Origin of the sequence: Spirosoma spitsbergense DSM 19989 (assembly GCF_000374085.1) — a bacterium.
Taxonomy (GTDB): Bacteria; Bacteroidota; Bacteroidia; order Cytophagales; family Spirosomataceae; genus Spirosoma; species Spirosoma spitsbergense.
Map to the genome: position 1 here is coordinate 57672 of NZ_KB893570.1, position 57671 is coordinate 115342.

General features: G+C 48.7%; 47 protein-coding genes and 1 tRNA gene (2 of these 48 cut by a window edge). 29 read left to right on the top strand and 19 right to left on the bottom strand.

The genetic code is table 11. The features are described from left to right. The 4 genes from uvrA to B157_RS0123585 all read left to right on the top strand — a co-directional run. On the top strand, positions 1–646 hold the 3' portion of the coding sequence (gene uvrA, locus B157_RS0123570) for an excinuclease ABC subunit UvrA (protein ID WP_020605772.1). Its footprint begins 2261 nt before the window's first position; the window shows 646 of its 2907 coding nt (coding positions 2262–2907); the start codon falls outside the window, past its left edge; its stop codon occupies positions 644–646. Positions 647–755: 109 nt separating this feature from the next. After that, the gene (locus B157_RS0123575) at positions 756–3134 is read left to right on the top strand and encodes a DUF11 domain-containing protein (protein WP_020605773.1); all 2379 of its coding nucleotides are present in this window, start codon (positions 756–758) and stop codon (positions 3132–3134) included. Between the two features lie 145 nt (positions 3135–3279). Further along, positions 3280–6069 carry a DUF1553 domain-containing protein gene (locus tag B157_RS0123580; protein WP_020605774.1) on the top strand — a complete coding sequence of 930 codons (2790 nt, stop codon included), beginning with the start codon at positions 3280–3282 and terminating at the stop codon, positions 6067–6069. Positions 6070–6081: 12 nt separating this feature from the next. Next, entirely contained in the window at positions 6082–7584 is a 1503-nt protein-coding gene (locus B157_RS0123585; protein ID WP_020605775.1) for a DUF1501 domain-containing protein, read from the top strand. Positions 7585–7656: 72 nt separating this feature from the next. Here B157_RS0123585 and B157_RS0123590 read toward each other — a convergent pair whose 3' ends face one another. Then, positions 7657–9495, bottom strand: coding sequence for a SulP family inorganic anion transporter (locus tag B157_RS0123590; RefSeq protein WP_020605776.1), 1839 nt, complete (start codon positions 9493–9495; stop codon positions 7657–7659). Between the two features lie 246 nt (positions 9496–9741). Between B157_RS0123590 and B157_RS0123595 the strand changes: the two genes are divergently transcribed. Further along, entirely contained in the window at positions 9742–10134 is a 393-nt protein-coding gene (locus B157_RS0123595; protein WP_020605777.1) for a DMT family transporter, read from the top strand. 11 nt (positions 10135–10145) lie between these two features. Here the strand turns inward: B157_RS0123595 and gatC are convergent, their stop codons facing one another. From gatC to purH, 3 genes are all read right to left on the bottom strand, one after another. Then, complete coding sequence (gene gatC, locus B157_RS0123600) at positions 10146–10433, bottom strand: Asp-tRNA(Asn)/Glu-tRNA(Gln) amidotransferase subunit GatC (RefSeq protein WP_020605778.1); 288 nt, start codon at positions 10431–10433, stop codon at positions 10146–10148. A gap of 19 nt (positions 10434–10452) precedes the next feature. Continuing rightward, positions 10453–11178, bottom strand: coding sequence for a lysophospholipid acyltransferase family protein (locus B157_RS0123605; protein ID WP_026308924.1), 726 nt, complete (start codon positions 11176–11178; stop codon positions 10453–10455). Positions 11179–11303: 125 nt separating this feature from the next. Next, entirely contained in the window at positions 11304–12872 is a 1569-nt protein-coding gene (gene purH / locus B157_RS0123610; protein ID WP_026308925.1) for a bifunctional phosphoribosylaminoimidazolecarboxamide formyltransferase/IMP cyclohydrolase, read from the bottom strand. A 181-nt stretch (positions 12873–13053) separates the two neighbouring features. On the opposite strand from purH, the gene B157_RS0123615 reads away from it, so the two are divergent. Continuing rightward, entirely contained in the window at positions 13054–14592 is a 1539-nt protein-coding gene (locus B157_RS0123615; protein WP_020605781.1) for a polysaccharide biosynthesis C-terminal domain-containing protein, read from the top strand. A gap of 69 nt (positions 14593–14661) precedes the next feature. Further along, positions 14662–18213, top strand: coding sequence for a CRTAC1 family protein (locus B157_RS0123620; protein WP_020605782.1), 3552 nt, complete (start codon positions 14662–14664; stop codon positions 18211–18213). A 1-nt stretch (position 18214) separates the two neighbouring features. On the opposite strand, the gene B157_RS0123625 is transcribed toward B157_RS0123620, so the two are convergent. The 3 genes from B157_RS0123625 to B157_RS0123635 all read right to left on the bottom strand — a co-directional run bounded on the left by B157_RS0123625 (position 18215) and on the right by B157_RS0123635 (position 22611). Then, positions 18215–19117 carry a DUF4249 domain-containing protein gene (locus tag B157_RS0123625; protein ID WP_020605783.1) on the bottom strand — a complete coding sequence of 301 codons (903 nt, stop codon included), beginning with the start codon at positions 19115–19117 and terminating at the stop codon, positions 18215–18217. A 10-nt stretch (positions 19118–19127) separates the two neighbouring features. Further along, positions 19128–21560, bottom strand: coding sequence for a TonB-dependent receptor (locus B157_RS0123630; protein ID WP_020605784.1), 2433 nt, complete (start codon positions 21558–21560; stop codon positions 19128–19130). Between the two features lie 169 nt (positions 21561–21729). After that, on the bottom strand, positions 21730–22611 hold the full coding sequence (locus B157_RS0123635; protein WP_020605785.1) for a PPK2 family polyphosphate kinase: 882 nt from the start codon (positions 22609–22611) through the stop codon (positions 21730–21732). A gap of 117 nt (positions 22612–22728) precedes the next feature. Here B157_RS0123635 and msrA point away from each other — a divergent pair, with 117 nt between their 5' ends. Both msrA and B157_RS0123645 read left to right on the top strand, forming a co-directional pair. Beyond that, the gene (gene msrA, locus B157_RS0123640; RefSeq protein ID WP_020605786.1) at positions 22729–23295 is read left to right on the top strand and encodes a peptide-methionine (S)-S-oxide reductase MsrA; all 567 of its coding nucleotides are present in this window, start codon (positions 22729–22731) and stop codon (positions 23293–23295) included. 285 nt (positions 23296–23580) lie between these two features. Next, a complete protein-coding gene (locus B157_RS0123645) occupies positions 23581–24105 on the top strand; it encodes a hypothetical protein (RefSeq protein WP_020605787.1) in 525 nt (174 codons plus the stop codon). A 71-nt stretch (positions 24106–24176) separates the two neighbouring features. On the opposite strand, the gene B157_RS0123650 is transcribed toward B157_RS0123645, so the two are convergent. The 4 genes from B157_RS0123650 to B157_RS0123670 form a co-directional block, all read right to left on the bottom strand. Next, the gene (locus B157_RS0123650; protein WP_020605788.1) at positions 24177–26321 is read right to left on the bottom strand and encodes a prolyl oligopeptidase family serine peptidase; all 2145 of its coding nucleotides are present in this window, start codon (positions 26319–26321) and stop codon (positions 24177–24179) included. A gap of 44 nt (positions 26322–26365) precedes the next feature. Beyond that, complete coding sequence (locus B157_RS0123655) at positions 26366–26887, bottom strand: 3'-5' exonuclease (RefSeq protein ID WP_020605789.1); 522 nt, start codon at positions 26885–26887, stop codon at positions 26366–26368. 73 nt (positions 26888–26960) lie between these two features. Then, on the bottom strand, positions 26961–28478 hold the full coding sequence (locus tag B157_RS0123660; RefSeq protein WP_026308926.1) for a S41 family peptidase: 1518 nt from the start codon (positions 28476–28478) through the stop codon (positions 26961–26963). A 180-nt stretch (positions 28479–28658) separates the two neighbouring features. Beyond that, positions 28659–28895 carry a hypothetical protein gene (locus B157_RS0123670; protein WP_020605791.1) on the bottom strand — a complete coding sequence of 79 codons (237 nt, stop codon included), beginning with the start codon at positions 28893–28895 and terminating at the stop codon, positions 28659–28661. Between the two features lie 188 nt (positions 28896–29083). Here B157_RS0123670 and B157_RS0123675 point away from each other — a divergent pair, with 188 nt between their 5' ends. The 10 genes from B157_RS0123675 (at position 29084) to B157_RS0123720 (ending at position 38919) form a co-directional block, all read left to right on the top strand. Continuing rightward, a complete protein-coding gene (locus B157_RS0123675) occupies positions 29084–29620 on the top strand; it encodes a YceD family protein (protein ID WP_020605792.1) in 537 nt (178 codons plus the stop codon). A gap of 118 nt (positions 29621–29738) precedes the next feature. Beyond that, a complete protein-coding gene (gene rpmF / locus B157_RS0123680; RefSeq protein ID WP_020605793.1) occupies positions 29739–29933 on the top strand; it encodes a 50S ribosomal protein L32 in 195 nt (64 codons plus the stop codon). Between the two features lie 146 nt (positions 29934–30079). Beyond that, positions 30080–31021: a phosphate acyltransferase PlsX gene (plsX, locus tag B157_RS0123685; RefSeq protein WP_020605794.1), complete on the top strand. Its 942-nt coding sequence runs from the start codon at positions 30080–30082 to the stop codon at positions 31019–31021. Between the two features lie 69 nt (positions 31022–31090). After that, entirely contained in the window at positions 31091–32074 is a 984-nt protein-coding gene (locus tag B157_RS0123690) for a beta-ketoacyl-ACP synthase III (protein ID WP_020605795.1), read from the top strand. Positions 32075–32152: 78 nt separating this feature from the next. Beyond that, complete coding sequence (gene efp, locus B157_RS0123695) at positions 32153–32716, top strand: elongation factor P (protein ID WP_020605796.1); 564 nt, start codon at positions 32153–32155, stop codon at positions 32714–32716. Between the two features lie 107 nt (positions 32717–32823). Next, complete coding sequence (accB, locus tag B157_RS0123700) at positions 32824–33303, top strand: acetyl-CoA carboxylase biotin carboxyl carrier protein (protein ID WP_026308928.1); 480 nt, start codon at positions 32824–32826, stop codon at positions 33301–33303. An 86-nt stretch (positions 33304–33389) separates the two neighbouring features. Beyond that, a complete protein-coding gene (accC, locus tag B157_RS0123705; protein WP_020605798.1) occupies positions 33390–34733 on the top strand; it encodes an acetyl-CoA carboxylase biotin carboxylase subunit in 1344 nt (447 codons plus the stop codon). A 92-nt stretch (positions 34734–34825) separates the two neighbouring features. Further along, on the top strand, positions 34826–36472 hold the full coding sequence (locus B157_RS0123710) for a sodium/sugar symporter (RefSeq protein WP_020605799.1): 1647 nt from the start codon (positions 34826–34828) through the stop codon (positions 36470–36472). Positions 36473–36563: 91 nt separating this feature from the next. Next, positions 36564–37418 carry an inositol oxygenase family protein gene (locus tag B157_RS0123715; protein ID WP_020605800.1) on the top strand — a complete coding sequence of 285 codons (855 nt, stop codon included), beginning with the start codon at positions 36564–36566 and terminating at the stop codon, positions 37416–37418. Between the two features lie 112 nt (positions 37419–37530). Further along, positions 37531–38919: a high affinity choline transporter 1 gene (locus B157_RS0123720; protein ID WP_020605801.1), complete on the top strand. Its 1389-nt coding sequence runs from the start codon at positions 37531–37533 to the stop codon at positions 38917–38919. Here the strand turns inward: B157_RS0123720 and B157_RS0123725 are convergent. The 8 genes from B157_RS0123725 to msrB form a co-directional block, all read right to left on the bottom strand. After that, positions 38888–39334: a DinB family protein gene (locus tag B157_RS0123725; RefSeq protein WP_020605802.1), complete on the bottom strand. Its 447-nt coding sequence runs from the start codon at positions 39332–39334 to the stop codon at positions 38888–38890. The genes B157_RS0123720 and B157_RS0123725 overlap by 32 nt on opposite strands. A 46-nt stretch (positions 39335–39380) precedes the next feature. Beyond that, positions 39381–39833, bottom strand: coding sequence for an NUDIX domain-containing protein (locus B157_RS0123730; RefSeq protein WP_026308930.1), 453 nt, complete (start codon positions 39831–39833; stop codon positions 39381–39383). A gap of 88 nt (positions 39834–39921) precedes the next feature. Next, positions 39922–40428 (bottom strand): Dps family protein, encoded by a 507-nt coding sequence (locus tag B157_RS0123735; protein WP_020605804.1) that lies wholly within the window; start codon positions 40426–40428, stop codon positions 39922–39924. Positions 40429–40506: 78 nt separating this feature from the next. Continuing rightward, positions 40507–41703 carry an L-2-hydroxyglutarate oxidase gene (lhgO, locus tag B157_RS0123740; RefSeq protein ID WP_020605805.1) on the bottom strand — a complete coding sequence of 399 codons (1197 nt, stop codon included), beginning with the start codon at positions 41701–41703 and terminating at the stop codon, positions 40507–40509. Positions 41704–41728: 25 nt separating this feature from the next. After that, positions 41729–42988 (bottom strand): anthranilate phosphoribosyltransferase, encoded by a 1260-nt coding sequence (locus tag B157_RS0123745; RefSeq protein ID WP_020605806.1) that lies wholly within the window; start codon positions 42986–42988, stop codon positions 41729–41731. A gap of 133 nt (positions 42989–43121) precedes the next feature. Beyond that, positions 43122–44387, bottom strand: a complete 1266-nt coding sequence (locus tag B157_RS0123750; RefSeq protein ID WP_020605807.1) for a D-alanyl-D-alanine carboxypeptidase/D-alanyl-D-alanine-endopeptidase — start codon at positions 44385–44387, stop codon at positions 43122–43124. 21 nt (positions 44388–44408) lie between these two features. Then, positions 44409–47057, bottom strand: a complete 2649-nt coding sequence (locus tag B157_RS0123755; RefSeq protein ID WP_041952252.1) for a T9SS type A sorting domain-containing protein — start codon at positions 47055–47057, stop codon at positions 44409–44411. 176 nt (positions 47058–47233) lie between these two features. Next, positions 47234–47641 carry a peptide-methionine (R)-S-oxide reductase MsrB gene (msrB, locus tag B157_RS0123760; protein ID WP_020605809.1) on the bottom strand — a complete coding sequence of 136 codons (408 nt, stop codon included), beginning with the start codon at positions 47639–47641 and terminating at the stop codon, positions 47234–47236. A gap of 162 nt (positions 47642–47803) precedes the next feature. Here msrB and B157_RS0123770 point away from each other — a divergent pair, with 162 nt between their 5' ends. The 10 genes from B157_RS0123770 to hisIE all read left to right on the top strand — a co-directional run. Further along, the gene (locus B157_RS0123770; RefSeq protein ID WP_084761865.1) at positions 47804–49717 is read left to right on the top strand and encodes a RecQ family ATP-dependent DNA helicase; all 1914 of its coding nucleotides are present in this window, start codon (positions 47804–47806) and stop codon (positions 49715–49717) included. A 250-nt stretch (positions 49718–49967) separates the two neighbouring features. Beyond that, positions 49968–50060, top strand: a tRNA-Pro gene (locus B157_RS0123775). Positions 50061–50228: 168 nt separating this feature from the next. Then, a complete protein-coding gene (locus B157_RS0123780; protein WP_020605812.1) occupies positions 50229–51686 on the top strand; it encodes an anthranilate synthase component I family protein in 1458 nt (485 codons plus the stop codon). Positions 51687–51774: 88 nt separating this feature from the next. Next, a complete protein-coding gene (locus tag B157_RS0123785; protein WP_020605813.1) occupies positions 51775–52341 on the top strand; it encodes an anthranilate synthase component II in 567 nt (188 codons plus the stop codon). 135 nt (positions 52342–52476) lie between these two features. Continuing rightward, positions 52477–53463, top strand: coding sequence for an anthranilate phosphoribosyltransferase (trpD, locus tag B157_RS0123790; RefSeq protein WP_020605814.1), 987 nt, complete (start codon positions 52477–52479; stop codon positions 53461–53463). 88 nt (positions 53464–53551) lie between these two features. Further along, the gene (gene trpC, locus B157_RS0123795; protein WP_020605815.1) at positions 53552–54376 is read left to right on the top strand and encodes an indole-3-glycerol phosphate synthase TrpC; all 825 of its coding nucleotides are present in this window, start codon (positions 53552–53554) and stop codon (positions 54374–54376) included. Further along, a complete protein-coding gene (locus B157_RS0123800; protein WP_020605816.1) occupies positions 54373–55011 on the top strand; it encodes a phosphoribosylanthranilate isomerase in 639 nt (212 codons plus the stop codon). The genes trpC and B157_RS0123800 overlap by 4 nt, the downstream gene beginning before the upstream one ends. A 76-nt stretch (positions 55012–55087) precedes the next feature. Beyond that, positions 55088–56287, top strand: a complete 1200-nt coding sequence (gene trpB, locus B157_RS0123805) for a tryptophan synthase subunit beta (RefSeq protein ID WP_020605817.1) — start codon at positions 55088–55090, stop codon at positions 56285–56287. A 111-nt stretch (positions 56288–56398) separates the two neighbouring features. Beyond that, complete coding sequence (trpA, locus tag B157_RS0123810) at positions 56399–57193, top strand: tryptophan synthase subunit alpha (RefSeq protein WP_020605818.1); 795 nt, start codon at positions 56399–56401, stop codon at positions 57191–57193. 17 nt (positions 57194–57210) lie between these two features. Then, on the top strand, positions 57211–57671 hold the 5' portion of the coding sequence (hisIE, locus tag B157_RS0123815) for a bifunctional phosphoribosyl-AMP cyclohydrolase/phosphoribosyl-ATP diphosphatase HisIE (RefSeq protein WP_020605819.1). It continues 148 nt past the right edge of the window; the window shows 461 of its 609 coding nt (coding positions 1–461); its start codon is at positions 57211–57213; its stop codon lies off the right edge, out of view.

Consider the following 57671-nt stretch of genomic DNA (forward strand, 5'->3'; position numbering starts at 1 on the left):
TTTCTCGTTCAACGTAGATGGTGGACGCTGTGAAGTATGCCAGGGCGAAGGCGAAGTAAAAATTGAAATGCAGTTTATGGCCGACATTTACCTTAAGTGTGAGGGTTGTGGCGGTAAACGGTTCAAACAGGAAGTACTGGAGGTAACACTGCACGATAAAAACGTGGCGGATATTCTGGATATGACCGTTGATGAAGCCATTACGTTCTTCCGCCCGGTAGAGCCAAAAATGGCCGACAAACTACAGCCTTTGCAGGATGTAGGACTAGGTTACATTGGTTTGGGACAATCGGCAAACACCCTTTCTGGTGGGGAAGCCCAACGGGTAAAACTGGCTTCGTTTCTGGGAAAGGGGAATCCAAACAAAGGTGGTACCCTGTTTATTTTCGATGAACCGACCACGGGACTGCACTTCCACGACATTCGTAAACTCCTCTCCGCCATCAACGCGCTGGTTGATCAGGGGGATTCGGTCATTATTATCGAACACAATATGGAGGTTATTAAAAACGCCGACCATATCATCGACCTCGGCCCCGAGGGTGGCGAAACGGGAGGATACGTTACGTTCACAGGAACACCGGAAGAAATGGTCAAACTAAGCGATGGCAATTATACGGCGGAGTACCTGAAGGGAAAGGTATAGCGTCTGGAAGGACCGTTAAAACAATAAAGGACATGAGAATGAATGTTCCTTCATGCTGCCAATCAACTTCTCGCGTATTTTTGCCTGAATCAACGTATTATGCTGTTTCATGTCCACCTCCGTTAAGTGGGTTCTTCTTCTACTTTGCTGGCCGGTTATAACCGTTGCCCAGCTCCAGATTTCGCATCCGGGAACACGCTTTGTGGTGCAGCGCGGTGCCAACGGAAATGGACAGCTGTATATATCTGGCCGGTTTACAGGTTTGGCAGACCGGGTGGAAGCGCAACTGACACCGGTTGCAGCGGGTCAGGGAACAGCCACGGGTTGGCAACCAGTGCAGGTCAATCCAGCCAATAACATTTTCCTGGGGGCTATTACCGGCGTTGGGGGCTGGTACGTACTAACAGTCCGTACGATGCTGAACAATACGGTGGTGGAGCAAACCTCTGTTCAGCCAGTGGGCATTGGCGAAGTATTCGTCACTGCCGGACAGTCGAACTCACGGGGCCTGGGTATTGGCGATAACGACCTGGGAACCAACACCGACCGGGTGAGCGCAATAGATTCCATCAATCATTATTACCCTCCGGGAAACAGCCCGCTCGTTTCCTCTGGCGATCCTTCACCCGTGCCTAGATTTAAAGCGTTAACCGCAGCCAAACGCGTGTTTCCCATGGCCGAAAGTTCGTGGGCGTGGGGGGAGTTAGGCGACTACATCGTTACCCGTTATAATGTCCCCGTTGCTTTCTACGTAACGGGTTGGGACGGGTCCACCATAGAAAATTGGTTTAAGACGGCCAACGGCCAACCCACCTGTAACCGCTATAACTGCACGGCCGGGGACTGGCCCAATCTACAACCGTATACCAATCTTAAAAACGTAATGCAGTATTACCTGTCTGTAGCCGGCGTTCGGTCCGTTCTGTGGCAACAGGGTGAGGCCGAGTACGGGGATGCCAATTCCGGTAGCATTCCTCTCTATGCAGACCAGCTAACGAACGTTATCCAAAAATCGCGGCAGGATTTTGGCGGACGAAATCTGCCCTGGATGGTAGCCAGAGCCTCTTTCGACGGCAGTGTAACCCGTCAGGCTGTTATTGACAAACAGAACCAGGTAATCAATACGCCGGGTTTAAACGTTTTTCCGGGACCCAACAACGATGGCTTCACGCTTCGTAATGCAGGTTCAAATGACGTACACTTCCGTAATAGCAGCCGTCCCTCTCCGAATCCGCAATATTACCTGAATAACAATACCATTCCACCGGATATGGGCCTGTCTACGTTAGCCCGTACCTGGAATAACAGCCTGGACAATGCTTTTTTTCAGAATGCCCAGCCGATTACTCCTACGCAGTTTGCCGTGACGGGAAATCTGGCTAACTACGTATTACCCGGTTCTACCCTTGCTGTGTCTTTTGCTTCAGTTGGCTCATTCAATGGGGATAATCAGTGGCAGGTGCAGTTACTTGACTCACTGGGGCAATACCTGAGTGTTCTGGGTAGTGGAGCCACCAGCCCCATTCAGGTTACATTACCCGGAAACCTGCAAAGTGGCCGCTTCCAGATTCGGGTAGTGGCCTCATCACCCGCACTACCCGCCGTACCGTCTAACTTATTTCAGCTAACCAACCAGGCCGATGTCAGTCTAGGAATGGATATCGACCAGCGAATTCCGGATATCAACACACCCGTTACCGTTAGCATTTCCGTTCGGAATGATGGCATTGGTCAGGCCACGGGGGTAGTTGTCAGAAACCGGCTCCCTCCTAACCTGGCCTTTATTTCCTCGTCCGACTTTTCCGCCAATGAAGGTGTACTGACCAGTTCTGCCCTTACTGTTAATGTTGGTGAAGTGAAGGTTCTTAATTTCATAGCGCAGCCAACGGCAGCTGGTATCTATCAGAACGCAGCTGAGGTGGCTCAGGAAACGAATACGGATAGTGACAGCCAGCCCAACTCCGGCACAGGTGATGGACAGGATGATGCCGCCCAAGTCGATTTCCGGACCCGTCAGAGCAGTAATTCACTGTTTGTATCGCCTAACCCAAATCAGGTACCACTACCCGCCGTGGCCAGTAACCAGCCCGCACCTGACCCTAACAAAGCGGATGTCAGCATAAGTTTGGCCGTCGATACCCGAACGCCGAAAATAAACGATGTAGTCACGTACACGCTTACGATAAAAAACCAGGGTGGTTTGTCCGCAACGGGTCTATTCGTAACGGCTTATCTGCCTAGTGGCCAAACGTTTGTATCGGGGGATGATTTCGGCCTGTCGGGTGGTAACCCGGTGAGTGGGGTAAGTAGTCTGGCGGCTGGCAGTAGCATTTCAGTTCGGTTCCGGGCTACCATTACCGCAGCGGGCTATAGTACCTGTAGTGCTCAGGTAACTGCCGTTAATGAACCCGACCCGGACTCTACGCCTAATAATGGTACAACTAACGGAGAAGATGATACCGCACTGGTTGATTTGAGGGCACAGTAACGGCCCTATACGTTCTGTACGATCCTGCCAGTATAAACTATTTATACTGGCAGGATCGTTGATTTTATAACAATCATTGCTTTTCTTAGTACAAAACTTCGTTATCCTGCTTTTAGGACTAAGAGGTAATTGTCGTATAAATCGCATGAAAACGCAGTGGCTTTTTATTGGGGTAGCAGGAGTTGGCGTTGCTTTACTCCTGTCATCGTTTCTCGGCATTTTCGAGAAGCGGGTGGACTACAATACCCAAGTAAAGCCGTTGCTGAACAAGAATTGTATTACCTGCCATGGCGGGGTAAAAAAAGCGGCTGGCTTTTCCCTGCTCTTCAAACAGGAAGCACTGGCACCTGCCAAATCAGGGAAACTGGCCATTGTGCCCGGTGATGCCGATGCCAGCGAAATGATTCGTCGGTTGACCCTGACAGACCCCAACGAACGGATGCCTCTCGACCATCCGGCCCTGAAACCCGATGAAATCGATTTACTCCGCCGATGGATTGATCAGGGTGCCAAATGGGGCGACCATTGGGCATACCAACCTGTCGAAAGGCCCGATGTTCCCACTACGGGCAGCTTCTGGAACCGATTGACAGCCTTTATTCCGGGGCATGATAAAGACAGGTGGGCTACTAATGAAATCGACCATTTTATCCTCGACAAACTAGAGCAGGAAGGCTTAACTCCCTCGCCTGAAGCCGACCGGGCTATTTTAATTAGGCGGGTATCCCTCGATTTGACCGGACTTCCCCCCACGGAAAAAGAAGCCGCTGATTTTATCAGTGATACCTCACCCGACGCATACGAAAAAGTAATTGACCGATTACTCAAATCCCCGGCTTATGGCGAACGCTGGTCTGGAATGTGGCTCGATTTAGCCCGTTATGCCGACACCAAAGGCTACGAACGCGACCCCGGTCGCAAAATATGGCGATACCGTGACTGGCTGATTAAGGCATTTAATGACGACAAGCCCTTCAACAAGTTTACGGTGGAGCAACTAGCAGGTGATTTATTACCCGCCCCTACCGACGACCAGTTCGTGGCAACCGGTTTTCATCGGAACACGATGAACAACGATGAGGGAGGTACGCAGGATGAAGAGTTTCGGGTGGCGGCTGTTATTGACCGGGTCAATACGACCTGGGATGTGTGGCAGGGAACAACCTTCGCCTGCATTCAGTGTCATAGTCATCCCTACGACCCTTTCACCCATGATGAGTATTATAAGTTTATGGCGTTTTTCAATAACGCACGCGACGAAGACGTAACGAGTGATACCCCCACACTCCGCTTCTACAAACCTGACGATTCGCTCAAAGTAGTTTCACTCCAGCAATTCATCAAAACGACCGTTGCCAAACCCAAACAGGCGCAACAAACGCTGAATCAGGTTACAAAACTCGTCCGAACGGTAGAACCTAAAATTAACTCCCACGATTTCGATCAACTGGTTAATGCCTCATTGCTGGATGCCAAATACTTTGGTTTTCAGGATAAGGGGTCAACCCGGATTAAAAATGTAACCCTGACCGGGCGCCCCCGGCTATTGATAGCCTGGGGAACAAAAGCCACCGACGCTACCGTCACTATTCGGCAGGACAAACTCGATGGCCCCGTTTTAGCGCGTGTGCCAGTACCTAACACCGGTAGCCAGGGAAATGACACAATCCAAATGATTCCGTTACCGGACGTTCGGGGAAAGCATAACCTCTATTTGTCACTGAACAGCCCAACATCGCCTAAAGATTGGGTTCAGATAAAGTGGGTATCCTTCCAGCCCGTGTTACCCGGACAGCCGATGGATGCATTGGGGAAGAAAGATCAGCTTCTACTGGACATTCTGAACGCCGATGCAGCACAAACACCCATCATGCTGGATGGTACAGGCGATTTAGCCCGCGAAACACACGTTTTTGAACGGGGAAACTGGATGGTGAAGGGCAAAAAAGTTTCGCCTGATGTGCCGAAATCGTTTCCGGCTATGTCTCCCGACTTACCTAGAAACCGGCTTGGGATGGCTCGCTGGCTGGTGAACCGGAGTAATCCGCTTTCAGCGCGTGTTGCCGTGAACCGCTTCTGGGAACAGTTATTCGGGACGGGTATTGTTGAAACAATAGAGGATATGGGTACGCAGGGTATCCCACCTACCCACCGAGAACTGCTTGACTATTTAGCCGTTGAGTTCATGGAAACCGACCGATGGAGTATGAAAAAACTCCTGAAAAAAATAGTTATGTCGGCTACGTATCGGCAGCAATCCAGTGCATCACCCGAATTATTAGCCAAAGACCCTTATAACAGGCTGTTGGCGCGCGGGCCACGCGTTCGTTTATCAGCCGAAGTGGTGCATGACCAGGCCCTAGCGGTGAGTAAGTTATTGAGTCAGAAAATGTATGGTCCCAGCGTGATGCCCAGTCAGCCGGATGGTATCTGGCAATCACCCTATGATGGCGAAAAATGGAAGCAGAGCACGGGTGAAGACCGCCACCGGCGCGCTCTGTACACATACTGGAAACGAACGGCTCCTTACCCGTCAATGGTAACATTCGATAGTCCCAGCCGGGAGTTTTGTCAGCTTCGCCGGTTACGCACCAATACCCCGTTGCAGGCATTAGTAACGCTTAACGACCCGGTTTATGTAGAAGCAGCCCAGCATTTGGCCGACTACATGAGCAATCATGGTAAGTCGCCGGAGGGACAAATTCAGGCCGGTTTCCAGCAGATTATGCTGCGCAACCTTCCCTCGAAAAAACTGGCGGTTCTGGTTCGGCTTTATCGGACAACGGAGCAGTATTACCGAAAAAAGCCGGGAGAAGCCGAAGCCCTACTGGACAGACCCGGATTTGACTGTACGAAGGTTTCGCCCCAGTTAGCAGCCCTGACCGTTACGGCTAATACCCTGCTGAATTTGGATGAAGTGCTGACGAAGGAATAGAACGTAAACGCTATGAATAAACTCCTGCAAGAACTACAGCAAGCCGCTGCCGAGCGCGAAACCCGGCGGCATTTTCTGCACACCTGCTCAACAGGACTGGGCGCAATGGCCTTTGGTTCTCTATTGCAGAGTTGTAACTTCCTGACTAACAACGATCGGCAACCTAACACCGTGGGTTCTGCGATTCAATCCGATGAACCAACGGCCCCGCACCCATCGGCCTATCTACCTAAGGCCCAACGTGTCATTTACATTCACATGGCCGGTTCGCCGAGTCAATTGGAGTTGTTTGATTACAAACCGGAACTGGCTAAGTATAACGGGAAAGACTGCCCGCAGGAACTACTAACGGGTAAAAAGTTTGCGTTTATCCGGGGGGTCCCCAAAATGCTGGGGCCACAGGGCAAGTTCGCCCAACATGGCCATTCAGGGGCATGGGTATCCGACTATCTACCCCACTTGCAGGGTGTAGTCGATGATATCACCTTTCTAAAAGCCATGCACACTGACCAGTTCAACCACGCCCCGGCGCAGTTGCTGATGCACACGGGCAGTGCCCGGCTCGGCCGCCCCAGTATGGGCTCATGGGTGACGTATGGATTAGGAACCGAGAATGATAATCTACCGGGTTACATTGTCCTGGCATCAGGAGGAAAGCAGCCTGATGCGGGAAAGTCGGTCTGGGGTAGTGGATTTTTGCCAACTGTCTATCAGGGCGTTCAATGCCGCACCGATGGTGATCCTGTCCTTTTCGCATCAGATCCGTCGGGTATGAACCGCGACATTCGAAAGCAAACCATCGACGCGATCAGTGAGATTAATCAGCAACAGTATGATGATGTGAAAGACCCCGAAATTCTGACCCGTATTGCCCAGTACGAGTTGGCTTTTCGAATGCAGATGTCGGTGCCGGATGCGATGGCCATTAAAAACGAGCCCCAGTATATTTTGGACAGCTACGGTGTTGACCCAAATAAAGGATCGTTTGCCCGAAACTGCCTGCTGGCCCGTCGGCTGGTGGAACGCGGTGTGCGCTTCGTGCAACTTTTCGACTGGGGCTGGGATACCCACGGCACCAGTGCCGATGGTTCTATTGATGTTGGGCTGAAAGAAAAATGCCATCAATCCGATCAGGCCGTTGCCGCGTTACTGAAGGACCTTAAGCAGCGTGGATTGCTGGATGATACCCTGGTTGTTTGGGGTGGTGAGTTTGGCCGGACACCCATGCAGGAAAATCGGGATGGGCAGGTATTGCCTTTTATGGGCCGCGACCATCATCTCGAAGCATTCACCGTCTGGATGGCGGGTGGTGGCGTAAAAAAAGGCTTTTCGTTCGGAGAAACCGATGATATTGGCTACTACGGCGTAAAAGACAAAGTGCATATTCATGACCTTCAGGCTACCATATTACATTTACTTGGCTTTGACCACACCAAACTGACCTACCAGTTTCAGGGTCGCCCTTTCCGGTTGACTGATGTCGCCGGCAAGATTGTCAAGCCTATTCTGGCCTAATAAGCTGTTTGAGTTAGCGATTGTGACCAGAAGACGGGTGCTGTGGTTAAAGAAATCAACCCAAACAAGCTTCTAAGCGTTATGCTGAACATTTTCCTTAATCCATACCAAACACGCCCGAAAACTTTCGAAAACGTGTTCTTTGGGTATCAGATTTGGAATCAGGTTTACCTTTTCAAGCATTAGCTTAGGCTGTTGCTGTATTCCTACAATCAGAACGACTTTGTCGCTGTTTACTAAACCGGTCAGCACTTCTTCCATAGCGTACAAACCCGATTGGTCCATGTAGGGTACTTGGCTCATCTGAATGATAATACTGCCTGCCGTAGTAGGAATCTGTTTGGCTAGCTGCTGAAAATCGGAGGTGAAACCAAAAAAAAGCGGGCCCTTGATCTGCTTGACAAATACTTCTCCTTTCAGTTCTTCCGGAAAGTCAGACTCATCGGTCCAGGTTTCGTCAGCTAGTGGAATAACATCGGAATCTTTTGAGGTAAGGTCGCCAATCTTTTTCATGAACATCAGCGAAGCTATTACAAGGCCAATACCGACGGCATATACCAAATTCCAGAACGTCGATAGAATCAGTACAACCAGCATAATGATAACCTCGCTCTTTGGCATATACGGAATAGCCCGCAATCCCCGGTAGTCCATAACCCCAATACCTACCGTCATTAAGATACCGGATAGCACAGCCGCAGGAATCTTTGAGGCTACCGGGCCCAGAACCAATAGAATCATCAGCACCAAAACTGCCGACAGCATACCCGACAGCCGGGTTTTTCCGCCTGAGTTGATATTGACCACTGTACGGATGGTAGCACCGGCCCCCGGCAAACCGCCAAAAATAGCGGCTATACTATTACCAATACCCTGCCCCACCAGTTCGCGGTTAGGGTTGTGCCGGGTTTTGGTCATGTTGTCGGCTACTACGGAGGTAAGCAGGGAATCAATACTACCCAGCAGGGCCAGCGAAAGAGCCGTAAAAACATAGGGACTTAGCGCAGTAAAACTAAATCCGGTAAAAATTTCGAATACCGGTTGCGGTAAGCCCGAGGGAATGGCTTCAATGGGTTTATAAGGCAACCCAAATCCATACGCGATACCAGACATGACCAGGAGAGCTACCAGCGTACTCGGCACCCTGGTAGTTATTCGTTTGAAACCGTATATGATGAGAATAGTGCCCGCAGCCAGCATAACCTCCAGCCAATTAATGTTTTCGATAGCACGGGGTATCATTTTTATGGCACCAACAACGCCACTGCTTTCTTTGGCCGCCAATGATTGGGACTCCTGCCGTATCTGTTCCGGTGTTACCAACCTGGCTTTGCGTATCGTTTCCCTGAAATCCTCAATTACGTTTATGTTTTCTCCAGCTTCCTCTTTCAGAATATCATCCACAATAACCTCCTCTGCCCTGGGCTTGAACTGACTGACAAAGGCAATATCTTCTTTTGGATAATAGCCCAATGAGGGAATAATCTGAGTAATGATGATAATTACGCCGATGGCTGTCATAAACCCCGATACTACAGGGTAGGGTATATATTTGATATATTGACCCATACCCACGCTCCCCAGTACTACCTGAATAAGGCCCGATAACAGGAAAACGCTCATTATGAGTGGTAATGCTCTGGACACATCGCCTTCATTGACCGCTATAATGTTGGTAATAACAACCATACTAATAGCCGTCATCGGGGCTGTCGGACCAGATACCTGGGTATTTGTACCACCAAGCAAGGCTGCAAAAAAGCAGATGAAAATGGCCCCGTACAGACCGGCGCTAGGCCCGAGCCCTGAGCTTACCCCAAATGCAAGAGCAAGTGGCAAGGCCACAATCCCAGCCGTAATGCCACCGAAAAAATCGCCCTTTACGTGGGTAAAATCGAACAACTTAGCCATCAAAGTCGGAGTTTAGTTAATGAAAGACAGAAGGTGCTCTCTAATTGGAAGTGAAATACATCCCTCATTAACTAAACCCGAAAAGTGCAGTATCCATTAAAAATAATACAAAAGGATGTGCTGAAACAGAAATTTAGGCCGGGATAATGAATCAACACAATTTGATAATGCCTTTCTGAAGCTACCGATTCACAGTGTTATATCTGGAATCATTTCCTTTGCATCAATAGATTAATTCTACCTGCTATGGTACCTCAGACTATACTTTCGTGGTTATACCTAATCGGAGCGGCTGTATCGCAGACGGGCTGGGCCTACTCAATCAAATACATCCAGTGGGAAACGCTGAAAGCATTGCGCTGGAGCACGTTTTACCAGCTGGATGTTGGCCTGCCAGCTTTACTTCCCTGGGCAGGGTACGTGGTTTTTGGCATTGTCAACACGGTGCTACTGGCAGCAGCCATGCGTACCATTCCAACGACAACCGCCTTTACGGTATGGATGGCTCTCACGCTGATTTTCCTGAAAGCTGCGGATGTAATGTGGCTGAAACTAAGCTGGTCGTGGAGTGAGCTTTTTTTCATTTTGCTCATTACCATCAGTATCGTTGGCCTGAAACTGTCCGGGCCAGCGGAATAGAACAACCCTCTTTAGTCCATCACTTTGGGCACTTCAAAAAACTGACCATCGTGCTGAGGAGCGTTAGCCAGTGCCTGCTCACGGGGTAGTTGATTTTTGACCTCATCCTCCCGGAGCACGTTTGTCTCGCCGGAAATGTGGGTCAGTGGTTCAACGCCCATTGTATCTACTTCGTTAAGATGCTCCATCCAGTTGAGCACTTCGTTCAGGCTGTTCAACAGGTCAGCTTCTTCCTCGGGCCGAACTTCCAGCCGGGCCAGATGAGCTATTTTGTGTAATGCTTCCTTGTCTACTTGCATGGTTCAGAGAGGAATAGGGTCAGGCTGTTATTTTCTTTTCGCCCTTCAATTCATTGTCAATCACTCTATACGTTTCCTGTTTCAGGTTATCCAGGTTAGCCTGCGTCATGCCCACCGTTTCGATAGGTGGATGAATAACCGCCCGCAACGAGTGCCAGTGAAACCTAACCGGGCTTTTGTCGGGCAGTATCCGGTAATTATCCAGCAGCGTGATGGGCACAATCGGCACCTGCTGCTGAATAGCCATCGTAAAGGCTCCATCTTTAAACGGAGTCATTTGCGGTGGGTTGGTTGCCTGGATTCCCCCCTCCGGAAAAATCATGATACTCCGGCCCGATGCCAGGGTGCGTATGGATTTGGCCAGCGAGTAAGCCCGGCTGTTTGACTGATTGCGGTCTACCTGAACGTGCAATTTGGTAAACATATACCCCAGCAACGGAATACGCTTTACCTCACTTTTCCCGATAAAGGCGTAGTAGTTATCCACAACAACACCCATAGCGGCAATATCCAGATACGAAAAGTGATTTGCACAAAAAACATAAACCCCTTTCGGGTCAGGTCGAAACCGGTGCTCTATCCGAACAGGCATTCCTGCGCAAATAAAGAATAGTTTTCCCCAGATGCGATTGATTCCGTGCGCTATCGGCTTCCAGCTATCCCGCTGCAAAAAAACGAACTGGATGGGAAACAGTAGTATGTACAGGACGATAAAACAAACAGTGCACCAAATCGTATAAAGCATAACTGTCTAAATCGCTACGGCGGCCCAACAGGGTTTACCACGATCTAAACGATTTATCGGGATTTGCTTACGCCTATACTTTTGTCCTGGAAATCGTTTAAATTCTGATAAAATACCGGTCAGGATTAATGTTTAAAATGCCGGATGCCCGTCGTTACCATTGCCAGACCATGCTCATTACAATAGTCGATAGAATCTTTATCCCGAATAGACCCGCCCGGCTGAATAACGGCCGTGATACCCGCATTTCCGGCAATTTCAACACAATCGGGAAAGGGGAAGAACGCATCGGATGCCATCACGGATCCGGTCAAATCGAACCCGAATGAGTGGGCTTTTTCGATTGCCTGCCGGAGCGCATCGACCCGCGAGGTTTGTCCTACCCCACTAGCCAGTAGCTGCCAATATCCCTCACCAGCCTCTTTGGCCAGCACAATCGTGTTAGACTTAGTGTGTTTGCATACTTTCAGCGCAAAGGCCAAAGCCCGGTTTTCACTAGCTGTCGGTGTTTTTTCGGTAACGGTTTTGAACCGATCAACGCCTTCGGTTTCGTTATCCTTATCCTGTTCCAGCACACCGTTCAAAATGGTTTTAAACATCACGGCTGGTAACTCGATGGCGTTCCTTTTCAACAGAATCCGATTCTTTTTCGACCGTAGCAGTTCCAGCGCGGCTGGTTCATAATCCGGGGCAATCAGGATTTCCATGAACAGCTTGTTCAGCTCTTCGGCCGTTGCCAGATCTACCGGCTTGTTAGTGATAACAACACCACCAAAAGCCGAAACCGGGTCGCAGGAGAGTGCACTCAGGTACGCTTCTTTAGCCGTTGGGGCCGTAGCGATACCACAGGCATTGGTATGTTTTATAATGGCAAACGCGGCTTTATCTCCCTCCTTAAATTCGTCAATCAGATTCACGCAGGCATCCACATCAACCAGGTTATTATAGGACAATTCCTTACCGTGTAGCTTGGTAAACATAGCATCCAGGTTCCCGTAGAACGTAGCCTGCTGGTGCGGATTCTCACCGTATCGGAGGTGGTTGGCTGGCAAACTCTTGAAATCATAAATTGGCCCGGAGAATTGTGTTTCCTCACTTTTTGCTTCTGCTTTACTGAAGTAAGCCTGTATGTCCGTATCATAGTGCGACGTTACGGCAAATGCCTCTCCGGCATAACGCCGACGGTCGTTTAGTTCGGTTGTCCCCTTCTTTTCGGTAAGAAGGTCAACTACACCGGCATACTGGCTTCTTGACGAAACGATTAGTACGTCGTTGTAATTTTTGGCGGCTGCCCGAATTAGGGAAATACCTCCAATGTCGATTTTTTCAATGATATCCTCATCCGACGCACCCGATGCTACGGTTTCCTCGAAAGGGTATAAATCGACAATTACTAAATCAATGGGTGGAATGCGGTGCCGCTCAGCCTGGGCAAGGTCTTCGGGCAGTTCGCGCCGATAAAGAATTCCGCCCATAACGGCGGGGTGCAGGGTTTTTACCCGGCCGCCAAAAATAGAGGGATAACCCGTCAGGTCTTCTACGGCCGTAACCGGAATACCAAGTTGTTCGATGAATGCCTGCGTACCACCCGTTGAGTAGAGTTTAACGCTTTGCTCGTGCAATAACCGGACTAATGGTTCGAGGCCATCTTTATAAAAGACGGAGATTAATGCGGAGGAGATTAGTTGGGACATGGAATATGCCGAAACAGGCGCCGACTGTTTCAGTCAATAGTTGACAAGTTACCCGAAACAGCCGACGCCTGTTTCAGCCTGAAGTGCAAAGATAGCCAAACGTCTTAACTTTGCACTTCAGGCTGAAACCTGAAGACCTCATCGGTCAAAACCAATTCAGGTTAGCCATTTTCACGATTCAATGAGTACGTTTAAAAAATTAGCGGGCGACACAGCCCTGTATGGGGTAAGTACCATTCTGGGGCGACTGCTGAATTACATTTTAGTACCCATTCAAACGTATGCGTTCAATCAGCCTAAAGAACTCTCCTCGAACGTTACGTTTTACAGCTACATTGCGCTACTGTTAGTCATCTACACATTTGGTCTGGAAACAGCTTTCTTTCGTTTCGCTGCCCGTAAGCCTGAGCTATTGACCAAAACGTTTAGTGAAACACTGAGTCTGGTGTTGCTCATTACGCTTCCATCAACGGCCCTGCTTCTGTATCTGGCACCGGATATAACGGTTTGGCTGAATTACCCCGGCCAAACAACCTTCATTCGATGGTCGGCCCTGATTGTCGCCATCGATGCCATTACAGCCATACCGTTTGCCCGACTCCGGGTTCAAAACAAAGCCCGGCAATTTGTGAAAGTAAAAATGCTCAATGTGGGTCTGGTTGTACTATTCAACATTTTTTTCCTGGTCATCTGTCCCGATGTTAGTAGTGGTAAGTACCTGACCGGCTTACAACCGTTTGTCAACCTGGTGTATGACCCATCTATTGGCCCCGGTTATATTTTCCTGGCCAACTTACTGGCGAATGCCTGCTATTTCCTGTTGCTGCGCAATACATTTCGGGGATTTCAGTTTCGATTCAACTGGCCCGAGGCCCGGGTGTTGTTCGTGTACGCCTACCCAATTATGCTGACCGGTCTGGCGAACGTTATCAATATTCTGACCGACCGCCTGTTTTTAAGGCATTACCTGCCCGAAGGCTTTTACACGAGTGCCAGCGGAGTCGCGCTTACGAACGAAGACGCCCTGGGCATTTATGGTAACTGCTTCAAACTGTCGGTATTCATGGCCCTGGCCACGCAGTCGTTCCGGTTTGCTGCCGATCCGTTCTTTTTCTCGCGCGCCGACGACAAAAACTCCCCCGAACTATTGGCCCGCGTAACCAAGTGGTTTATTATCGTATGCGTGCTGATTTGGGTAGGGGTTAGTCTGAATGTTGATATTATTGGGGTAGCTATGCTGGCTCCCGCTTATCGGCAGGGGTTGGTTATCGTTCCTTTTCTGCTGTTAGGCAATCTGTTTCTGGGGGTTTATCAAAATATTGGCTTATGGTTCAAGCTCACCGATAAAACGAAATTTGGAACAATCTTCACCGTTGTAGGTGCTGCCATCACTATAACAGGCAATATTCTTCTGATTCCCGTTATGGGCTACATGGGTTGCGTTATCGCTTTTCTGACGTCCAGTTTCGTGATGCTGGCCTTATGTTACGCTTTTGGCAATAGGTACTATCCCGTTCCCTATAACATACGGTCAGCAACGCTTTACGTTCTGGGAGCGGGCCTGCTCATTCTCGGTGTCTGGTTGTTCCCGATTGAAAACTTATGGATTGCGGTACCCGTACACATCGCCCTCTTTGGTTTGTTTACCGTATTGGTTTTGCTAACCGAACGGGATACGCTTCAGCCTGTATTACTCAGGTTTCAGAAAAGACGGGTTTAACACTAGCCTGTATATTCTTTTATCGGTAAATTTGTAGATTATTCTCCGTAAAATGTACGTTCATCCTCTATGAAACTGTCTTTCCTAAACAGTGCGTGGCTGTTGCCCGCTGCGTTTTTGTTTATACTAACCTCCTGCCGGGAAAAAACGCTGTTCGACCGGCTCGACTCCTCTGATACGGGCATTACCTTTGCCAATACCATTACCGATACTGATACACTCAACATTCTTAACTATCAGTATATCTATAACGGGGGCGGGGTTGGCATCGGCGACTTCAACGGCGACCAGAAACCCGATGTCTTTTTTGCGGGCAATCAGGTTCCAAATCGGCTGTATATCAACAATACCGAAACCGGAAGTGGAAAACTCCATTTTAACGACATCACTCAATCGGCGGGTGTTGGCGGGGGGGGGCGCTGGTGCTCCGGCGTAGCCGTCGTTGATATCAATGCCGACGGGAAACAGGATATTTACGTATCGACAACCCTCCACAAAAAAGCGGCTCAGCGGTCTAACCTATTGTATATCAATCAGGGAAACGGGGCCGATGGACAACCAACATTCCGGGAAATGGCTGCCGACTATGGGGTTGCTGACACTACTTATACCACCCAGTCAGCCTTTTTCGATTACGATAATGACGGCGATTTAGACCTTTTCGTGCTGGTCGATCAGATTGATGACCCCCGCAATCCAACCAACCTGCGCGCCCGGGTAAATGACGGTACTTCCCCCAATACCGACCGGCTCTACCGCAATGATTTCGATGCAAAACGCGGCCATGCCTACTTCACCGATGTAACGAAACAGGCCGGTACGCTGGCCGAGGGTTTCGGCCTGGGTGTGAATATCTGCGACATCAACCGCGATGGCTGGAAAGATATTTACATTACCAATGATTTTGCCACAAATGATGTGCTCTACATCAATAATCATGATGGCACGTTCACGAATCATGCCCATGATGCCTTCAGGCACACCAGTTCGTCGGCAATGGGAAATGATGTTGGCGACATCAATGGCGATGGCCTGGCCGATATTATTGCAATGGACATGCTGCCTGAAGATAACCTGCGGAAGAAGAGCCTGATGGGGCCAAGCAGCTATTTTGCCTACCAGGAATGGGACCGCCTGGGGTATGAGCACCAATATGCCCGAAACACCCTGCAACTGAACCAGGGCGTACAGCCAATCGATACGTCCCATGTTGGTATGCCGATTTTCAGCGAAATCAGTATGCTGGCCGGGATAGCCGAAACGGAGTGGAGCTGGTCACCACTACTGGCGGATTTCGATCAGGATGGCTATCGCGACCTGCTGGTGACCAATGGATTTCCCCGCGATATTACCGACCGGGATTTCACGACCTATTATAGTTCTGTGAATACCTACCTGACGGATGCGCTTCGTAAAGAGTTGACTACTAAAATGCCGCAGGTAAAGGTGAGTAACTACGCTTACCGCAATAAAGGCAACGCCACTTTTGAGAACGCTACGGCTCGCTGGGGAATGACCGAGCCAAGTTTCTCGAACGGTGCGGCTTACGCCGATTTTGACGGTGACGGTGATTTGGATTACGTGATTAACAACATCAACGACGAAGCCTTCATCTACCGCAACAACCTGACCGACCTGAAATCGGAAACGGCTCATTCGCTGCGCATTAAGTTTGAAGGGGATGGTGCAAACCCAATGGGGCTTGGCGCAACCGTTGAGTACGAACTACCCGACGGCCGTAAGGAGTTTTATGAGCATACGCCATACCGGGGTTTCCTCTCCAGTGTTGACCCAATCGCTCATTTTGGCCTCGGCAAATTCACTACGATTAAAAACCTGAAAGTAACCTGGCCCGGCGGCCGGATGCAGATTCTGCCAACCATTAATGCCGACCAAACCATTACCGTTAGTGCAAAGAATGCCCGGTCTGATGGCGCGACCCAGGTTAGTATAGCCTCCAATTCATTATTTCAGGACGTGACCGCCGAACTCGGCATTACGTACAAACACGAAGAAACGGACATCATTGATTTCAATCTGCAAAAAACGCTGTTGCACAAATTAACAGAATACGGTCCTGCTCTGGCCGTAGGCGATGTCAACGGTGATGGGCTGGCCGATATGGTTATTGGAGGCAGTTCAAAGTTCTCAACGAACATTCTTTTGCAGCAACCCTCAGGACAGTTCATAGTAAAAGCGATGCCGACAAAATTGTCGGAAGATGCGGGTTTGCTGTTATTTGATGCCGACCTTGACGGTGACTTGGATTTGTACGCAACCAGTGGCAGCCCTGAGTTTGGCATCAGCGAGTTGACCGAAGCCCTGCGCCACCGCCTTTACGTAAACGACGGAAAAGGCAACTTTACGTTAGCCACCAATGCGCTGCCGAACTTTAGCCTGAATGGGTCATGCGTAAAAGCGGCTGATTTTGATGGTGATGGTGACCTGGATTTGTTTGTTGGGGGCCGGGTAGAACCGTACAAATACCCAATGGGTGTGCCGAGTTACCTACTCCGAAATGATAGCAAAAAAGGGGAGCCACATTTCAGCGATGTTACAGCGCAGATGGCGCCCGTTCTGGCTAAAGGTGGCTTGATCTGCGATGCCCTCTGGACGGATTTCGATAAGGATGGCGACGTTGATTTGCTACTGGCCAGCGAGTGGGGGGCCCTCACGATGCTACGGAATGACAAAGGCCATTTACAACCAGTAGAAAACAATGGTTTATCGGATAAAGCCGGTTTCTGGAACTCCATCACCCCCGGCGATTTTGACAATGATGGGGATATCGACTATCTGGCGGGTAATATTGGGCAAAATAACCTCCTCCGCGCCAGTACCGACCGGCCCGTTCGGATTTACGCGGGAGACTTCGACAACAATGGCTTCTATGATGCATTCCCGTCGGTTTATTTCAAAAACGCACAGGGACAATACGAAGAGTACCCCTATTTCGGCTGGGATGATATGGTGAAGCAGATGATTGGTATCAAAAAACGCTACCTTGAATATGCCCCATTTGGTCAGGCGACCATGAGCCAGATTTTAACGGAAGAGGAGCGGAACCAGGCCCTGAAACTCTCGGCGAATTACCTGTCCAGCAGTTACATTGAAAACAAGGGAAATGGGCAGTTCGAGGTAAAACCATTACCAATCATGGCCCAAACTGCGCCAATATTCGGTATGCTGGCGCAGGATGTGGACGGTGACGGTAACCTGGATGCCGTTCTGGTGGGCAACGAATACGGTAGCGATATGGTGGGCGGACGTATGGATGCCTTTGATGGACTGGTACTAAAGGGCGACGGTAAAGGCAATTTCACCCCCTTAACCATTGGCCAGAGCGGTTTCTACGTTCCCGGCAATGCCAAAGCACTCGTTAGCTGGCCCGATGTGAAGGGTGAATTAAAAATGGCAGTCACGCAAAACCGGGGGCCATTACGCGTGTTTGCCGTCCGTCAGCCGCAAACATTCACTCCCATTGACCCAAAAACGACCGCTGTTACTATCCGACTGAAAAACGGGCGTACCCGTCGGCAGGAAATTCCTTTCGGGACATCATTTTACAGTCAGTCAGCACGGGGCGTATGGCTGCTGCCGGGTGAGTCTATTGTGAAGTGAGTTAATCTACCCTAACGCGAATATTGGCATCCGATACGCTGGCCGTTCGGCTACTCACGGCGGAGGTGATAAAGAAACCTGTAGCCGGTCGGCCGGTGGGGTTCGTGTTGATAATGTTAGTCGGCACGTTGGCGGGTGGGGTAGCAAAAAGCCCCCCATTTGTCACCTGCGTTCGGACCTGCTGCCAGAAAAGAAAGGCATCGGCCGTTAGGGAATGGACTTCTACCTTTACTATATCCTTCAGCGCATACAGGCTATCCGGATTGATAGACCGACGGATAGGCACGATGAATGTCAGACCATCTGCAACCGATGAATTACCCCCAAACACGCCATCCTGCGACGTGATGATGTTGTTCGGTTTGTTCTGCAACGTTCCATTACGAAAAAACCGAATTCGGTAGTAGTCTACCTGTTTGGGTATGTCGACCGCATAAAACTCGGCCCGATAGCCCTGCGTTGTAGACAATGGATTAAGTGCCCGTTTCACAAAAATGAGGGAATCGATGGGCGGTACCGGGTTTATTTTTGAGGTAGACCGGAACGTATCTCCGCCGTACAGAATAGTTAGCTGATACGTTCGGCCAATGTGCCCCAGCGTATCTTTTCCGGTGGGTTTCCACACATAATAACCCGTGTTCGTGGAGTCTATAAATCGATACGTTTTCCCGGTATTATCGGTAACCGTGACGGTAGCACTGGTAGCCGCCGGTGGCGTGTTACTATCGAAGTAGCCTGCTGTTTTGGTAAGTCGTATCGTCTGTGAGCCGGGCTGGTTGGTTAACAGAGCATCTACAGAAAGCTGAACAGGACCGGTATCGAGTTTGGCATCAATAACGGTCGTGCAGCCGTTTAGCCCGATAAATCCTCCCAGAATATAAAGTAAAAATACAGGACGTTTCATGGTGGAACGGCTAGAATTTGAAGTTGTAGGTAACAGATGGAATAATCGTAGCAAAAACCGAATACTTGATAGCCTCCGTCACCTGTGGTCTATCCGTATTGGGCTGAAAATAAACGGAGAAGGCATTTTTTCGGGCATATACGTTATAGACAGAAAATACCCAGTTGTCGTCCTTCCGCTTACCTTCCCGTTTGCGTCCCTGCAACGTAGCCGCTAAGTCGAGCCGGTGATAGGCTGGAATACGGTAGTTGTTGCGCGTATTCCCATAGTTCTGCGGTACCACAATTCCGTCGTATTCAAACCGGTTTGTGGGAAAGGTTGCCGGGGTACCACTCGCCAGGGTGAAAGTAGCCGAAAAATTCCATCGTTTAGCCCTGGGGGGGTCAATTAACAGGACTGACGTCAGCACGTGCCGTTTATCAAATCGCGTGGGGTACCAGTTTCCGTTATTGATACCGGCAACCTGCCGCTCTGTTTTAGCCAGCGTATAGCTTATCCACCCATTCACAACGCCGGTATTTCGTTTCACATAAAACTCAGCTCCGTAAGCACGGCCCTTTCCCGGCAACAAATCACCTTCCAGGTATTTGTTCAGAATCAGGCGTGCCCCATCGATGTAGTCAATCTGGTTCTGTAACCATTTGTAGTATACCTCTACCGATGCTTCAAATTCGCTGCCTGTTCCGGTAGAACGACCAAAGTTTTTGAAGTAGCCACCGGCAATCTGGTCAGCCAGTTGCGGCTTGATATTATTCGTCGATGGGGTCCAGATATCCAGGGGCGTAGAAGCCGACGTGTTGGAAATAAGGTGGACGTACTGCGCCAGTCGGTTGTAACTGGCTTTGAATGAACTGGTATTGTTCAATTCGTATTTGGCCGAAAAGCGTGGTTCCCAGTTACCATAAGTCGTAATAATCTGGTTGCGTTTGTACGTGCTGGTCGATACCACCGCCCGTGATTTTCCTACCGGCCCATCGGTAGCAAATGTATAGGCTTCGCCGGGTCCAATGTAGTTGAAGAGGGAGTAGCGCAGCCCGTACTGTACTTGCAATTTAGACGTCAGCTGTTGTTCATTGCCCAGATAAAGGGCATTTTCAAGCGAGTATTTGTTTTCCAGACCGAACGTACGAACGCTTCCCGAGCTGGCCGCCGTGGCCGTGCCAGGCTGGAAATTATGAAAAATCGCCTGACCACCGAAGGTAACGGTGTTTTTACCCAGGAAGAGCGAAAAATCGGGTTTCAGGCTGTAATCAACAATGCGGGAGTCGGTACGAAAATAGTCATTAGGGTTTTTCTGTTTCAGGTCGGTGTTGAGCGAGTAGTCGTAGTTGCTGTAATAGGCTGTTGTGTTCAGAAACAGTCTATTACTGAACACGTGGTTCCAGCGGGTCGAAACGGTTGTGCTACCCCAGTTAAACCCAAAATCAGCCCCGAATACATCACGACCCAGATAACCGGATATAAATACGGTGTTTTTATCGTTGATTCGATAGTTTGCTTTAGCCGTTAAATCGTAAAAATAGAATTTTGAGCCTTTCAGGTCATTTTTCAGGAAGGGCTGAGCCAGAATGTCTGCGTACGAACGCCGAGCCGCTACAATAAACGATCCTTTCCCATTAAACAGTGGCCGCTCGTACGATAGTCGACTAAAAATAAGTCCGATACCCCCATTGAGTTCAGGTTTCTTAGCATTTCCTTCTTTCAGCCGGACATCCAGGATGGAAGCAATCCGACCACCATAGTTGGAAGGAATACCACCCTTAATCAGTTTGACATCTTTTACCGCATCGGGGTTAAAGACTGAAAAGAAACCAAACAGGTGCGAGGAATTATAGACTGGTGCTTCATCCAGCAGTACCAGATTCTGGTCGATGCTGCCACCCCGAACGTTGAACCCCGTTGCACCTTCACCCACGGTCGAAACGCCGGGCAAAAGCTGAATACTCCTGATTACATCTACCTCACCCAGCAAGGCCGGTATCCGCTTCAGCGTTTTCACATCAATCTGGTTGACACTCATCTCGATGTTTTTGACATTATCGTCCTCCCGCTTGGTCGATACGACAACTTCCTGAAGCTGCTCACCTTCCTGTTTCAACTCCAGGTTAAGGCGCACGTCGCCCCCGGTTAACTCAACAAATCTCGATTGTTTAGCGTAACCCACATAGCTAATAACCAGGTTATAACTTCCGGCAGGAAGCGTAACGGCATAAAATCCATAGCTATTGGTCACGGCACCGGTGCTCGTTTCTTTAACATAGATCGAAACCCCGATCAGGCCCTCCCCATTGGCGGCATCTTTGATGTAGCCACTAACGGAAAAGGTGGCTGCTGATTGGTCCTTGTTAAAACGGCTGTTCTGGGTCTGTTGTGCCTTACTCTCCAGGGAAGCAAATACACCAACAAACAGGCAGACCAGCCAATAAGGTATAAAGTATTTCATTACGTTATCAATAGTATCCTTTGAGGATAAATACTCAGGTTTTTTTGATAACGCAAAAGTAATCCCGTGTTAGTTCAGCCTAACCAGAAATTAGATAAACCGACTAAATAGCGCGTTGAACGGCAACAGGTTACCAATAAATTAATTGAAGTTGCTAGGTGGCAGGCCCTTATTGCGCCCTAATAATGGGAACGAGTTTCTGTAAGGCTACGAATCGGTCCACATCCGGTTTTTCCTCCGAAATCGGCAGTTTTTTCAGCACTTCTACCAGAATCTTCCCCACCAATAGCCGCATGTTTTTCTTGTCATCAGCCGGAATCACATACCAGGGGGTGTTTTCAGTAGCGGTTTCGTTGATAGCATCTTCGTATGCTTTCTGATAGTCATCCCAGAATTCACGTTCTTTAACATCACCCTCTTCAAATTTCCAGTTTTTGTCAGCTTCGTCAATACGATCAATCAGCCGGTCGGCCTGTTCTTCTTTGGATACGTGCAGATAAAATTTCACTATCGGAAAGCCATTCCGGTGCAGAAATTTTTCCATGTCCCGAATGGACTCATAGCGATCTTTAAAGAGTTGTTCCAAATCGTCCGTAACGTTTTCGGGAAGCCGCTGGCTTTCGGTCAGGATTTCGGGGTGTACTTTGGTAACGATTACTTCCTCATAATACGAGCGGTTGAAGATGCCAATGGTACCCCGTTCGGGTAGTTCGCGCCAGCCCCGCCATAGCCAATCGTGTCGAAGTTCCTGATCGGTCGGGCGTTTGAACGAGTATCCCTTTATACCCACCGGGTTCGTACCTGTAAATACGTGCTGGATGGTGCTATCCTTCCCGGCCGCATCCATAGCCTGGAATATTACCAGCAGGCCATAACGGTTGTGGGCGTACATTTTCTCCTGCAGTTTATCAATACCAGAAGCATGATCGCTCAGCAGATCTTCATACTCGTCTTTATCGTCATAGAAGTCATCTACTTTAGTAGGTTGTTTTTTAATCTTAAGTGATTTGGAACCGTCGTAACGAAATTGCTTTATATCGAAGTCTTTCATAGTATGATGACGTAAACTTTACGCGGATTAGTGATGTTCTTTCCGTAAGAGTTTATAACCAAAAACCTAACCAATGGTTGCCATTACCTGCAGCAACTCATTTTTGTTTCAACAAGCATGATAACAAATCAATCAGCCAATACGGACAAGGCAACCCTGGGAACGGGTTGTTTCTGGTGTACGGAAGCGGTTTATCAATCGCTCGATGGGGTTATTTCAGTTGTATCGGGTTACGAAGGCGGCCGCAAGATAAACCCAACGTATGGAGAAGTATGCACGGGGAATACCGGCCACGCCGAATGCGTAGAAATTACGTACGATCCCGCCAAAATAACGTATCAGGATTTACTCGAAGCCTTTTTCCGGAGTCACGACCCAACCACACTGAATCGTCAGGGAAATGACGTAGGCACGCAGTATCGGTCGGTTATTTTTTATCATAACGACGAACAGAAGCAACTCGCCGAAACGGCGATAAAAGAACTGGACAAATCGGGGGCCTATAATAACCCCATTGTAACGGAAGTTACCCCTGCCGAAACATTCTTTGCAGCTGAAGCATACCACCAAAACTACTTCATTAACAATCCGAATCAAGGCTATTGCGCCTTTGTCGTTGCTCCTAAAGTAGACAAGTTCAAGAAGGTATTCAAGGACAAGCTGAAGCCGGAACTAGCTCATTAGCAGCAACATCACATAAAACTTTGTCACAAAAAAATCCCCGACGCGGGGATTTTTTTTGCGTTCAGGTTAAACAAAGCAGGAATGGCCAGAAAAGTAATCCCCTGATATTGAGAAACTTAATACGAATAAATTCTCTTTATTGTGTCAATCGTTTACTTCAGATTAGTATATTCGTACCGTAATGGATAATATGACCGATTAATAAGTGACAAGGATATACATTTGCTACGCCAATTGTTTCATATTTACTTTGTTTCAAATTCTAACGTAAATCAGTAGAACAAAATGAAAAAAATCAACTTTTCAATCTTATTGGTGCTTGGCTTGTTAGCCGGTACCCAATCGTTTGCTCAACTTGCCATCGATAAGGGCACCAAATTTGTCAACCTCGGAATTGGCGTTGGAGGTTATTCCAGTGCCGGTGGTATCGCCTTCGGTGCATCCGCTGACTTTGGCGTTGCACCTAACTTTACGGTGGGTGGCCAGATTGCTTACCGTAGCTTCAACTATGGCTATCTTGGCTACAACGATAAAATCAATTACCTGTATTTTGCAGCTCGTGGTTCTTATCACTTTAACCAATTGCTAAACTTGAGTACTGACAAAGCTGATCTTTACGCAGGATTAGGCATTGGTTACGAAAGCGTTTCTTACAGCAACAACATTTACGGTGGCAGTACCTTCGGGAGTGGCATTTTCGTTCCTATCCACCTGGGGGGTCGTTATTTCTTTAGCGATAACGTAGGTGGTTTTGCTGAATTAGGTACTGGTATTGCTCCGCTCCTGTTGGGCGTTACCTTCAAGTTTTAATTAACCAATAGCGTACCCAACAGAAAGGCCAATCCTGAGTTAGGATTGGCCTTTCTGTTGGGTATATCAAGTTACTTACTCGCTACTTCCCTCAGGCTTTTCACACCCATATTCCAGAGAATAAAGGAATAGATATCGGCTGCTGTTTCGATATTCTTTTTGGTATTACTCGCTCCATGCCCAGAATTGGTATCTATCCGAATCAGGACGGGGTTATCTCCTTTGTACAATTCCTGCAACGTAGCCGCGTATTTGAACGAGTGCGCCGGAACAACCCGGTCATCATGGTCGGCGGTGGTGATAAGCGTGGCCGGGTAATTCAGACCGGGCTTGATGTTCTGTATTGGCGAGTAAGCGTATATTGCCTTAAACTCCTCAGGGTTATCACTGCTACCATAATCGGCAATCCAGTTCCAGCCAATGGTAAATTTGTGAAACCGCAGCATATCCATGACACCCACCTGCGGAATAGCCACCCGAAACAAGTCAGGTCGCTGATTCATAACGGCACCTACCAGCAGTCCGCCGTTCGAGCCTCCCTGTATCGCCAGTTTGTCCGTACTCGTATAGTTCTGGGCAATAAGGTACTCGGCAGCCGCAATGAAATCATCGAATACGTTCTGTTTCTTGAGTTTCATCCCCTGTTCGTGCCATTTCTCGCCATACTCACTACCACCCCGCAGGTTAGCCTGGGCATACACGCCACCCTGCTCAAGAAAGGGAATCCTGAACGGACTGAATGCCGGTGGTAAACTGATGTTGAAGCCTCCGTATCCATAAAGCAGCGTTGGATTTGTTCCGTCCAGTTTCAATCCTTTCCGGTACGTCAGGAACATAGGCACTTTTGTACCGTCTTTGCTGGTGTAGAAAACCTGCTTGGTTTCGTATTCGTCCGGCTTAAAATCTACTTCGGGGGCGCGGAAGACGCTGCTCTTTCCGGTGGCAATGTCGTAGCGGTAAATGGTAGGCGGAAAAGTGAACGAGGTAAATGTGTAGAATACGAATTTATCGTCTTTCTCCCCCCCAAACCCACCGGCAGAACCCAGTGCTGGCAGCTGGACTTCACTTTCTTTTTTCCCCTTGTAATTGAACACCTCTATTTTTGAGGTCACGTCTTTCGAGTACTCAACAAATAGTTTTTCACCAGCAGCATTAACACTATTCTCCGCAATGGGTTCGGGTTTTTCGGGAATAAGTGTCGAAAATGCTCCCTTCTTTGTGTCGTAGGCAATTACCTTGCTGTTAGGAGCTTTCTCGTTGGTCAGAATTAGTAGCCGTGCACCGTCATTGTCCACTACATTATAGCTAAAATCTGTCACTTCGGCCACAACTGGTTTGAATGTATTGCCAGCTGGTGCCAATTGCTTATCCATATAGAAGAGGGCATTTCCATCTTTGCCTTGCCCCCGGTCGCTCACCGTTAGTAGCACAAACCGCTCATCGTCGGTGGTACGAACGGTATGGAAACGCTGCGGGTGGCTGGCATCTTTAAATACCAGCCGGTCGGCCGATTGCGGTGTGTTCAATTTATGAAAATACACCTGATGGTTTTCATTTTTAGCCGCCAGTGCGCTTCCTTCGGGTTTGGGGTAGCGGCTGTAATAAAACCCATCTCCCTGCCAAGCAGCCCCTGAAACTTTTACCCATTCAATGGTTTCGGGCAGGTACTTTTTGGTAGCCAAATCCATTATCTGGTACTCCTGCCAGTCGGAACCACCTTTCGATAAACCAACCACGGCGTACTTTCCATCTTTCGAGAGGGAGAATGCCCCCAGGCGGGTGGTGCCATCCGTCGACAATTTATTCGGGTCAATGACGATTTCGGGCGTGGCATCAAGTCCTCTCTGCCGGTATAATACCGACTGATTCTGAAGACCGTCGTTTTTCGAGTAATAATACCATTCTCCCCGGCGGCTCGGTGCCGAGTATTTAGGATAGTTATACACCTGTTCCAGCCGGTCCTGCATCTGCTTCCGATAAGGAATCTGGGCCAGATAATCGAATGTAACTTTATTCTCGGCCTTAACCCAATCGGCTGTTTCTGCCGAACGGTCATCTTCAAGCCAGCGGTATGGGTCTTTAACCTGTGTACCATGATAGGTATCAACCTGGTCTGTTTTACGTGCATTAGGATAGGAAAGAGGCTGGGTGTTCTGACCCATAGCCACCGAAGTACTGACCATAAGAAGCAACTGAAGAGACGAAAAATGACGCATAGTGTATGTTGATGATTATAGATGAACTGTATTTCTACACCGCATTAGTGCGCGGCAGGAATTAAACCCTGCGAATCGTGCCGGAGCAACATCTCAAACAACAGGACGGTAGCCGCAGCATCGCCCTGAGCCCGATGCCGTCCGTTGAGCGGAATACCCAGCGAATAGCAAAGTTTTCCTAAACTGTAGGATGGATGGCCCGGAATTAGTTTGCGACTCGTTCGGACGGTACAAAGGGTACGCCGGAAAAAATCGTATCCTAGCAAGTTCAATTCTTTTTGGACGAAAGCAAAGTCGAAATTAACGTTGTGTGCCACAAAAACAGCTCCTTCCGTAATGGAAAGCACATTGGTAGCTACCTCGGCAAAAGTAGGTGCGTTCTGCACCATTTCATCAGAAATACCCGTGAGATGGCGAATGAAGGGAGGTATGGGACAGCCGGGGTTCAACAGCGAATGAAAGGAGTCGACAACCTGTTTTCCATCGTGGCGGAAGATAGCGATTTCAGTAAGTCGTCCGGGGCCTTTTACATGCCCGGTTGTTTCAACATCAACGATACAATACACAACTGGTGATTTAGCAGTACCCCGTAAACAATTTTTGATGGGTAATGAGTTCGGTACGGGTAAGGGGTAAGACTTATTCCTGAATTCCGTTCAGAGACATGGAAACGGGCAGGGAATGATTATGAACTGACTTTCGGACTACAACCCCCTCACGAATCAGGCGAAGCGCATACGCCAATACGTAGTCCCGATTGGTCATCAGGTCATCGTAACTACGGGTGATGGCAAAATCCGGCTCAACGGTAAATCCATTAGCCCGGTCGGCAACAACGGCATGGGTCATTTTTTTCAGCGGAATTCGAACCTGAAGTTTGGAGTACGGCAGAGTTACCGTTTTGAAATGGCCCGCAAAATCACCCCAGTACGCGCTGCCGCTGGCTTCGCCAATAAAGGTACCCAGCCCTGCATCCAGTGTTTTGGCTAACACAGTGGTGGTTGCTGAAAACGAAGCGCCATTCATCAGGAAATACAGATTTCCCGAAAATGCGTCTTTACGGCGGGGGTGAAAGCGTTTGTGCGATAAACGGCTGGAAAAGCCCCCTGTCTTGTCGGTTTTGTATTGCAGGCTGAAATTCAAAGCTGACAGCGGATTCCAGCGATTGACCAGTTCGGCACGGGCAGCCTTTTTCATGGCTTCCTGCTCCATGAGTCTGAACGGCTCAGGCATCCAGTAACGGAGTAGCCGACCAGAGTTCAACACCACTCCTCCCCCGTTTCCCTGCATATCGACAATGAGGTTTTGTACATTCTGCTGATGTATCTGCTTGAAAACGCGTTTCAATTGCCGGTTGAATGCCCACTGAAAGGGGTCCTTCTTTTTCAATCCCATGAAAGACGAGACCCGCAACACAGCCGTACGGGTAAGTGTATCAATCATATTGACCGATAAGTTTGCCGGTTGATTCAGTTCAACACCATACCGCTTGCGGATCGTCTGCCGGAAAGTACTGAGCGTTGGACAGGGTAAACAGGTTTTTTGAACCAGGGTATCACCAGCCAGTCGGTAAGTAATCGTAACCGTACTGGATGACCCATACCAAGCCGCGTAATAATCAGCGAACTGTACCAGGCTCCACTGTCGGCGACCAGTCAGGTTGTCCCCATCAGAACCAGAATGATCGATACTCATCAACGCGCGATGTAAATCACCAACGGTGCGGCCATTAATCGTGAGCAATTCGGTACCACGTACCAGGCTCGTATCTGCCGAAACATTATGACTGATGAAGTACTGATCCTCTACCGGCCGGATATAAAAGGGCAGAAAGTGCGTCTGCTTCCCAATATAATTTTTTCGGTGATTGAGGTTCGTATGACCGTCTTTTATGGCAGCAACCAGGGGACTGATGTGGCGAAAGAAAGGAAGATAGTCCATCGGCCCGGTCAATCCGTTATACAACGAGTCGTAGAGTTGTTCCATTCGGGCCTGGGGCGTGTAATACCCCATACCGGGATGCAGTAAATCGAGTTTTCGCTTCAGGTAAGTGAGGTCAGTACGAGTCTGCGCATCGGTAAGTACCTGGGCAGAGGCCGTAAGGCAGATCACTCCCGTTAGCAGACTCATCAAAAATAAGCTTCGGCCAGTCTTCATCGGTACAGATTACGGTGACACTCCATCTTTTCTGATGAAGTATTTTTTGTACGGTGAAGATAAAATCTGGCGTAACTATAATCAAGTTAAAATGTTTAAAGATGAGATAAAATTTTGTATTAAGCCCGAAGCGCAGTCTATTGACGCACCAGGAGCTGATTCTGTACTATCACACGGTAGCTATTGATCTTTACGATGAGGAATGACAGTCCAGTGTTTCACGCCTGGAAGATGCTCCCCTACAATAGCAGCCGCCACATCTTCTAAGTTTTCTTCGTTCGTAATAAAAAACAAGCTTTCAATGTCTTTCTCATTTTGGGTGGTACGTACCTCATAATACTCGTTGTGGTGCTCGATCGCGTGTCTTTCGACAAGTTGGTACTGGGCCATATTTTTCAGCAATAGGTGAGTAAGCATAACCCATTTTAATACAATTGGTTTAGCTGATCCTGTTGGCAAAAGGTAGAGACACCAACGGACTACCCACCAGCCTGTCCCTTAAATACTATCTAACCCGTAAAAGCCAAAAACCTTTTTTACTTCACTTTCCTGATTGACAAACATTTTGTACCTTTGCGGTCTTAATTTTTGAAAGCATAGACAAGGTGACTCCGTTACGCGCATACGACATTCATATTGTTGGATTAGACAACAAGCGATACGAGTACGATTTTGCGTCGGACAGTACCTTCTTCGCGTCACTGGATCAGGAACTGATTGCAAAAGGTAACGTTCAAACACACCTGATTCTGGATAAGTCGGAGACAATGATTCGGCTGGATTTTCACATTATAGGTTTTGTTGAGCAAACCTGTGACAGAAGCCTCGATGAATATGAGGAGCCGGTTGATACCAGGCAAACCATGTTGCTGAAATTTGGCGACCACAATGAAGAGTTGAGTGATGAAATTGAACTCATCGAGCGGAATACAACGACCATTAACGTAGCCCGTTATATTTTTGAGTTCATCAGTCTGTCTTTACCCATGAAACGGCTTCACCCCCGTTTTCGGAACGAAGAAGAAGGCGACGACGAAGAGAATGGTAAAATAATTTACCGTTCCGATTCAGAAGAAAACGAAGAGGATCAGTCGGGTGTTGACCCCCGCTGGGCCGCTTTGAGAAAATTGAGTGATAATTAAGACAATTAATTAGTTCGTGCCGGGCACCGGTGCGATTTGACGTTTGTAGTAGCTGCTGTGGCTCCTACAATGAACTATAAACCGCGCCGGCGAACCGGCTTAAACTACAAACTGAACAATGGCACATCCAAAACGACGCCACTCCAGCACCCGGCGCGATAAGCGCAGAACTCATTACAAAGCGACACCGGTAGCACTGTCTACAGATGCTCAAACCGGCGAAGTGCATCAGCGCCACCACGCCCACATTTTTGAGGGAAATCTTTTTTATAAAGGGCAGATGATTGTCGAGAATTACGCCAAAACGGCCTAAATCTGATCGATTTTTGAAGAGTATTTCGTTGACGTCTTTCCCAGGATGAACGCGAAATACTTTTTTATTGCCTGTCACCTCCCTATTTTTACGCATATTTACTTTACCATTCAACTTACCTGGGAGGTATTGAACAAACCGAGTCGATGAAAATTGCAGTGGATGCAATGGGTGGCGATTTTGCCCCCGAAGCAATTGTAGAAGGAGTACTATTGGCCGCTGCTGAATTGCCGGAACATGTAACCATTGTACTTATCGGCAGACAGGCTTCCGTAACACCCCTGCTTCAAAACCATAATTCTGAAGCAGTTGCCCGTATTGAGCTGGTCAACGCCGATGATGTAATTGATATGAGTGAGCACCCTACAAAGGCGCTCTCGCAGAAGCCCAATTCCAGCATCGGAGTTGGGTTTAAGCTTTTGAAAGACAGACAGATTGATGCCTTTTGCAGCGCCGGAAACACGGGCGCCATGCATGTAGGTGCCCTGTTTAGTATTAAAGCAATCGAAGGCATTCTGCGCCCCTGCATTGCAGGCTTTGTTCCTCAGGTTACGGGCGGTTATGCCATTATGCTTGATATTGGGGCTAACGCCGACTGTAAGCCGGAAGTACTTGAGCAATTTGGCCATGTAGGGTCAATCTATGCGAAGTATGTATTTGGTATTGACCGGCCCCGGGTAGCCCTGATGAACATCGGTTCTGAAGAACAGAAGGGTTCCTTGGTCGCGCAGGCAACTCATCAGCTACTGAAAGATAATCAGCACATTAACTTCGTTGGCAACATAGAAGGCGGAGACTTTTTCGATGCGAAAGCCGATGTTATTGTAACGGATGGATTTACAGGCAATGTTCTGTTTAAACTGGGGGAATCCTTTTACCAGGTAGCTAACAAGCGTGGCATACAGGATGATTTCCTGGATAAAACCAACTACGAATCGGTCGGTGGCAGTCCGATTCTGGGTGTGAATGGTAATGTGATTATTGCTCATGGTATTTCCTCCCCGCTGGCTATAAAAAATATGATTGGCCTGGCCATCCGGCAGGTGGAGTCCGATTCATATGTCAAAATTGCCCAGGCATTGAGTTAATTTATGCTTTACGGTTAATGACAGACTGTTGACCCATACTTCATTAAGCGTAACTTTGTACCCCAACTTATGAGTAAAGCTGCCATAACAGGAATTCACGGCTACGTTCCCGACTACATACTGACCAATGCAGAGTTGGAGCGTATGGTGGATACAAATGATGAATGGATTACAAGTCGCACCGGTATTAAAGAACGGCATATCCTGAAAGGCGAAGGTATGGGGTCCTCGCACATGGGGTCGAAAGCAGTAGCAGGCTTGCTCGAAAAGATGAATATTAAGCCTGAACAGGTTGATTTACTCATTTGTGCCACAACGACCCCCGATTACGTGTTTCCCTGTACCGCTAACCTGATTTGCGATATGGTGGGTATTCGTAATATAGGAAGCTTTGACATTCAGGCCGCCTGTTCCGGTTTTCTGTATGCCCTTACCATTGGAACACAGTTTATTGAAACAGGAAAGTACAGGAAAGTAATCGTTGTAGGCGCCGATAAAATGTCGGCCATTACCGATTATACAGACCGCACTACCTGCGTTCTATTCGGCGATGGGGCCGGAGCTGTGATGCTCGAGCCTAACGACGAGGGCGTAGGTGTCCTCGACTCCATTATTAAATCGGACGGCAGTGGCCAGAATCACCTCTTGCAGAAAGCGGGCGGCAGCCGCTATCCGCCCTCGCACGAAACAGTAGAGAAACGCTGGCATTACGTTTATCAGGATGGGCCGTCCGTTTTTAAATTCGCAGTTAAAAACATGGCTGATGTATCCGCTGAAATAATGGAACGGAATCATCTATCAGGCTCTGATGTAGCTTGGTTGGTGCCTCATCAGGCCAACAAACGCATTATTGATGCTACCGCTCACCGGATGGGTATCGAGTCCGACAGAGTCATGCTCAATATTCACAAGTACGGCAACACCACAGCGGCCACTATCCCCTTGTGTCTATTTGATTATGAGTCGCAGTTAAAAAAAGGGGACAATCTGATTATGGCTGCTTTCGGGGGTGGCTTTACATGGGGGGCTGCCTATATAAAGTGGGCCTATTAATTTTTATGTATGGTATATGATATAGGATGTATTTTCCTCTACCATGTATTATACATCTTACATCATACATCTTAAACAATGGCAACGACCGCAGACATTCGAAATGGACTGGTCTTAGATTACAATAACGACCTTTTTCAAATTACAGAATTCCAACATGTTAAGCCCGGAAAAGGGGCTGCTTTCGTACGAACAAAGTTAAAAAGTCTCACGACTGGCCGCGTCATTGACAACACCTTCAATTCGGGTGCTACAATTTACCCGGTTCGTGTTGAACGTCGAAAATTCCAATACCTTTACAAAGACGAAGCCGGTTTTAACTTCATGGATCAGGAGACGTTCGATCAGATCAATCTGGACGAAAAAATCATTGATGGGGCAGATTTGATGAAGGAAGGTCAGGAAGTTGAAATTCTTATCAACGCCGAAAGTGACACGCCCCTTTCCTGCGAATTACCCCCATTTGTTGAACTGGTAGTAACTTATGCAGAGCCGGGTATTAAAGGCGATACAGCCAATAGCCCTAAAAAGCGGGTAGAAGTAGAGTCGGGTGCCAAGATTATGGTTCCACTTTTTATCGAGTCAGGAGCAAAAATTAAGGTTGATACCCGAACACGCGATTACGTAGAACGAGTGAAATAAGTCTTTGAATGATCTATTATAAATGATGAATGATGAATAAATAGCCGCTTCGGTTATGGTTAATGTGTTTTCAGGATGCATCATTCATCATTTATGGTTCAAGCACTATGAGTACACAAGATATACAGCAACTTATTGACTTCATCTCCCAATCAGGCTTGGATGAGGTTAACATCGAGACAACCGACCTGAAGATCAGCGTTAAGCGGTACGGTCAAAATCCCCCATCGGCTCCCGTTGCCATGGCGGCACCAGTCACCCCTGCCTTGCAAATGCAGGCTTCGACACCAGTACCTGCGGCTTCGACACAGGTAGCAGCTTCACCACCAAAGGCTGATACATCGAACTACATTACCATTAAGTCCCCCATGATCGGTACATTCTATCGGTCAGTCAATCCTGAGTCGCCCATGTTTGTAGAAGTTGGTGACAGTATCAGTGAGGGTAAAGTGGTATGCATCATTGAAGCCATGAAATTGTTCAACGAAATCGAATCAGAGATTTCGGGGCGTATTGTGAAAATACTTGTCGAAAATGCGACTCCCGTCGAGTATGACCAGCCGTTGTTTTTGGTAGAACCCATTTAACTGAAAGAGTGAAAGAGCGAAAGAGCGAAAGGGTGTCTAGAACATTTTTCGCTCTTTCGCTCTTTCACTCTTTCACTCTTTAGACCATGTTTAAAAAAATTCTTATCGCCAATCGGGGCGAGATTGCGTTACGTATTATCCGTACCTGTCGCGAGATGAACATCAAAACGGTTGCCGTTTACTCGACGGCCGACCGAGATAGTTTGCACGTACGCTTTGCCGATGAAGCTGTATGTATTGGTCCTCCCGCAAGCCGCCAATCGTACCTGAGTATTCCTAACATCATTTCAGCAGCCGAAGTAACCGGAGCCGACGCTATTCATCCTGGCTATGGATTCTTGTCGGAGAATGCCGAGTTTTCCCAGATATGTGCCGACTACGGTATCAAGTTTATTGGGGCAACCGCCGAACAAATTAATGGCATGGGCGATAAGGCTACGGCTAAAGCGACCATGAAAGCAGCTGGTGTACCGGTCATTCCCGGCTCAGAAGGACTGCTGGAGTCATTTGAGCAGGGCCAGAAATTGTCGGCGGCTATGGGTTATCCAGTCATTGTGAAGGCAACGGCCGGTGGCGGTGGTCGAGGAATGCGGATTGTTCGGTCGGAAGGAGAATTTGAAAAGGCCTGGAATGATGCCCGCACCGAAGCCGGAGCCGCTTTCGGCAACGACGGCCTATACCTGGAGAAATACGTTGAAGAGCCGCGCCATATCGAAATTCAGATTATTGGTGATCAATTCGGTAAAGTCTGCCATTTGTCGGAAAGGGATTGCTCCATTCAGCGCCGGCATCAGAAATTAATTGAAGAGACGCCGTCGCCAATCGTATCTGATGAACTTCGGCAACGAATGGGCGAGGCTGCCATAAAAGGAGCACAAGCCATTGGCTACGAAGGAGCCGGAACCGTTGAGTTTCTGGTGGATAAACATGGAGATTTTTACTTCATGGAGATGAACACCCGGATTCAGGTAGAGCACCCGATTACGGAGGAAGTAACCGACTTTGATTTAATAAAAGAGCAAATTAAGGTAGCGGCAGGCACCGAGATTTCAGGACGCAACTACACTCCGAAACTGTTTGCCATGGAGTGCCGCATTAATGCTGAAGACCCGGCTAATGGGTTTCGGCCATCACCGGGTAAAATCACGAACCTTCACTTCCCCGGTGGTCATGGTGTCCGGATTGACAGCCATGTGTACAGCGGCTATACTATTCCACCAAACTATGACTCGATGATTGCCAAATTGATTGTATCGGGTCAATCACGGGAAGAAGTGATTACCCGCATGAAACGAGCTTTGCAGGAGTTCGTTATCGAAGGTATAAAAACGACGATTCCCTTTCATATCCGATTGATGGATGATCCTAAATTCCAATCAGGTCAGTTCACAACCGCCTTTCTGGATACGTTTGATTTTAGCAAGTTGTAGAAAAAGGGCTTTAGTCCGTGATACCTCATTAGAAAATACGAGGTGGTCTGCTTTACTGGCAGGCCACCTCGTATTTTTTTAATACCCACTGCATGAATCACCTCGCTACTGCCGATTATCTCGTTTTCTTTGTTTACTTCATCATTGTTGTTGGCTACGGTTACTGGGTTTACCAGCGGAAACGCTCATCCCAGATGAGCACTACCGACTTTTTTCTGGCCGAAGGGTCGCTTACCTGGTGGGCCATTGGTGCTTCGCTTATTGCTTCTAATATTTCGGCAGAGCATTTTATCGGCATGGCAGGTTCGGGTTTTGCCATGGGGCTGGCCATCTCGTCTTACGAGTGGTTCGCTGCCGCTACGCTGATTATTGTGGCGGCATTTTTTATCCCCATTTACCTTCGGAACCATATATATACTATGCCCCAGTTTCTGGCGCAACGATATAGCGATACGGTTAGTACGATTCTGGCCATATTCTGGCTTGTCGTTTATGTGCTGGTTAACTTAAGTTCCATTCTATACCTTGGTGCCATTGCCATCGAGTCGCTGGTCGGAATTTCGTTTACGGCCTGCACCATTGGGCTGGCCATATTTGCTATTTTCATTACACTCGGAGGCATGAAAGTTATTGGCTATACCGATGTGATACAGGTAGTTGTATTAATCTTTGGCGGGCTGGTTGTTACTTACCTGGCACTGCAACTAGTAGCACAGGAAACCAGCGGTTCGGCCACCGCCAGCGTGTGGAGTGGTTTACTCTCGCTCCGTCAGAAAGCTGATAGCCATTTTCACATGTTTTTTCCGAAAGGCAACCCGAATTACGAAGTGCTACCAGGCATGGCGCTGGTAACGGGCGGCATGTGGCTCAATAACCTGTATTACTGGGGTTGCAACCAATACATTGTGCAACGAGCATTGGGAGCCGATCTGAAAACGGCTCGTACCGGAATCCTGTTTGCGGCTTTCCTGAAATTGATGATTCCCCTCATTGTGGTTATTCCAGGCATTGCTGCCTACGTACTGTATCAAAGCGGACCTTTCCGCGAAGCGATGACCGACGCTTCGGGCGTCGTAAAACCCGATCAAGCGTATCCAGTCCTGATGAACCTATTGCCAGTAGGTATGAAAGGGCTTGCTTTTGCGGCTCTGACAGCGGCTGTCGTTGCTTCACTAGCCAGCAAATGCAATTCTATTTCAACCATTTTCACGCTCGACCTTTATAAAAAATACGTAAACAAAAATGCATCGGACCAAAAGCTGGTTAACGTAGGCCGCTGGGCGGTGGTGGTTTCTTTCCTGGTAGCCATTGCCGTAGCCCCCATGCTGCGATCACTCGATCAGGTATACCAGTACATTCAGGAGTATACCAACTTCGTTACGCCCGGTATCTTTGCCATATTTCTGCTGGGGTTCTTCTGGAAGCGGGCCACCAACCGGGCGGCCCTGACGGTGGCCATTATAACGCTTCCCCTCTCCACGTTGCTCAAATTCTGGCCCGAGGTAACCAACTTATTTGGTATTCAGTCCGATTCGATTCCCTTCCTGCACCGCACCACCTGGGTATTCTGCATCGACATTCTATTGATGGTGGTTATCTCACTGACCGATCCGGCCGGGTATGCTAACAATAAGGAAATCATCGTTGACAAGCAGATGTTCCGGGTAACCCCTTCGTTTGTCATTGGATCGGTTAGTATTTTTGGTATTTTGGCTGTGTTATATACTATATTCTGGTAATTCCGGGCATGATTTTACGCCGACGAACTCCCGTACTCTACTGATTAACAGGAAAAAAAGTCTAAATTTGTCTTCTAATTTTTCAGCCGTCATGATTAGCGAAACAGCCCCACTTACCAGTCTGGATCAATGGGAAGACGACTTGCTGAGTCGTTATCCCGAACCCGAACATAAGTCGAAAGAAGATTACCGGAATTACGATACACCGGAACGCGATACGGTCCGGGAATTTTACCGGCTCAATCATACCTACCAAACCTATGATTTCGTGCGTGAAAAAGAGCGCGAGTTTCTGGCCTTCGATAAAAAAGAACTGCCGGTTTGGGGAGCAATGGAGTTCCTAAACACCCTTGTCGACGATTCAGACCCCGATACAGACCTGGATCAGCTTCAACATCTGCTTCAAACCGCCGAAGCCATCCGCGCCGACGGTCATCCGGATTGGTTTGTTCTGACCGGCTTTCTGCACGATATGGGCAAAGTGTTGTGTCTTTTTGGCGAGCCTCAATGGGCCGTTGTAGGGGATACCTTCCCGGTTGGCTGTCAGCATTCAGACAAGATTGTTTACCCCGAATTCTTCGCCAACAATCCCGACAGTCAGGATGAGCGGTATAATACCAAATATGGTGTGTACGAACCGAACTGCGGCTTGCGGAACGTGCATATGTCGTGGGGCCACGACGAATACCTGTACCAGATCATGAAGGATTATTTGCCCGAACCGGCTCTATACATGATGCGCTACCATTCGTTTTATTCGCAGCACCGCGAGGAGGCTTATAATCACCTGATGGATGAGCATGACCACGAGATGTTCCAGTGGGTACGCAAGTTTAATCCGTATGACCTATACTCAAAAAGCCCAAAGCCCCCCGTAGTAAGTGAACTGAAGCCTTACTACGAGGAGTTGATCGCTAAATATTTGCCGGCTACCCTCAAACTTTAAAAGTCAGGCGGCCTGATCAGACAATAAAAATTCCGTAAGTGCTTGATAAATCAAGCACTTACGGAATTTTTATTGTCTGATTATGTAGATTTGGCGGTTTGACTGCTCCATTATGCTCCTCTTCTTCATTTCACTTTACCTACTTTCCAACGTAGCTGTTGGTGCCTGGGCGGCCCGTCGCGTAACGACTTCGCAAGACTTTGTGCTGGCGGGTCGGCGGTTACCTCTGTTGCTGGCGGCCTCCGTAACGTTTGCTACCTGGTTTGGCTCAGAAACCATTATGGGTGCTCCGGCGATGTTTGTAGAAGGTGGATTTCTGGCGGTTATCGAAGAGCCTTTTGGGTCAGCGTTATGCCTGTTTCTGGTTGGTGCTTTTTTCGCTCGCCCGCTCTATCGACTTAATATTACAACGTTCTGCGATTACTTCCGTATCCGATATGGTCGGTCGGCGGAGTTACTCTCCGCATTGATGGTTATACCTTCCTATTTTAGCTGGATTGCCGCCCAACTGGTAGCCATTGGCATTGTGTTGAGTGTGGTAACTGACATTCCCCGTGCGTACTGCATTGTTGGTAGCGCAGGCGTTGTTATGATTTACACATTGCTGGGTGGTATGTGGTCCATTTCCATTACTGATTTTTTCCATAACCTGATTATCATTCTTGCACTGGCCGTTTTAGGCGTGCTCTTGTGGAATGAGGTTGGTGGTTGGGAAACGATAGAAAAACAGACCCCCCCGGGCTTTTTTCGTTTCCTGCCAAAGTCGACGGGAAAAGACTGGCTGGCGTATGTTGCCGCCTGGATTACGATTGGCCTGGGATCTATCCCACAACAGGATGTTTTTCAGCGTGTGATGGCCGCCAAGACAGAGAATACGGCCGTTCGGGCCTCATTCCTGGCATCAGGTATGTACGTTACGATTGCCATGCTGCCCCTGTTCATTGCGCTTAGTGCCAAACTACTTCATCCTGACCTACCAAAAGATAATCAACTCATTATTCCGAACATGGTAATGCAGCATGGTAGCTTTCCTTTGCAGGTGTTGTTTTTCGGGGCAGTAACGTCGGCCATTCTGAGTGTATCGAGTGGGGCTATTCTGGCACCAGCGACGGTCTTTGGGGAGAATGTGATGAAGTTTTTCCGGCCGGATATTGCTGATAAGACGTTGCTAAGGGCAATCCGCTGGTCAATAGTAGTCATCACTCTCATCTGCGTCTTGATGAGCACCACCCGTGATACAAACATCTTCGATCTGGTTGGTGAATCATCAGCTTTTAGCCTTGTTTCTTTGTTTATTCCCTTAACGGCCGGCATTTACTGGAAACGGGCGAACCTGACAGGATGCCTCTGTTCTATGCTCATTGGGTTCATTGTGTGGCTACTTTGCTTATGGCTACAAACCGAAATTTCGCCGATGTTGTGGGGCTTGCTGGCGAGTACGGTTGGAATGGTAGCAGGGAGCCTGTTTTTCAGGCATCCAGTAGCCGCCGATGATAATTAATCTGGCCCAGATGATACATTAGGTGCGAGGATAAATGCACCAGAAGGTATTCGGTGGTCATTGGTTTACCAAATACCTGTTGTGGGTATTCAGCCTCGAGTTGTTCGATGGTCAGGTTTTCTAACGCACGCTCAACAACGGCATTAGTTTCATCTATTTTAGTCAGTAACTCACTCCGGGAAACATTTTTCAGCGAGAACTCCAGGTCGCGGTGGCGTACATAGCCCGTTTTCCCAAGTTCGGCACCGATGAACGCATTCAGATTACCAACCAGATGCAGACACAGATTCCCGGCCGAATTGCTGATGCCTTTTTCGGTGTACCAGATTTTTTCTTCGCTCTGATATAATTCAATCTCCCGCTTCAGTTGTTCAAGATCACGGCGAAAGAGGGCTTTCAGTGTTTGAGTAAGCATAGGTAGTAGACGATTTTCGATGCAGTCTGGTATTTTTTCGTTCCTACTACCCGAAATACTGTTGCTCAATCCGACCGATGTAACCCAGATAGCTGGCACTATCAAACCAGGGCTGGAGTCTAGCGCCGATGTTTGGGTAAAGGTTAAGGTTGCCCAGTTCGTTGATGGGTTTCCAGACAACATCGAGGGCCGTTGTTTCATCGGAGTTTAAGACTGGCGTACCGGTAAATGTCCGGACGGCAAAGACGACGTGCAATACGTCGTCATTACGCTCAGTGAGCAGCATTTCACCCGCCAGAATCATTTCGCCCACTTCGATTAAAACACCCAGTTCTTCACGGATTTCGCGAACAATCGTCTCAGGCAAGATTTCCCCCCGGTTAGGGCTACCACCGGGCAAAGCGAATACATCCTGCCCCCCGTACGAGTAACGCATGAACAAAACTTCTATCTGGCTATTACTCTTTCGCCAGATGAGGGCGGATGGACGAACTTTCATACCGGAAACATACGAAAGAGCGACTGCTTTCCCAACTTGTTGCTGGAAAAACAATCGCTCTTTCAAACTTATCAGTCCTGTCTGGCCCTTAGTTCAAATCCCGTGTGGTTTCGAACAGGAACCAGGTACGCCGTTCGGTTTCGTCGATATATACTTCCAGTAAGCTGGCGGTGGCTACATCTTCGGCATCATCAGAAATCTTATGCGCATCACGCATGTTCTTTGCCATCTTCCTGTTTTCGGAAAGAAGATCCTTCAACATGTCTTTTGCCGTTACAAAATCCTCGTCGTTGTCTTTCACCCGTTGCAACTGGGCAATGTGCGCAACTGACCGGATTGTATTGGCTCCAATTTTACGAACACGCTCAGCAAGGGGGTCAATCGTGGCAAAAATCTGGTCAGCCTGTTCATCAAGTAGAAGATGATAATCACGAAAGTGACGACCCGACATATGCCAGTGGAAGTTTTTAGTTTTGATATATAACGCGAAGGCATCAGCTACCAGGCCATTTACGGCTTCGGCTACTTTTTCGCGCCCTTTTTCCTTCAGGTCAGAAGGAGTGTCCAGTTCATCAATTTCATTAATCGCTTTCATCTGTTGGTCTGTTTTAGGGACTAGAATCCATTCTTACACAAGAACATAGTGTCGGCTGGATTGTTTGTTAAATTCCCCTTAAAAACGGGTCAACGCTTTTTCCGCCACCGTATTGCCGATGGATAATGACGATGTGGCGGCTGGCGATGGGGCATTGAGCACATTAATAGCTTTATCCGTTTCTACAATAGCAAAATCATCGAGAAGGCCACCGGTTCGGTCACAGGCCTGCGCGCGAACCCCGGCGCCCCCAGGCTCCAGATCGTCTTCCTGAATTTCGGGAATCAAGGCCTGTAATGCTTTGGTAAAGGCTGATTTAGAAAATGACCGGTACATTTCACCGAGGCCCGTTTCCCAATATTTGGCGGCTACTTTTTGAAAGCCCGGCCAGGCTAGTGTCTGCGCCAGTTCTTTCAGATTGATGTCTGATTTTTTATAGCCTTCCCGCTGGAAAGCCAGTACCGCGTTAGGGCCAGCCTCCACTCCCCCGTGAACCATGCGAGTAAAATGAACACCAAGAAACGGAAAGTTAGGATCAGGAACGGGGTAAATCAGGTTTTTGACCAGGTATTCTTTCTGGGATTTGAGCTTAAAATACTCTCCCCGAAATGGCACAATACGAACATCTATGGGTTCGCGCTGCGTTAGTTGAGCAATTTTATCGGAATACAGACCAGCGCAGTTGATGACCAGTTTTGTTTCGTAGCAATTCTTATCCGTCACCACGATACTGATGCTCGTACCGGTAGTTACCTGTTCAACGCGTTCACCCAATCGAATTTCTCCCCCCAATAGCTTGAACTTCTCAGCGTATTTGTCAGCGACCTGCTTGTAGTCAATTATGCCTGTTTGTGGTACAAACATGCCGGCAACTCCGGTTACGTGTGGCTCAATGTCACGCATTTCAGTCACCGACAGCTTTTTTAAACCAGCAAGACCGTTTTGTAATCCACGTTGATAGAGGGTTTCCAACTGGGGTACTTCTTCCTGTTTTGTCGCTACCACAATCTTGCCACACAAGTCGTATGGAATAGCTTCGGCATTACAGAAATCAAGTAACATCTGGTAACCCCGAATGCAGTTTATAGCTTTCAGGCTACCGGGTTTATAGTAAAGCCCGGAGTGGATGACACCACTGTTGTGCCCGGTCTGGTGTTGCGCTACGGCAAATTCTTTCTCCAGCAGAACGACGTTAAGAGCCGGTCGCTGCTGTTTCAATTGTAAGGCGGTGGCTAGTCCAACAATACCACCACCGATAATCACTACGTCTGTCATTTGCGACCAAAGATACGCATTCTGTTCACTGCAACTGCCCTTCAATCCAGTCCAGGCCCCGGCCATAAAGCGCATGAGCAAAACGTACCCGATTATCGAATTCGGCGTTTTCCGTATGCCCATCGGTCATAAATTTCCGCACAAGTCGGGCATTATCTGATGCCTGAGGCTGTTCAATTTCCGATTCAGTTTCGGTACGAAAGGCCGAAAATGCCGGAGCATCGCCCTCAAAATGCTGAAAAAACAAATGGCCTTTGGGTGTACGTACGGCACACAAAACGCCACTCGACCGGCTCGTCGACGGCGCCAGGCTCCCCTCCAGGCCCCGTTTTAGTACGATGACTCCATCGAAACCCGCCAGCATGGCCAGTTCTGCCATTTTCATCTGATACGTAATATGAAATACGGACGTCACTAATATTCGGGCGTGGCAGGGATTGAGAACTTTCTCGAGTGTAGCCAGAAATGGCCGCTTAATAATGACAGTACGCCGGTCTACCCACCTATTGAGCGCGGGCGACAGTGCTTTCTGATCCAGTACCCAGCCAAATGAATGTAGGGGCGTATCGAGTTCGTGGTTACTTTGCAGAAACTGGCAGCCCAGATTCATGTAAAGGTCAAGAGCGTTGAGCATAAACTTAGGGCCTCCAGACCGGCCAACCATGGATATCGCCCCGTAGCCCCGTTTCTGGAAAAACTGTCCCAGCAATGGTGTAATCAGATAACTGTGTTCAACCCCATCAAAGGGATCAGCCAGTTGAATCAAGGGTCGGTCGGCGCAGCTTATGGGGCCAAAACCAGGCGAGTACGTTCGTTCGGCAGCGCGCATCAGTCCATGATATTCTTCGTTGGTTTCGTGCCGGACTCGCATAATACTGACTGCCAGCCCCCGAAAAGTCTCGCATACGCCATCGCCGAACAGGTAATCGCCCAGTTGTTCCGCTTCACTCACCTGCAGATTTGCACCACGAACGAGTTTGATGGCTACTGGATATAGTCCCACGGGTAAATCGGGGCAAATTTTGTTGATAAAATAGGTGGGGTGTCCAAAAGCTCCTTTACCAATTACCTCTTCCAGTGTTTTCTCTTCGGGCGTCATTCCTTTGGCCAGCAATGCACCTAAAAAGGCCCCACGTTGCAATGGATGAGCCGTTGGATCGGTTAGGGCAGCCCGGCAATCGGTTAATAATTCGGGGGTAAGGGGTTTGCTACCGTACTTACCAATGCCAATATGTTTGATACCACGCCCAAGCGGGGTGCTGGTGGCAGGTGTATCCAAAACCATAAGACTAACGTGTTTAACTGAGCAGTAGGGAGTAAGTAAAAGTAAACAAAAAAGACCTATTCACGGCTGGACATACCAGACACTTTTTAGCGTACAGCCCCCTTTAATTACTTAACCGAAAAAGCACCAGGTGTCAAAATCGGGTGTATATCTCTTTCAATAACTCGCCCGTTCGTCGGCGCATTTCACTTACCGGCTGGGTAAAGTTATTGTGCATAATACTGAAATAAAGCAACTTACCCTGTTTGGTTACTATATAACCACTCAAATTATAAACGCCCGTCATCGAACCAGATTTGGCAAATACATAGGGGTTACCATCCATCCCAAGATTTCGTAATGTTCCAGACTGCCCGGCGGCTGGGAGTAAAGCAAAAAGCCGCTTCTGGGGTATTTTTTCCGCTATTTTCGTGAGCAAAGCAATTAATACATTAGGCGTAAAGGCGTTGTAACGCGACAAGCCAGAACCATCGACCCACCGGGCAGCACCTGCCGGTATGTGCAGAACAGAATCGGTCATTCGATGCAGTTCAGCTACCGGGTCAAGTTTAACTTTATTCCGTTCGGCGGAGATCATGAACAGCGTTTGCTCGGCAAATTGATTATCACTTACGTGAAGCATCCGTTTGTAAAGCGAGTCGGCCGGTGTCCCGCGTACTACCAGTGTTGTCGCGGGTATAGGAACCGAAACGACATTCACTTCCCGATGCAGTGTATCGGCCAGTAATCTGGCAGCCAATTCAGGCGACCATCGAAACGGCACATCCTGTCGAATAGACTGGTTGCTGGCCGGGCGGGTAAATTGATTGGAATACTCGGCTCTGCGGACCCCACCCGGCGCAGTACCGGCGGCCATGTGAACGCTATCGGCCAGTAAGCGAGGACTTATCGTGCTGTTCCGAAAGCGAACAACATTACCGTATATGGGCAACGGAGCTAGTTCGGGCGAGTAATCATCATTGTAATCGTCCCAGGCCCAGCCCGGCCCAAAACGTGGTCCATTATAGTTGGCGGCAGAAAAGAACAGGCGCTCCGGGCGATTCCTCAGAAAAGCCAGCACTGTTGTATCAGGCAGATCGGGGTGGAGCAGCAGCGGATTTCCCGTTCCCCAAAAGAGTAAGGAATCAGCACGAATTGTGTAGCGTAATGCCGGGAGCGAGTCAGGCAAATACAACAATCCGGCATAAAAACTAAACAACTTCGTATTCGACGCGGGTACAAAAGGCTTATCGGCATTATACTGTATCAATGCCCGCTGCCGAACCGGGTCATACAAAGCGACACCAGTAAAATGATCCGTATAGACTGACTTTGTCCGAAGTTCACGACGAATATGCCGGGCCGGAGAGCAGGCAAGAACCAGCGAAAGAAGCAGGAAGAAGCTAGAAACGATTTTCATACGTGAACCACCAGATCAGGATTATTTTACAATAATAACCTTCTTCGTTAGGAGTAGATCATCCGCTTTCAACTGTATAAAGTATAACCCTTCGGGTAATTGACTTAAATCAAGTTGCTCACTGATTTTTGTGCCCGTTGCTTTTAGCGTGAGTTGCTGCATGAGTTGCCCGGTTGGCTGAGTAATAGTTACCGTAATCTCAGCCAACGCTTTGGGAAGATCAGCCTCCAGTTTTATCGACCCGCTACTAACCGGATTAGGATATAACCTGAATGTTCCGACAGAAACGGGGTCAGCGGCCAGCACAGGGGGTGGCGGACCAGCCTGAATCCGGAGATTATCAATAGACCAACCCCAGCCGTACGATAACTGGTCGGCAAATAACCGAAACCGAATCAGAACCTGATCCCCGGCTTTGAAAGTCGCTCCCGGTTTCAGAAGGGGTATTTCCCGCTTTCGGTACATGGCCGGAAAGCCGCCCGCTTTTGAATTTCGCTCGCCATATAGCCCTGGCACAAGGTCGCTATTGTAAGCCGTCAACCACTCCCCCCTGTCGTTGGACGTATAGGCATCGATCAGCGGTTTCCAGGTACGACCACTGTCGCTGGAACCTTCCACAATGACGTAGTCATAGAAAGTCGCATCGCCCAGCCGGCTGCTGGCATCCCCCGACTCGACCAGTACAATTTCGTCAAAACGAATGTAGGCGCTGTCCGGGTTAGCTTTTATCCGAATAGGAGCCAACAATACTATATCATTATTAGCCTGCGATTTAAAGTCATTACCATTGCGGTACGGATGTTCTGAATGAATGGCCGGATCACCAAAACTGGCAGGAGTCGTAATAGAAAAGCCATTTCCCACAAAGTCGCTGGCCACACCAGTTTCGTTGAATGTCGTTGTGTAATGATCGCGTACTGCCCGAAGCCCCACCACCGTCAACTGATAGAAACCGTTGACTGGATTGGCACGTTGGTTTTTGGTTCGCGCGTTGTCCTGCGCTACGATCCGATAGGTGACTTTATCACCAGTTTTCAGTGAATTGGCGGGAAAAACAACTCGATTCGCATAAACGGAGTCGTAGGTAAAATTACCAATGGTCAGGCGACTATAGTTTAAGAGTATGTTTGGTTGCGCTACACCATTAATCTGGTATTCAACATAAGCCGAAGCGATACCACTTCTGTCGTCGGAAATACGGGCATAGATTGGCAGACTATCAATCGTAGTTGTTGAGAATAAGGACTGTTTGGCGGGGCTAAACTGAATGGTGGGTGGCGTTGTGTCTGGGCCTACCTGAATATGATACCAGGTTTTTGCCCCATTTAACTGCCTGCCAGGGTTCACGAATGATTTCCCCGTTACGTCCTGCGCCTGAATGTAATACCAGATATCACCTTTAGCCTGGGCAGCAGGTAGCGTATACCGATATTCGTTGGTTGTATCGACTCGGACAAGTGGAATAGCCGTAAAGGCGGTATCGCTGGCGGTGGGGGCACTTTTTCGGTAGAATAACTGGCCAGACGCCGGAATAATCGTTGTGTCGCTAATAATTCGGGCACTAAACAGCAGGTCTTTAGCCTCTTCGCTGTTGGATAAAGGCGTGTGCAGAACGGATGTTGTCTTCCATTCCATATCAGAAAAGAACGTCGCTACCAGTGGGCCGGGAGAGTGAATGGATTCGGCCTGTTTTAACGTGGGTGTCATCAGTGAATTTTCGTTTCCTGTAGGATACGTGTCTTCATCCAGGTGATAAATGCTGGTTGACCGGGAAAATTGTGATTTGGCATGGAGCCGGAGTTTCTGAACCGTGGTCTGCCGGAGTATCGCTCCGTTGAGGAACAGGTCATTGCCCGTTAATTGCTGGTTTAACTCAGGGGAGTTATTCGGGAATTCTTTCTGAGACGTTACCAACCGCCTTACCGGACCGCCGGCCCCGCCCGTTTCAATAAAGCAATCGTAAACCGATGGCAAAGCTGCCAGATATTGACCAACAATCTGGCCGGAAGGAGTACTAGTCGTGTTGAAAAAACCAATGAACCCCAGCCCATGTGTCAGTTCGTGCAGTACTGCCGTTACCATATCTGTCTGGCCTTTGGGGGTGAGCCCATCGGTACCGAAGTACCATTCATTGTTTCGGTTGAAGTCCGCTATGATATCCGCTTCGCCAGGGGAATTCAGCTCGCGATGGGCAATCTTTTCGGCCAGTGCAATGGGGTAAAACGCCGTTGCTTTTTGTGCTCCATCAATACTATACCGATACGATGTTGGCCCCGCTGAACCCAGTAAGCCCGGCGTATCGGAAATCCAGTTAGCCTGTATTCGAATCGGCACGGAGGACGTAATTAATGTCGACCAGATATCGACCGCGTACTGAAAAGCCCGTTTTGCTTCGGGGGTGAAGTTGGTATAGGTAACGATAAACTGCGATTTTGGGGCAGCAGGACGGCCCGACGCGGTTTTTCGCTGGAGAAAAACCGCGGGCGGTGATACCTGCGTAAACGCATCCCGGTTGTCGCTATAGTAGTCTATTTTGGACCCAGGAGCAGATAAGCTTAGTGGAGACGAAGGTGCTATTGGCGAAGCGGAAGAAGCCATTTTTTGGGCAACCATTGGATTTGCCAGCATGACCACACTGCATAACACCCCTACAATCTTCCCGTACATCATATCGACATTAATCTTTCAGACGAGTAAATTTCGGGTCTAAATAACCATTATCAATGGTCTGTACGCTAAGAATGACCCTGTTGCCAAAAATAAATGGATGAACATAGCAGAAATAAGATTGCCTGTTTTATGGTGTAATTCATAAAACAGGCAATCTCAATGGTCACCAACGGTTTTCAGGCCGGTTCGGCGGGCCGTTTTAGTACGAGCGAGACCGAATTCAGACAGTATCGCATGCCGGTTGGTTTCGGCCCATCATTAAAAACATGTCCGAGATGGGCATCACACACGTTGCATAGCACCTCTACCCGGCGCATGCCGTAACTATCATCTTTCTCAAGACGAACACGCTCTTCCTCGATTGGTTCGGTGAAACTGGGCCAGCCAGTGCCCGACTCAAACTTGGTCGTCGATTCGAATAGTTCCGTACCACAGCACACGCAGGCATAAACACCCGGGTCATGGGCTTCGCAATACTCTCCCGTGAAAGCCCGCTCCGTTCCTTTACCACGCGCCACCCGATATTGTTCCGGCGTAAGCAGTTGCTTCCACTCTTCGTCAGATTTGATAACTTTCTGAATCATAATAGTAGTTTGATGTTCGATGTTCGATGTTGTAAAGGCGCGAATATTTCATCCCAATCAAACAACGCTTTGATAACGATTTGGGTTTTGATGCCGTATTTTTGTTTGTCGTTAAATCGAACAACAAGACGGTACTGCACAACTTCAAACATCAAACTAAAATTGACTATCCGGCAACTATTACAACAATTTTGGGGATACGAACACTTCCGGCCTATGCAGGAAGATGTAGTCAATCGGGTGCTGGACCGTCAGGATGCCCTTGTACTGATGCCAACGGGGGGCGGAAAATCCATTTGCTTCCAGGTGCCAACCCTGGCCATGAAAGGCGTTTGTATTGTGGTAACACCCCTCATTGCGTTGATGAAGGACCAGGTCGAGCAGTTACGAAAGCGGGGTATTCCGGCTGCGGCCATCTACTCCGGTATGCACTATCGGGAAATTGACACGACGCTGGACAACTGCATTTACGGTAATCTGAAGTTTCTGTACGTTTCTCCTGAGCGATTACGAACCGAGCTTGTCATTGAACGGGTAAAGCAAATGACCGTTTGTTTATTGGCGGTCGATGAAGCACACTGCATTTCGGCCTGGGGCTATGACTTCCGCCCTCCCTATTTGCAAATTGCCGAATTTCGTCAACTCATTCCCGACACCCCCATCATTGCCCTGACTGCTTCGGCCACGCCCGATGTTCAGACGGATATTGTTGATAAACTGACGCTGCGGGAGCCTGTTATCTTCCGGCAAACCTTTGCACGGCCCAACCTCTCCTACTCCGCCGTTTTGGAAGAGGACAAAGAAAACCGCCTGTTACGGGTGCTGCAAAACGTGCCGGGCTGCGGAATTGTTTACGTTCGGAGCCGTCGGCAAACGCAACAGATTGCCCAATGGCTTTTAAAACATGAAATTTCGGCTGATTTCTACCACGCTGGTCTGACTACCCAGCAACGGTCCGACAAGCAGGACTTCTGGATGAAAGGGGATACGCGGGTTATGGTCGCCACGAATGCGTTTGGTATGGGTATCGACAAACCCGATGTTCGCACGGTGGTTCACCTCGACGTTCCTGATTCGCTCGAAGCCTACTATCAGGAAGCGGGTCGGGCTGGTCGCGATGGGCAGAAATCCTACGCCGTCATGCTGTACACCCCCGGAGATTTGGAAAACCTGCGTTTCCGAACCGAGCAGTTGTATCAACCTGTAGCTATGTTGCGCCGGGTCTATCAGGCGCTGGCGAATTATACCGCGGTACCGCTTGGTGGGGGCGAGTTTAGTAGTTATGACTTCGACATGGGCGCTTTCACCGCTACGTTCAGTCTGCCCCAGCAGGAAACCCACTACGCCCTGAAACAGCTACAACTGGAAGGGTTGATTCAATTAAGTGAGAACTACTTTCATCCCTCCCGGCTAACTATTGTGCTGGACAACCGGCAGCTTTACGAGTTCCAGGTACTGAATCCCCGTCTCGACCCATTCCTGAAGCTACTACTCCGGTTGTACGGGGGCGAACTGTTCACCGACTTCATTACCATCTCGGAATCCACGCTGGCCCGAACCTATCTTGTCAATCAGTCGGAAATTGAGCAGTTACTCACGCAGTTGCATCAGCGGAACGTGGTCATTTACGAAAAGCAGAAGGACAAACCCCAGTTAACGTTTCTAACACCCCGATACGATGCTCCGTCGTTGCCGGTCAATACGCAGGAGTTAAACCGACGCAAAGAACTGGCCATGCGAAAGGTACAGGCGGCCACCCTGTATACCGAACACCCAACCCAATGCCGCACCCGGCTATTACAGGCTTATTTCGGAGAAAAACCAGGAGACCGTTGCGGCATCTGCGATAACTGCCTTAAAAAGAAGAAAAAGTTAGAGCAAAGTCAGTCAGCCGTCCGGGAGCAGGTTCGCGAATACGTTGCCCTGGCCAATGGGCCGGGCGTATCACCCAAACAACTCGCGCATTACTTCGCCCAAACCGATGCAGAGTCTCTTACTCAAACCCTGAAACAAATGCTGGCCGAAGAGGAAATTCGATACACGAAAAGTGGAAATCTGACACTAAATGTAGGGTGAGCACTGGCTGCTGGTGGACCAGCACAATTCACATTGCCGACTATTGTAACCCTAGATCGTTATCGATTTGGCTTCCGGGTTGTACGCCCCGACCAGACTACCATTGAAGCGATTCCTTTAGAGCGGTATAGTTTAGTACAATAGGGTAGCTGGCCCTTCTCTGATCATATTAAAGCGACTAATTTCCGGGGAAAGTTTACGCAACGTATTGACTATAACAAAACAAACGTTTTATCTTTGTGCGCTCAATCGGGGTGTAGCGCAGCCTGGTAGCGTGCTACGTTCGGGACGTAAAGGTCGTGGCCGGGCCGCCGGTGCGGTTCGAATCCCACCACCCCGACCAAAACGAAATTTAACGATGAATAACGCAGTAAACATGATTTGGTGGTGGCACTCTTCTCAACCGAGATGAGGGTTGCCCCTATTGTTGTTTACCAGAAAACGATATAAAGGCTCACCGTCATCCCGGTGAGCCTTATTTTTTTTCCTTTTCAGTAAAAATTACCAGAAAATGACTACGACAAAACCCACTACCTACCGCGTTATCAGCCGCCACAAGCGGATGCTAGCCGATATTATTACGCCGGTCAGCATCTACCTACGTATCCGTGACCGGTTTTTGAACAGTATTCTGCTCGAAAGCTCAGACTATCATGGCAACGAAAACTCGTTTTCGTACATCGCCTTCGACCCGGTTGCCCGATTCTCGTACGAGACTGGAAGGCTGACCATTAAGATGCCGGAAGAACCGGAGCAAACCCGCGACTTACCTATTCAGGAAATGAAGGGTGCTCTTCAGCAATTCAAAGACAGCTTTCAACACCAGAAATCTCCTTTTTCTTTTATTACAAATGGTCTGTTCGGGTACTTTGGCTATCCGGCTGTGCAGAGTTTTGAAGATATTACCCTCCACGCTCCCGTACCGCCCGAAAACCAGATTCCGGCCGCCGTTTTTATGGTGTATCGCTATGTATTGGCTATCAACCACTTTAAAGATGAGCTATATCTGTTTGAACATAGCTACATTCCGGAAGGAGAAACCGAAGACCCAGCATCAATCGAAACACCGGAGCAGGACCGGCTCGACTACATTAGTGAGTTAATTACGGGTCGAAACTATCCTACCTACACCTTCAGCACGGCTGGGCCCGAACAGTCGAACTTCACGGACGATGCGTTCAGGGGGGTTATTCAGAAAGGCATTGACCATTGCCATCGGGGTGATGTATTTCAGATTGTGCTGGCGCGTCGGTTTTCGACCCCGTTCATAGGCGATGAATTTAATGTATACCGGACGCTACGGTCGCTAAACCCCTCCCCATATCTATTCTATTTCGATTACGGCAGTTATAAACTATTCGGTTCCTCGCCCGAATCGCAGATTGTAGTTAAAGACCGAAAAGCCACCATTTACCCCATTGCAGGCACCTTCCGGCGTACGGGCGACGACATCCGGGATGCCGAACTGGCGCAGAAGCTATACGACGATCCCAAAGAGTCGGCCGAGCACGTTATGCTGGTAGACCTGGCCCGCAATGACCTAAGCCGTAACTGCGATGTGGTCAACGTAGAGACGTTCAAAGAAGTGCAATATTACTCACACGTTATTCACCTGGTCTCTAAAGTGGTGGGTAACCTAACCGAAACCGCCGTCCCATTGCAGATTGTGGCCGAAACGTTCCCGGCTGGTACGCTCTCGGGCGCACCCAAGCATATGGCGATGACCCTAATAGACCGATACGAGAATCTGAGCCGTAGTTTCTATTCCGGCAGTATTGGCTACATGGGTTTTGACGGGGAGTTCAACCATGCCATTATGATTCGGACCTTCATGAGCAAGGATAACACACTGTACTATCAGGCTGGGGCGGGTGTAGTAGCCAAATCAGTCGTTGAAAGTGAACTACAGGAAGTCCATAACAAACTGGCTGCTCTACGAATGGCAATTGAACAGGCAAAAAATTTATAGTATCAGGAGTAAGTAATGGAAGTGAGGAGCCACCAATTCTATTTTCTTCTCCTCACTCCTATTACACACTCCCCACTCCTTAAAAAAAATGAAACTTCTTGTTTTAGATAATTACGATTCCTTCACCTATAACCTCGTGTATATTCTGCGGGAGTTAGGAACAAAGCCCGATGTAATCAGGAATGATAAAATCGCGCTGGAATCCGTTGGACAGTATGACAAAATCATGCTTTCGCCGGGGCCGGGAATCCCCTCCGAAGCGGGTATTATGCAGGATCTGGTCCGTATGTACGGACCTACCAAAAGCATTTTGGGTATCTGTCTCGGCCATCAGGGTATTGGCGAAGTATACGGAGCTACGCTGGAAAATCTGGGTGAGGTATTGCACGGTGTAGCCCATCGGACCATCATCACCGACCGCTCTGAATACCTCTTTCAAGACATTCCCGACGAATTGACGGTGGGCAGGTATCATTCCTGGACGGTTGTGCCTGACTCATTACCGGCAGATCTCCGCGTAACGGCTGTAGATGAGAAGGGCCGTATCATGGGTCTGATGCATTCACACTATGATGTCCGGGGATTGCAATTTCACCCGGAGTCGATTTTGACCGAAAACGGCGTGAAGATGATTCAAAACTGGTTAGCACTGTAGAGACGCGATACCTCGCGTCTCATGTGCGACAGCAATAAATAGCATTTGTGCAAACTGCACACAATCACACACAGTAGCAAAACCCTCCGGTCAGGAGAGACGCGAGGTATCGCATCTCTCCACATAAACTAAACCATGAAAGCGATTCTCAATCACTTATTCGAATACAAACACCTAACCAAAGACCAGGCGCGTGAAGTGCTTCTGGGCATTGGCCGGGGTGAGTACAATCCAGCGCAGATAGCCTCCTTTCTGACCGTTTATATGATGCGTAGTCTACGGCTTGAAGAACTTGAAGGCTTTCGCGATGCGATGCTTGACCTTTGCCTGCCAGTCGACCTGGCAGACTACGATCCAATGGACCTCTGCGGCACCGGGGGGGATGGCAAAGACACCTTCAATATATCGACGCTGTCCTCCTTCGTCGTTGCCGGAGCGGGGCAGCGGGTTGCCAAGCACGGGAATCATGGGGTGTCATCGCTGGTTGGTTCGTCGACGGTTATGGAATACTTAGGCTATCGATTTACGAATGATGTGGGCGAACTACAGCGAAAGATGGAAACAGCGGGCATTTGTTTCCTTCACGCGCCCCTCTTCCATCCGGCCATGAAAAATGTTGCCCCCATCCGGAAAGATCTGGGCGTAAAAACTTTTTTCAATGTACTGGGACCAATGATAAATCCGGCAAGGCCCGCCAAGCAGCTTGTTGGGGTGTTTAGTCTTGAATTGGCACGATTATATGCGTACCTTTATCAGCAAACCGACAAGCAGTTTATGATTCTGCACGCCCTGGATGGCTACGACGAAATTTCGCTGACCGGCGCGTTCAAAGTTATTACCAGCCAGACAGAACAGGTGCTGGAACCAAGACAGTTAGGGTTTGATGTGCTGAAGCCCGAATCACTGGCCGGCGGACAAACACTGGATGAATCAGCACAGATATTTATGAATGTGCTGAACGACAAAGCCACCTCTTCTCAGAAACAGGCCGTTCTGGCTAATTCGGCCATGGCATTGCTGGCTGCCGGGAAAGTCAACGGCCGGGAAGATGCGGTGGCAATGGCACGGGAATCATTGGAAAGCGGAAAGGCGTTGAACTGTTTTAAGAAGTTAATTGCATAAAACCAGCCGTTAGTCGTCATTTTTAGTCATTTTTTTTGTTTCGCGATGAATGACAGTCAATGACCACTACTGACTACTCTGACAACGAATGACAATTCTTGACGAGATTATTGCGCAAAAGCGAATCGAAGTAGCCCAGCGAAAAGAAACTACGCCAGTATCAGCACTGGAACAAATGCCCGACTTCAAACGGATATGCCTGTCGACACGGGATGCCGTTCAGGAATTTCGCTCGACGGGTATCATTGCGGAGTTTAAACGCAAATCCCCCTCTAAAGGCATCATCAATGCCAAGGCCGATGTAACAGAAACCACGCAGGGTTATGTTCGGGCGGGAGCAGCCGTCCTGTCCATATTAACCGATGAGCCCTTTTTTGGCGGAATACCGGCCGATTTGCAGGCTGCGCGGCTGGCGAATCCTGAAACGCCGATTTTGCGCAAAGACTTTGTTATTGACCGCTACCAGCTTCTGGAAGCTAAAGCCTGGGGTGCCGACGTTGTTTTGCTGATTGCCGCTTGCCTAACGCCGGAAGAGGTCAATGAACTTAGTATGCAGGCCCACGACCTGAGTTTACAGGTACTCCTTGAAGTACACGATGAGGATGAACTGAATCGTTGTCTCACGCACAACGTCGACCTGGTGGGTGTCAATAATCGCAACCTGAAGACATTCAAAACCGATATCGAGACATCGCTTCGGCTGATTGAGCAAATTCCAGACACGTTTGCAAAAATCACCGAAAGTGGTTTGACCGATGCGGCAACCATGATAACCCTTTTCAAGGCCGGTTTCGACGGTTTTCTCATCGGCGAAGCGTTTATGAAAACTACTGACCCAGCCGCAGCGCTGCAAGCATTAGTAACAGATTTTCAATCACGAATGCCCACCTTCATCAACTCGTTCAACTCATGAAAATAAAAGTGTGCGGTCTACGCGACGCCGAAAACATAAAAGACATAGCCGCTCTACATCCTGATTTTATTGGCTTTATCTTCTACGATCAGTCTTCCCGTTTTGTTGGTGACGATTTGGACGAAGCGGTTGTAAGGTCACTCCCCAAGTCGATTCGAAAGGTAGGGGTATTTGTAAATGCCAGCCCGGATTATATTCTGAGAAGTGTAAAAAAATACGATTTTCAGTACGTGCAGCTTCACGGTAGCGAAACACCCGATTACTGCCGTAGCCTGAGGAACCGGGGTATTAACATCATCAAAGCATTTCGGGTGAATGAGTCGTTCAACTTCTCGATGCTGAATAACTATAAGGCTCAGTGCGACTTTTTTCTGTTCGATGCCAAAGGGGAGCAGCCTGGTGGAAACGGTATTACGTTCGACTGGCAAATCATGAGCCGATACGATAACGAAAAACCCTTTTTCATCAGCGGTGGTATTGGCCTGGACAACCTCGACGAGTTGGTTGCCCTTAAGAATATTAAGCCCTATGGGGTGGACATAAACAGCCAGGTCGAAACGGAGCCCGGAGTAAAAGATGTAGCCAAAGTGAAGGAATTGATTGACCGGCTCCGGCCTGTTGAGGAAGAAGCATAGTAACGGGGTTTTTACGTGACGGGACCTTGAGTTCCCTCCTTTTGTCAGGATTACGCTTAGATTAGTACTCATTCGTATGCAAACCACAATAGAACCACAAACCTCTTTTGAGGTAACGGATCAAGGATTTTATGGCCATTTCGGCGGGGCTTTTATTCCCGAAATGCTTTACCCGAACGTAGAAGAACTACGTCAGAATTACCTCTCCATTATTGCTGATCCCGGTTTTCAGACTGAGTTCTGGCAATTGCTGGAAGACTACGTTGGTCGGCCGACGCCTTTATTTCTGGCAAAAAGATTATCGGCGCAAATTGGTGCAACCATATACCTCAAACGCGAAGACCTGTGTCATACCGGAGCGCATAAAATAAATAACACGATTGGTCAGATTCTGGTCGCGCAACGGCTGGGCAAGAAACGTATCGTTGCCGAAACGGGAGCGGGTCAGCATGGTGTAGCAACGGCAACAGTTTGCGCATTGATGGGTATGGAATGCATCGTTTATATGGGCAGCATCGACATGGAACGGCAAAAGCCCAATGTTGACCGGATGCGGATGCTTGGCGCAACAGTCGTGCCGGCCACATCGGGTAGCCAAACCCTTAAAGATGCCACAAACGAGGCCATGCGTCACTGGATTAATAATCCTGTTGACACTCACTATATTATTGGTTCTGTGGTAGGGCCACACCCATACCCGGACATGGTCGCCCGGTTTCAGTCGGTCATTTCGGAAGAAATCAGAAAGCAACTTTTCACTAAAACCGGGCGCGAAACACCCGACTATGTGGTGGCTTGTGTAGGTGGAGGCAGCAATGCTGCGGGGGCGTTTTTCCATTACCTAAATGAACCCTCCGTACGCCTGGTAGCCGCAGAAGCCGCTGGACAGGGCGTTTCGTCAGGACACTCGGCCGCTACCACTGCCCTTGGTAAACCAGGTGTTTTACACGGTAGCCGCACCATTCTGATGCAAACTGAAGATGGTCAGGTAACAGAGCCTTATTCTATTTCGGCTGGTCTGGATTATCCCGGCATTGGCCCGCTGCACGCACACCTGTTTGAGTCAGGCCGGGGCGATTTTTACGCCATTACCGACGATGAGGCTTTACAGGCTTGTTTTGAACTCAGCCAACTTGAAGGCATCATCCCCGCCCTGGAAACTGGACACGCACTGGCGGCACTCGCTAAAATGAACCTCAAATCGGAGGATGTTATCGTAGTTTGTTTGTCAGGCCGGGGCGATAAAGATTTGAGTACTTATTCAAAGTATCTATAGATTGTACAGCCACTAATTGTCATTCCCGGTCATTAGTTGTCATCAATCGTTTACTAATACCTGACAATCGAATGACTAAGAATGACCGTTAATGACAATCAATAACAACCAATGACCCTATTAACTACCCAGAACCGTATTTCAGACCTGTTTTCACAAAAAAGTGAACGACTGCTGAACGTTTATTTCACCGCTGGTTTTCCAAATCTTGTCGATACCGTACCCATTCTTCGTGGTTTACAGGCAGCCGGTGTAGACCTGGTTGAAATAGGGATGCCCTACTCTGACCCCGTTGCTGACGGCGAAACTATTCAGCAAAGCAACGGAAAAGCACTGGAAAATGGTATGTCGTTGAAGAAGCTGTTTACTCAGCTAGCCGATTGTCGTCAGGAAGGCATCACTGTCCCGATTTTGCTGATGGGCTATATCAATCCAGTACTACAATTCGGAGTAGAAAACTTTTGCCGGAAGTGCCAGGAAGTCGGCGTTGATGGCGTTATCCTACCCGATTTACCACTGGATTTATTCCTGTTTGACTATGCCGAAACATTCCGCAGGTATGGTATTCTGAATGTACATCTTATTACACCCCAAACATCAGAAGCACGAATTCGGCTCATTGACGAAGAGTCGGAAGGGTTTATTTATATGGTCTCATCGGCCAGTATTACAGGTTCCGTAAAGGGCGTTAGCGATACCATGGAGACCTACTTCAAGCGTATTCAGGCTATGAACCTGCGAAATCCGAGACTGATTGGATTTGGTATCAATAACCACGAAACCTTCGACATGGCCAGCCAATATGCCAATGGAGCTATTGTGGGCAGTGCTTTTATTCGGCACCTGGATGAAAAAGGGATATCACCTGATACCATTCGGGCATTTGTGCAGACGATTCGGGCCTAGCGGCTTACCTTTGCGTCATGAATTCCGATATTAACTTCAATAAATCACCTGACGGTCTGTTGCCAGCCGTTATTCAGGATGCGGAAACGGGTAAAGTGCTAATGTTGGGCTACATGAACAGTCAGGCATACGAAAAAACCCTTGCTGAAAACATCGTAACATTCTTCAGCCGGAGCAAAAAACGGCTCTGGACAAAGGGGGAAACATCCGGCAATTTTTTGCACGTGCGGGAAATGCTGGCAGATTGCGACGGCGATACGCTGCTGATTAAGGCTACCCCTACCGGGCCGGTTTGCCACACCGGAGCCGATACATGTTTTGAAGAGGTTAATCAGGGAAAGGGACAATTCCTGAATTACTTGCAAGCCATCATCCACGACCGGAAAGTGAATCCGTCCGACAAGTCTTACACGACTACCCTATTTAACCGGGGAGTCAATAAGATTGCGCAGAAGGTAGGCGAGGAAGCCGTTGAGCT

Bases quoted from the DNA above. Each gene is read 5' to 3' on its own strand.
- trpB (WP_020605817.1), top strand. From the start codon at position 55,088: ATGCAAACCACAATAGAACCACAAACCTCTTTTGAGGTAACGGATCAA.
- B157_RS0123785 (WP_020605813.1), top strand. From the start codon at position 51,775: ATGAAACTTCTTGTTTTAGATAATTACGATTCCTTCACCTATAACCTC.
- B157_RS0123730 (WP_026308930.1), bottom strand. From the start codon at position 39,833: ATGAAAGTTCGTCCATCCGCCCTCATCTGGCGAAAGAGTAATAGCCAG.
- B157_RS0123710 (WP_020605799.1), top strand. From the start codon at position 34,826: ATGAATCACCTCGCTACTGCCGATTATCTCGTTTTCTTTGTTTACTTC.
- B157_RS0123580 (WP_020605774.1), top strand. From the start codon at position 3,280: ATGAAAACGCAGTGGCTTTTTATTGGGGTAGCAGGAGTTGGCGTTGCT.
- B157_RS0123590 (WP_020605776.1), bottom strand. From the start codon at position 9,495: ATGGCTAAGTTGTTCGATTTTACCCACGTAAAGGGCGATTTTTTCGGT.
- accB (WP_026308928.1), top strand. From the start codon at position 32,824: ATGAGTACACAAGATATACAGCAACTTATTGACTTCATCTCCCAATCA.
- B157_RS0123620 (WP_020605782.1), top strand. From the start codon at position 14,662: ATGAAACTGTCTTTCCTAAACAGTGCGTGGCTGTTGCCCGCTGCGTTT.
- rpmF (WP_020605793.1), top strand. From the start codon at position 29,739: ATGGCACATCCAAAACGACGCCACTCCAGCACCCGGCGCGATAAGCGC.
- plsX (WP_020605794.1), top strand. From the start codon at position 30,080: ATGAAAATTGCAGTGGATGCAATGGGTGGCGATTTTGCCCCCGAAGCA.
- B157_RS0123645 (WP_020605787.1), top strand. From the start codon at position 23,581: ATGAAAAAAATCAACTTTTCAATCTTATTGGTGCTTGGCTTGTTAGCC.
- purH (WP_026308925.1), bottom strand. From the start codon at position 12,872: ATGTCCCAACTAATCTCCTCCGCATTAATCTCCGTCTTTTATAAAGAT.
- B157_RS0123595 (WP_020605777.1), top strand. From the start codon at position 9,742: ATGGTACCTCAGACTATACTTTCGTGGTTATACCTAATCGGAGCGGCT.
- B157_RS0123735 (WP_020605804.1), bottom strand. From the start codon at position 40,428: ATGAAAGCGATTAATGAAATTGATGAACTGGACACTCCTTCTGACCTG.
- B157_RS0123780 (WP_020605812.1), top strand. From the start codon at position 50,229: ATGACTACGACAAAACCCACTACCTACCGCGTTATCAGCCGCCACAAG.
- msrB (WP_020605809.1), bottom strand. From the start codon at position 47,641: ATGATTCAGAAAGTTATCAAATCTGACGAAGAGTGGAAGCAACTGCTT.
- B157_RS0123660 (WP_026308926.1), bottom strand. From the start codon at position 28,478: ATGAAGACTGGCCGAAGCTTATTTTTGATGAGTCTGCTAACGGGAGTG.
- B157_RS0123605 (WP_026308924.1), bottom strand. From the start codon at position 11,178: ATGCTTTATACGATTTGGTGCACTGTTTGTTTTATCGTCCTGTACATA.
- B157_RS0123575 (WP_020605773.1), top strand. From the start codon at position 756: ATGTCCACCTCCGTTAAGTGGGTTCTTCTTCTACTTTGCTGGCCGGTT.
- B157_RS0123725 (WP_020605802.1), bottom strand. From the start codon at position 39,334: ATGCTTACTCAAACACTGAAAGCCCTCTTTCGCCGTGATCTTGAACAA.
- B157_RS0123650 (WP_020605788.1), bottom strand. From the start codon at position 26,321: ATGCGTCATTTTTCGTCTCTTCAGTTGCTTCTTATGGTCAGTACTTCG.
- accC (WP_020605798.1), top strand. From the start codon at position 33,390: ATGTTTAAAAAAATTCTTATCGCCAATCGGGGCGAGATTGCGTTACGT.
- B157_RS0123690 (WP_020605795.1), top strand. From the start codon at position 31,091: ATGAGTAAAGCTGCCATAACAGGAATTCACGGCTACGTTCCCGACTAC.
- B157_RS0123715 (WP_020605800.1), top strand. From the start codon at position 36,564: ATGATTAGCGAAACAGCCCCACTTACCAGTCTGGATCAATGGGAAGAC.
- B157_RS0123585 (WP_020605775.1), top strand. From the start codon at position 6,082: ATGAATAAACTCCTGCAAGAACTACAGCAAGCCGCTGCCGAGCGCGAA.
- B157_RS0123745 (WP_020605806.1), bottom strand. From the start codon at position 42,988: ATGGTTTTGGATACACCTGCCACCAGCACCCCGCTTGGGCGTGGTATC.
- msrA (WP_020605786.1), top strand. From the start codon at position 22,729: ATGATAACAAATCAATCAGCCAATACGGACAAGGCAACCCTGGGAACG.
- B157_RS0123755 (WP_041952252.1), bottom strand. From the start codon at position 47,057: ATGATGTACGGGAAGATTGTAGGGGTGTTATGCAGTGTGGTCATGCTG.
- B157_RS0123720 (WP_020605801.1), top strand. From the start codon at position 37,531: ATGCTCCTCTTCTTCATTTCACTTTACCTACTTTCCAACGTAGCTGTT.
- lhgO (WP_020605805.1), bottom strand. From the start codon at position 41,703: ATGACAGACGTAGTGATTATCGGTGGTGGTATTGTTGGACTAGCCACC.
- B157_RS0123800 (WP_020605816.1), top strand. From the start codon at position 54,373: ATGAAAATAAAAGTGTGCGGTCTACGCGACGCCGAAAACATAAAAGAC.
- trpC (WP_020605815.1), top strand. From the start codon at position 53,552: ATGACAATTCTTGACGAGATTATTGCGCAAAAGCGAATCGAAGTAGCC.
- B157_RS0123625 (WP_020605783.1), bottom strand. From the start codon at position 19,117: ATGAAACGTCCTGTATTTTTACTTTATATTCTGGGAGGATTTATCGGG.
- B157_RS0123635 (WP_020605785.1), bottom strand. From the start codon at position 22,611: ATGAAAGACTTCGATATAAAGCAATTTCGTTACGACGGTTCCAAATCA.
- B157_RS0123670 (WP_020605791.1), bottom strand. From the start codon at position 28,895: ATGCTTACTCACCTATTGCTGAAAAATATGGCCCAGTACCAACTTGTC.
- B157_RS0123750 (WP_020605807.1), bottom strand. From the start codon at position 44,387: ATGAAAATCGTTTCTAGCTTCTTCCTGCTTCTTTCGCTGGTTCTTGCC.
- trpA (WP_020605818.1), top strand. From the start codon at position 56,399: ATGACCCTATTAACTACCCAGAACCGTATTTCAGACCTGTTTTCACAA.
- efp (WP_020605796.1), top strand. From the start codon at position 32,153: ATGGCAACGACCGCAGACATTCGAAATGGACTGGTCTTAGATTACAAT.
- B157_RS0123615 (WP_020605781.1), top strand. From the start codon at position 13,054: ATGAGTACGTTTAAAAAATTAGCGGGCGACACAGCCCTGTATGGGGTA.
- gatC (WP_020605778.1), bottom strand. From the start codon at position 10,433: ATGCAAGTAGACAAGGAAGCATTACACAAAATAGCTCATCTGGCCCGG.
- trpD (WP_020605814.1), top strand. From the start codon at position 52,477: ATGAAAGCGATTCTCAATCACTTATTCGAATACAAACACCTAACCAAA.
- B157_RS0123630 (WP_020605784.1), bottom strand. From the start codon at position 21,560: ATGAAATACTTTATACCTTATTGGCTGGTCTGCCTGTTTGTTGGTGTA.